Source organism: Burkholderia sp. Bp9143 (genome assembly GCF_003853645.1).
In the GTDB taxonomy this organism is placed as follows: Bacteria; Pseudomonadota; Gammaproteobacteria; order Burkholderiales; family Burkholderiaceae; genus Burkholderia.
Window position 1 is genome coordinate 1 of the sequence record NZ_QTPO01000016.1, and the last position, 57671, is coordinate 57671.

Annotated in this window: 44 protein-coding genes (1 of these 44 running past the window's edge); 18 read left to right on the forward strand and 26 right to left on the reverse strand. The window is 67.8% G+C overall.

The features are described from left to right. Positions 1 to 3360: Ig-like domain-containing protein (locus tag DIE23_RS14205; protein WP_260436062.1), on the forward strand; the 3360-nt coding region annotated here is incomplete at its 5' end. A gap of 7 nt (positions 3361 to 3367) precedes the next feature. After that, complete coding sequence (locus tag DIE23_RS14210) at positions 3368 to 4741, forward strand: TolC family outer membrane protein (RefSeq protein WP_124612698.1); 1374 nt, start codon at positions 3368 to 3370, stop codon at positions 4739 to 4741. Positions 4742 to 4859: 118 nt separating this feature from the next. Here the strand turns inward: DIE23_RS14210 and DIE23_RS14215 are convergent, their stop codons facing one another. Beyond that, a complete protein-coding gene (locus DIE23_RS14215; RefSeq protein WP_124612699.1) occupies positions 4860 to 7592 on the reverse strand; it encodes a YadA-like family protein in 2733 nt (910 codons plus the stop codon). A 774-nt stretch (positions 7593 to 8366) separates the two neighbouring features. Continuing rightward, the gene (locus DIE23_RS39525; protein WP_185646452.1) at positions 8367 to 8588 is read right to left on the reverse strand and encodes a hypothetical protein; all 222 of its coding nucleotides are present in this window, start codon (positions 8586 to 8588) and stop codon (positions 8367 to 8369) included. On the opposite strand from DIE23_RS39525, the gene DIE23_RS14220 reads away from it, so the two are divergent. After that, on the forward strand, positions 8560 to 9375 hold the full coding sequence (locus tag DIE23_RS14220) for a response regulator (protein ID WP_124612700.1): 816 nt from the start codon (positions 8560 to 8562) through the stop codon (positions 9373 to 9375). The genes DIE23_RS39525 and DIE23_RS14220 overlap by 29 nt on opposite strands. Positions 9376 to 9399: 24 nt before the next feature. On the opposite strand, the gene DIE23_RS14225 is transcribed toward DIE23_RS14220, so the two are convergent. After that, a complete protein-coding gene (locus DIE23_RS14225; protein ID WP_124612701.1) occupies positions 9400 to 11595 on the reverse strand; it encodes a TonB-dependent siderophore receptor in 2196 nt (731 codons plus the stop codon). A 549-nt stretch (positions 11596 to 12144) separates the two neighbouring features. Here DIE23_RS14225 and DIE23_RS14230 point away from each other — a divergent pair. Then, positions 12145 to 14364 (forward strand): LamG-like jellyroll fold domain-containing protein, encoded by a 2220-nt coding sequence (locus DIE23_RS14230; protein ID WP_124612702.1) that lies wholly within the window; start codon positions 12145 to 12147, stop codon positions 14362 to 14364. A 21-nt stretch (positions 14365 to 14385) separates the two neighbouring features. Here DIE23_RS14230 and DIE23_RS14235 read toward each other — a convergent pair whose 3' ends face one another. The 13 genes from DIE23_RS14235 to DIE23_RS14295 all read right to left on the reverse strand — a co-directional run bounded on the left by DIE23_RS14235 (position 14386) and on the right by DIE23_RS14295 (position 30109). Next, a complete protein-coding gene (locus DIE23_RS14235; protein ID WP_124612816.1) occupies positions 14386 to 15573 on the reverse strand; it encodes a M20 aminoacylase family protein in 1188 nt (395 codons plus the stop codon). A 69-nt stretch (positions 15574 to 15642) separates the two neighbouring features. Next, positions 15643 to 17112, reverse strand: a complete 1470-nt coding sequence (locus DIE23_RS14240; protein ID WP_124612703.1) for an aldehyde dehydrogenase family protein — start codon at positions 17110 to 17112, stop codon at positions 15643 to 15645. Positions 17113 to 17287: 175 nt separating this feature from the next. Next, on the reverse strand, positions 17288 to 18613 hold the full coding sequence (locus tag DIE23_RS14245) for an FAD-binding oxidoreductase (protein WP_124612704.1): 1326 nt from the start codon (positions 18611 to 18613) through the stop codon (positions 17288 to 17290). A gap of 2 nt (positions 18614 to 18615) precedes the next feature. Continuing rightward, a complete protein-coding gene (locus DIE23_RS14250) occupies positions 18616 to 19350 on the reverse strand; it encodes a cupin domain-containing protein (protein ID WP_124612705.1) in 735 nt (244 codons plus the stop codon). Between the two features lie 90 nt (positions 19351 to 19440). Then, on the reverse strand, positions 19441 to 19896 hold the full coding sequence (locus DIE23_RS14255) for a helix-turn-helix domain-containing protein (RefSeq protein WP_260436063.1): 456 nt from the start codon (positions 19894 to 19896) through the stop codon (positions 19441 to 19443). Positions 19897 to 19907: 11 nt separating this feature from the next. Next, positions 19908 to 20051: a hypothetical protein gene (locus DIE23_RS39530; RefSeq protein ID WP_185646450.1), complete on the reverse strand. Its 144-nt coding sequence runs from the start codon at positions 20049 to 20051 to the stop codon at positions 19908 to 19910. A 26-nt stretch (positions 20052 to 20077) separates the two neighbouring features. Further along, complete coding sequence (locus DIE23_RS14260) at positions 20078 to 21355, reverse strand: FAD-binding oxidoreductase (RefSeq protein WP_124612706.1); 1278 nt, start codon at positions 21353 to 21355, stop codon at positions 20078 to 20080. Positions 21356 to 21521: 166 nt separating this feature from the next. Next, positions 21522 to 23393, reverse strand: coding sequence for an ABC transporter ATP-binding protein (locus DIE23_RS14265; RefSeq protein ID WP_124612707.1), 1872 nt, complete (start codon positions 23391 to 23393; stop codon positions 21522 to 21524). Next, positions 23393 to 24352 (reverse strand): ABC transporter permease, encoded by a 960-nt coding sequence (locus DIE23_RS14270; RefSeq protein ID WP_124612708.1) that lies wholly within the window; start codon positions 24350 to 24352, stop codon positions 23393 to 23395. The genes DIE23_RS14265 and DIE23_RS14270 overlap by 1 nt, the downstream gene beginning before the upstream one ends. Positions 24353 to 24382: 30 nt before the next feature. Next, positions 24383 to 25336 carry an ABC transporter permease gene (locus tag DIE23_RS14275; RefSeq protein ID WP_124612709.1) on the reverse strand — a complete coding sequence of 318 codons (954 nt, stop codon included), beginning with the start codon at positions 25334 to 25336 and terminating at the stop codon, positions 24383 to 24385. A gap of 79 nt (positions 25337 to 25415) precedes the next feature. Beyond that, the gene (locus tag DIE23_RS14280) at positions 25416 to 26999 is read right to left on the reverse strand and encodes an ABC transporter substrate-binding protein (RefSeq protein WP_124612710.1); all 1584 of its coding nucleotides are present in this window, start codon (positions 26997 to 26999) and stop codon (positions 25416 to 25418) included. A gap of 696 nt (positions 27000 to 27695) precedes the next feature. Then, positions 27696 to 29234 carry a methyl-accepting chemotaxis protein gene (locus DIE23_RS14290; RefSeq protein ID WP_124612712.1) on the reverse strand — a complete coding sequence of 513 codons (1539 nt, stop codon included), beginning with the start codon at positions 29232 to 29234 and terminating at the stop codon, positions 27696 to 27698. Between the two features lie 206 nt (positions 29235 to 29440). Further along, positions 29441 to 30109: a haloacid dehalogenase type II gene (locus DIE23_RS14295; RefSeq protein WP_124612713.1), complete on the reverse strand. Its 669-nt coding sequence runs from the start codon at positions 30107 to 30109 to the stop codon at positions 29441 to 29443. A 479-nt stretch (positions 30110 to 30588) separates the two neighbouring features. Between DIE23_RS14295 and DIE23_RS14300 the strand changes: the two genes are divergently transcribed. From DIE23_RS14300 to DIE23_RS14330, 7 genes are all read left to right on the forward strand, one after another. Then, positions 30589 to 31449, forward strand: coding sequence for a GNAT family N-acetyltransferase (locus tag DIE23_RS14300; RefSeq protein WP_124612714.1), 861 nt, complete (start codon positions 30589 to 30591; stop codon positions 31447 to 31449). A 12-nt stretch (positions 31450 to 31461) separates the two neighbouring features. Further along, positions 31462 to 32388 carry a glyoxylate/hydroxypyruvate reductase A gene (locus DIE23_RS14305; protein ID WP_124612715.1) on the forward strand — a complete coding sequence of 309 codons (927 nt, stop codon included), beginning with the start codon at positions 31462 to 31464 and terminating at the stop codon, positions 32386 to 32388. Positions 32389 to 32552: 164 nt separating this feature from the next. Then, positions 32553 to 33953, forward strand: coding sequence for an aspartate aminotransferase family protein (locus tag DIE23_RS14310; RefSeq protein WP_124612716.1), 1401 nt, complete (start codon positions 32553 to 32555; stop codon positions 33951 to 33953). Between the two features lie 85 nt (positions 33954 to 34038). Further along, positions 34039 to 34530, forward strand: coding sequence for an Lrp/AsnC family transcriptional regulator (locus DIE23_RS14315; RefSeq protein ID WP_006749694.1), 492 nt, complete (start codon positions 34039 to 34041; stop codon positions 34528 to 34530). A gap of 103 nt (positions 34531 to 34633) precedes the next feature. Next, positions 34634 to 36106, forward strand: a complete 1473-nt coding sequence (locus DIE23_RS14320; RefSeq protein WP_124612717.1) for an NAD-dependent succinate-semialdehyde dehydrogenase — start codon at positions 34634 to 34636, stop codon at positions 36104 to 36106. 204 nt (positions 36107 to 36310) lie between these two features. Continuing rightward, entirely contained in the window at positions 36311 to 37831 is a 1521-nt protein-coding gene (locus DIE23_RS14325; protein WP_124612718.1) for a GGDEF domain-containing protein, read from the forward strand. Between the two features lie 248 nt (positions 37832 to 38079). Further along, on the forward strand, positions 38080 to 40038 hold the full coding sequence (locus tag DIE23_RS14330) for a phosphatase PAP2 family protein (RefSeq protein WP_124612719.1): 1959 nt from the start codon (positions 38080 to 38082) through the stop codon (positions 40036 to 40038). Between the two features lie 79 nt (positions 40039 to 40117). On the opposite strand, the gene DIE23_RS40150 is transcribed toward DIE23_RS14330, so the two are convergent. Continuing rightward, positions 40118 to 40324, reverse strand: a complete 207-nt coding sequence (locus tag DIE23_RS40150; protein WP_260436064.1) for a hypothetical protein — start codon at positions 40322 to 40324, stop codon at positions 40118 to 40120. An 18-nt stretch (positions 40325 to 40342) separates the two neighbouring features. Between DIE23_RS40150 and DIE23_RS14340 the strand changes: the two genes are divergently transcribed. The 3 genes from DIE23_RS14340 to DIE23_RS14345 all read left to right on the forward strand — a co-directional run bounded on the left by DIE23_RS14340 (position 40343) and on the right by DIE23_RS14345 (position 42029). Next, positions 40343 to 41317 carry a DUF72 domain-containing protein gene (locus tag DIE23_RS14340; protein WP_124612720.1) on the forward strand — a complete coding sequence of 325 codons (975 nt, stop codon included), beginning with the start codon at positions 40343 to 40345 and terminating at the stop codon, positions 41315 to 41317. Beyond that, a complete protein-coding gene (locus DIE23_RS39535; RefSeq protein WP_185640597.1) occupies positions 41314 to 41484 on the forward strand; it encodes a hypothetical protein in 171 nt (56 codons plus the stop codon). The genes DIE23_RS14340 and DIE23_RS39535 overlap by 4 nt, the downstream gene beginning before the upstream one ends. 146 nt (positions 41485 to 41630) lie before the next feature. Further along, positions 41631 to 42029 carry a cupin domain-containing protein gene (locus DIE23_RS14345; RefSeq protein WP_124612721.1) on the forward strand — a complete coding sequence of 133 codons (399 nt, stop codon included), beginning with the start codon at positions 41631 to 41633 and terminating at the stop codon, positions 42027 to 42029. A 53-nt stretch (positions 42030 to 42082) separates the two neighbouring features. Here DIE23_RS14345 and DIE23_RS14350 read toward each other — a convergent pair whose 3' ends face one another. Continuing rightward, the gene (locus DIE23_RS14350) at positions 42083 to 42958 is read right to left on the reverse strand and encodes an aldo/keto reductase family oxidoreductase (protein WP_124612722.1); all 876 of its coding nucleotides are present in this window, start codon (positions 42956 to 42958) and stop codon (positions 42083 to 42085) included. 99 nt (positions 42959 to 43057) lie between these two features. Between DIE23_RS14350 and DIE23_RS14355 the strand changes: the two genes are divergently transcribed. Further along, positions 43058 to 43960: a LysR family transcriptional regulator gene (locus DIE23_RS14355; RefSeq protein ID WP_124612723.1), complete on the forward strand. Its 903-nt coding sequence runs from the start codon at positions 43058 to 43060 to the stop codon at positions 43958 to 43960. A gap of 59 nt (positions 43961 to 44019) precedes the next feature. On the opposite strand, the gene DIE23_RS14360 is transcribed toward DIE23_RS14355, so the two are convergent. From DIE23_RS14360 to xylA, 5 genes are all read right to left on the reverse strand, one after another. Next, positions 44020 to 45219, reverse strand: a complete 1200-nt coding sequence (locus DIE23_RS14360; protein ID WP_124612724.1) for a sugar ABC transporter permease — start codon at positions 45217 to 45219, stop codon at positions 44020 to 44022. After that, complete coding sequence (gene xylG, locus DIE23_RS14365; protein ID WP_124612725.1) at positions 45216 to 46775, reverse strand: D-xylose ABC transporter ATP-binding protein; 1560 nt, start codon at positions 46773 to 46775, stop codon at positions 45216 to 45218. Before xylG ends, DIE23_RS14360 begins: the two co-directional genes overlap by 4 nt. Before the next feature lie 70 nt (positions 46776 to 46845). After that, positions 46846 to 47874: a D-xylose ABC transporter substrate-binding protein gene (gene xylF / locus DIE23_RS14370; protein WP_124612726.1), complete on the reverse strand. Its 1029-nt coding sequence runs from the start codon at positions 47872 to 47874 to the stop codon at positions 46846 to 46848. A gap of 110 nt (positions 47875 to 47984) precedes the next feature. Continuing rightward, positions 47985 to 49463 (reverse strand): xylulokinase, encoded by a 1479-nt coding sequence (gene xylB / locus DIE23_RS14375; protein WP_124612727.1) that lies wholly within the window; start codon positions 49461 to 49463, stop codon positions 47985 to 47987. Positions 49464 to 49467: 4 nt separating this feature from the next. Beyond that, positions 49468 to 50790 (reverse strand): xylose isomerase, encoded by a 1323-nt coding sequence (gene xylA, locus DIE23_RS14380; protein WP_124612728.1) that lies wholly within the window; start codon positions 50788 to 50790, stop codon positions 49468 to 49470. A 264-nt stretch (positions 50791 to 51054) separates the two neighbouring features. Here xylA and DIE23_RS14390 point away from each other — a divergent pair, with 264 nt between their 5' ends. Beyond that, positions 51055 to 52248: a DNA-binding transcriptional regulator gene (locus DIE23_RS14390; RefSeq protein WP_124612729.1), complete on the forward strand. Its 1194-nt coding sequence runs from the start codon at positions 51055 to 51057 to the stop codon at positions 52246 to 52248. Between the two features lie 27 nt (positions 52249 to 52275). Next, complete coding sequence (locus DIE23_RS14395; RefSeq protein WP_124612730.1) at positions 52276 to 53364, forward strand: aldose epimerase family protein; 1089 nt, start codon at positions 52276 to 52278, stop codon at positions 53362 to 53364. Positions 53365 to 53528: 164 nt separating this feature from the next. Here the strand turns inward: DIE23_RS14395 and DIE23_RS14400 are convergent, their stop codons facing one another. From DIE23_RS14400 to DIE23_RS14410, 3 genes are read right to left on the reverse strand one after another with little or no spacing between them, the layout of a single operon-like run. Continuing rightward, a complete protein-coding gene (locus DIE23_RS14400) occupies positions 53529 to 54713 on the reverse strand; it encodes a porin (protein ID WP_124612731.1) in 1185 nt (394 codons plus the stop codon). Between the two features lie 55 nt (positions 54714 to 54768). Beyond that, positions 54769 to 55563, reverse strand: coding sequence for an ABC transporter substrate-binding protein (locus tag DIE23_RS14405; RefSeq protein ID WP_124612732.1), 795 nt, complete (start codon positions 55561 to 55563; stop codon positions 54769 to 54771). A gap of 53 nt (positions 55564 to 55616) precedes the next feature. Next, entirely contained in the window at positions 55617 to 56786 is a 1170-nt protein-coding gene (locus tag DIE23_RS14410) for a M20 aminoacylase family protein (protein WP_124612733.1), read from the reverse strand. A gap of 146 nt (positions 56787 to 56932) precedes the next feature. On the opposite strand from DIE23_RS14410, the gene DIE23_RS14415 reads away from it, so the two are divergent. Continuing rightward, positions 56933 to 57671: the 5' portion of a LysR substrate-binding domain-containing protein gene (locus DIE23_RS14415; RefSeq protein WP_124612734.1), read on the forward strand. Its footprint extends 224 nt past the window's final position; only the first 739 of its 963 coding nucleotides appear in the window; the start codon lies at positions 56933 to 56935; its stop codon lies beyond the right edge, outside the window.

Sequence of the window (57671 nt, forward strand, 5' to 3'; positions counted from 1 at the left end):
GGTGTCGAAACCGGCGCCACCGTCGAATACTCGATCGATGGCGGTCATACCTGGAACACCAGTTTCAACGCCGTCGAAGGGATGAACGACGTCCAGGTCCGGCAAACCGACATCGCAGGCAACATCTCAGATCCGACTTCGTTCAGCTTCACGCTCGATACGGCGGCCGCTGCGCCCAGTGTCGCGCTCACCACCGACTCCGGCAGCAGCGCCACCGACCACATCACCAACGTCGGCACGCTCAATTTGACCGGTGTCGAAACCGGTGCCAGCGTGCAGTACAGCGTCGATGGCGGCTCGCATTGGAGTACAAGCTTCAGCGCCGTCGAAGGGCTGAACAACGTGCAGGTTCGCCAGATCGACGTCGCGGGTAACACCTCGTCGGCCACGTCGTTCAGCTTCACGCTCGATACGTCGGCCGCTGCACCCAGCGTCGCGTTGACGACCGACTCCGGCAGCAGCGCCACCGACCACGTCACCAATGTTGGCACGCTCAACGTCACCGGCATCGAAACCGGCGCCACCGTGCAGTACAGCGTCGATGGCGGCTCGCATTGGAACACGAACTTCAGCGCCGTCGATGGGTTGAACAACGTGCAAGTCCGGCAGATCGACGTCGCGGGCAACACCTCGTCGGCCACGTCGTTCAGCTTCACGCTCGACACCTCGGCCGCCGCGCCCAGCGTTGCGTTGACGACCGACTCCGGCAGCAGCGCCACCGACCACGTCACCAACGTCGGCACGCTCAATGTGACCAGTGTCGAAACCGGCGCCACCGTGCAGTACAGCATCGATGGCGGATCGCATTGGAACACGAGCTTCAGCGCCGTCGAAGGGTTGAACAACGTGCAAGTCCGTCAGATCGACGTCGCGGGCAACACCTCGTCGGCCACGTCGTTCAGCTTCACGCTCGATACGTCGGCCGCTGCACCCAGCGTCGCGTTGACGACCGACTCCGGCAGCAGCGCCACCGACCACATCACCAACGTCGGCACCTTGAACCTCACCGGTGTCGAAACCGGCGCCACCGTGCAATACAGCATCGACAACGATTCACACTGGAACACGAGCTTCAGTGCGGTCGAAGGGTTGAACAACGTGCAGGTCCGGCAGATCGACGTCGCGGGCAACACCTCGTCGGCCTCGTCGTTCAGCTTCACGCTCGATACGTCGGCCGCTGCACCCAGCGTTGCGCTGACGACCGACTCCGGCAGCAGCGCCACCGACCACATCACCAACGTCGGCACCTTGAACCTCACCGGCATCGAAACCGGCGCCACCGTGCAGTACAGCATCGACAACGGTTCACACTGGAGCACAAGCTTCAGTGCCGTCGAAGGGCTGAACAACGTGCAAGTTCGCCAGATCGACGTCGCGGGCAACACCTCGTCGGCCACGTCGTTCAGTTTCACGCTCGACACCTCGGCCGCCGCGCCCAGCGTCGCGCTGACGACCGACTCCGGCAGCAGCGCAACCGACCACATCACCAACGTCGGCACACTCAACGTCTCAGGCATCGAAACCGGCGCCACCGTGCAATACAGCATCGACAACGGCGCACACTGGAACACCACATTCAGCGCCGTCGAAGGCGTGAACAACGTGCAAGTCCGTCAGATCGACATCGCGGGCAATATCTCGAACGCCACGAGCTTGAGTTTCGCGCTCGACACAACCGCGCCGTCGACGCTGTCATGGCAGTTCACCGGCCACACACTGACCGCCACCACCGACACGTCGAATGTATGGAAAGTCCTGGTCCACGACAACACGACCAACGCCGATTACACCGCAACGCAACAAACCGCCGGAACCTGGACCGTCTCGCAACAGAGCCTCAATCTCAACAAGGACTCCGTCACCGTGACCGAGTGGGACACCGCGGGCAACTCGCGCTCGTCCACACATGTGGCGCCCGCCGGGGTCGCCGGATCCGAGATCAACCTGGCGCTCGCCGATCCGTCCGGCCACGCGTCCGATCTCGCGGTGACGATCGCCGGCATCCCGTCCGGCTGGACGCTGAATGCCGGCACCGACCTCGGCAACGGCGCATGGCTCGTGCCGACGAATGACCTCGGCGCGCTCACCGTCACGCCGCCCACCTCCTTCACCGGCGCCACCGTGCTCACGGTGACCGAAACGTGGACCGCCGCGGACGGCAGTCACGCAGCCGCCACGATCACGGACAACGTCGAAGCATACGCGGCCAACGCACCGATCTTCGCGTGGTCGGGCGACGACCAGCTGACGGGATCCGCCGGCCACGACCTGTTCGTCTTCTCGCAGCCGATCGGCAACGACACGCTGCACACGTTCGACCTCGCCGCCGACAAGATCGATCTCGTGGGCTTCACGGGCATCGCGAGCTTCAGCGACGTCCAGACGCACCTGGCAGACGACGCCAACGGCAATGCGGTGCTCACGCTGGGCGACGGCGCCACCATCACGGTGACGGGCGTTCATTCGGCCGACCTCACCAGCGACAACTTCGTGTTCGACCAGGAACCGGTCGTGCAGAACGCCGGCATCATGACAGTGAACGACGGCGCGATGCTGCCGATCGGCGGAACCGTGGAGAACACGGGAACGATCGCACTCGGCTCGACCGGCGACATCACCCGGTTCGAAATCCTCGCGAAAAGCGCGACCCTGGAAGGCGGCGGGCACGTGACACTGTCCGACGACAGCCACAACGTCGTGTTCGGCAGCACGCCGGATGCAACGCTCGTGAACGTCGACAACACGATCTCGGGTTCCGGACAGCTCGGCGCCGGCCAACTGACGCTCGTCAACGAAGGAACGATCGTCGCCGACGGCGCCAACGCGCTCGTCATCGACACGGGCGCGCACGCCGTCGCCAACGCCGGCACGCTCGAGGCGACGGGCGGCGGCGGCCTCGTGATCGAAAGCGCGGTGACCAATACGGGCAACCTGTGGGCCAACAACGGCAACCTGACGATCCACGGCGACGTGACGGGCGCCGGAAGCGCGACGATCAGCGGCGCCGCAACGCTGGAGTTCGGCGGTGCGTCCGCGGAAAACACGACGTTCGCCGATGGTGCCGCGGGGACACTCAAGCTGGATCAGTCCGCCGGCTTCACCGGTACGGTTAGCGGCTTCGGCGCCGGCGACTCGCTCGACCTGACCGACGTTCTGTTCGGCGATCACACGACGCTGAGCTTCACGGCCAACGACGCGGGAACGGGCGGCACGCTGACGGTCAGCGACGGCGTCCACACCGCCCAGGTCGCGCTTCAGGGCAATCTGTCGGGCGGCAGCTTCCAGCTCGCGCACGATCAGGGCAGCGGCACCGTGGTCACTTACGTCCCGCCGCCGCTGCCGCACGTACAGGATGTTTGAGCCGATCATGAACAAGAAGCGTCCTCTGCTTGCACTGCTCGCATTCGCGTCGGCGCTCGCGGGCACCGCCGCGCCCGCCACCGCGCAAAGTCTGCAGGAAGCGGTCGAGAAGGCGATCCGGACCAACCCCGAGGTCCTTGCCACGACATACAACCGCGAAGCGGCGGATCAGGGACTGAAGCAGGCGCGGGCCGGCTACCTGCCCCGCGTGGACGTCGACGCATCGATCGGCAAGGAGCAGCGCGACGATGTCGAAACGCGTCTGCTCGGGCTGAACCGGACGACGTTCACGCACCGGACGGCCAACGTGACGTTGTCGCAAATGCTGTTCGACGGTTTCGCGGTCAGGAGCGAAGTGGCGCGGCAACGGGCACGCATCGACTCATCCGCGAATCGCGTCGCGTCCACGTCGGAGGATGTGGCGCTACGCGTGGTGGGCGCGTACCTGGAAGTCCTGCGGCGCCAGGAAACGGTCGCCGCCGCCACCGACAATCTGGAATCCCATCGCCGGATCCACGATCAGATCAAGCTGCGCAGCGACCGCGGCGTCGGCCGGCGCGCCGACCTGTACCAAGCGGAAAGCCGGCTGGCGCTCGCCCAGGACAACTTGCGGTCCGAGCAAAGCAACCTGAAAGACGCCGAAGTGGCCTACGCGCGGCTGGTGGGCGTGCCGCCTGATGTGCTCGTCAAGCCGGTCGCGCCGGAGGCCGCGCTTCCGCCGACAGAACGACTCGCACTGGATACGGCGCTGGCAAACCACCCGTCCCTCGCGGGCGCCGATGCGGACGTCGCCCAGGCCAATGCGCAATATGACGCGGCGAAGGCCGCACTATGGCCGCGCCTCGACCTGGAGCTCAGCGCGAGCCACGACCGCGACGGCGTGCTCGGCCCGACGAACGACCGCCGCGTGATGCTGCGGCTGCGCTACAACCTGTTCCAGGGCGGCGCCGACAAGGCTCGAATCGGCGAGGCGCATGCGCAGATCCGGGAAGCCGAGGAAGACCGCAACCGCACGCGCCTCGAGATCGCGGAAAGCGAGTCGCACGCCTACAACGCGTACGTCACCGCCCGCGACCGGTTGGTCGTGCTCAAGCAATACATGGATTCAAGCGCGTCGACGCGTGAGGCCTATCAGTTGCAGTTCGGCATCGGTCAACGTTCGCTGCTCGACCTGCTCAACGCCGAGAACGAGTATTACAGTGCCCGCATCGATTACATCAGCGGTCAATATGCGGAAGTGGCGAGCGCGTACCGCGTGTTCGCCGGGATGGGGCAACTGCTCGACACGCTTCACGTCGCGCGGCCGGCGCAGGCATGGGGCGCCGGCGCCGTGCAGCCGGCAATGGCCTTCGACCGGCGCGCATCCGATCCCGGCAAATGACAGGACCCCGGGATTCGGCATTCCGCCCCCGGGGCCCTGTCGTCGCCGAAGTTGCCTGAGGCGTCGGGCATCATCCGCATGCCCGACGCCCCCGACGGTCAACGCACGTCGCGTCGCATCAGAACTGATACCCCGCACCGACCACCGCACCGAAGTCCGACCGCGCATTCCCCGTCACCGACGCCTTGACGACCCAGCGATTGCTCTCCGTCACGTACGAATATCCGGCCGCGAACCCTTGCTGCCCGTGATAGTTCGAGGTCGCCGCCGACACCATCGAGCGCCCGGCCCCCGTCGGCTGCGGCAACCCGGCCACCGCCATCGCCGACGCCACGCCGCCGTATATGTCCTTCTTCAGGTCGCTGAACGCGTTGTACACCTGCCCGATCCGCTGGTCGGTATAGCCCTTCGCCTGCGTCGACGCGGTATTGAGGTTGTCGTTCAGCTGCTGCACGTTCACCGCGTCGGTCGGCGCCGTGCCGGCCGCCACGTTCGTGACCTGACGCTCGCTGCCCTTCGCGCCGACCGAGAACGAGTTGTCGCGATCCGCAACCGAACCCTGGCCGACCGCCACCGCATTCTTGCCGGTTGCCGTCGCCGTCGAGCCGATCGAGCCCGCATCGGCACGCGCGATCCACGTCGCGTTCGCATCGGTTGCCGCCGCGCGGACCTGGTCGTTCGCCGCCGCCGTCTTCAGCGCGTCGTTGAACTGGGCCATGTTGACCGCGTCGTTGGCGTTCACGCCGGCCGCGACACCCGTCAGCACGCGGTCGCCCGCCGTGCCGGAGAAATTCACGCTGGTGCCGCCCGAGTCCTTGCCGACCGTGATCGCGCCGTTCGGGTCCTGTTGCTGCACGAGGCCGGCCTTGCCGTTCGCGATGTTGGTCACGTTGCTCTGCAGGTTCGCGATATCGGTCGTGTTCTTCGACACCTGCTGGTTCGTCGCGTAGAGCTGTGAGCCGTTCACCGCGTCCGTGCTGGTCGCGCCGAGCGTGCCGGCCTTCACGTTGGTGATGCGCGTGCCGCCCGCACCGCCGAGCGTGATCGACCTTTTCGACGCGTCGTCGTACTGAACCGCGAGCGCGCCGAGCTGATCGAGGTTCGACTGCACCGACTTCAGCTGCTTCACGTTCACCGCGTCCGTATCGTCGGTGCCGGCCGCGACGTTCTTCAGCACGACCGCCGCGTTCGGGTTGCCGCCGACCAGCGACACCGAGTTCAGCCGGTTGCCGTTGCCGTCGACGTCGTACTTGACGACGTTCTTCACGGCCTCGCCAGCCTGGTTCGACACCTGCGTGATCTGCTGCTCGAGATCGGACTTCACGCCGTACAACTGGCCGCCGTTCACCGCGTCCGTGCTGCCGGCCGACACGCCGCCTTCCGCGACGTTGGTCACGCGCACCGGCACGCCGCCGTTGCCCGCGCCGAGCGACACCTGCCGCTTGCTTGCATCGTCGTACTTCACGGCGAGCGCGTCGAGCTGGCTCGTGCCGTCGTGGATCGCCGCGTTCAGCTGGTCGACGTTGACCGCATCGGTGCCGTTCTGGCCGGCCGCGAGGTTGCCGATACGCTGCGGCGCGTTGCCGCCGTGGCTGGCGTCGTAGGTGCCGAGGCTCGCATTCCATTGCAGCGCATCCTGCCGCAGCGCCGCGATGTTGCCGGTGTTCGTCGTCACCTGGTCGCCGAGCTTCGTCACGCTGTTGCCGACGTTGGTAATCGACTGGTTGAGCGTATCGGTCGCCTTGCCGAGCTGGCCGACGTTCACCGCATCCGTATCGGCGACACCGGCCGCGACACCGCTGATCGTCGTGCCATTGCTGCCGTCGAGCGCGATCGCGGCATGCGTATCGTCGGTGTATTTGACGACGTTCTGCGTCGCCGCCACGATGCTCGTGCTGAGGCTGTTGCCGACACTGGTCACGCGCTGGTCGACGTTCGCGATCGACGTCGACAGCGTATTGCCGACCGAGGTCACGCGTGCGTCGACGTTGGCGATGCCGGTGCTGAGCGTGCTGTTGACGTTCTTCAGTTGCTGGACGTTGACGGCGTCCGTATCGGCCGCGCCGGCCGCGACGTTCCTGATCTGGCGCTCGTGGCCGAGCGAACCGAACGAGACCGCTCCGCCGACCGGTGCCGCCGTGCCGCCGAACACGGGCGTGCCGCCGTTGTTCGCGCCGACGCTGCCCGAGCCGATCGCGATCTGGTTGTTGTCGTTCGTCTGCGCGCCGGCACCGATCGCGACAGACTGCGTGCCGCCCGCACGGGTCTGGGTCGCGGCATCGTAGGATGCGCCGTTCGACACGCCGTCGCTCGTGGTCGGATTCGCGCCGCCGATCGCGATCGAGCGATCGCCGCTGGCCAGCGCCGAGTGGCCGAGCGCGATCGAACTCGTGCCGTGCGCATCCGCGACATTGCCGAACGCCATCGAGTAATCGCCGATCGCGGCGGACTGGCGGCCCATCGCGAGCGCCGTATTGCCTTGCGCGACGGCCACCGTGCCGATCGCCGTGGCCGAGTTTGCCAGTGCCTGCGCGCCGACGCCGATCGCAATGCCGCCGCCGCTGCCGGAGCCGCCCTGGCTGCCCGCATTCGACTGGTCGCCGATCGCGATGCCGCTGGAGCCGGCCTTCGCATTCGCTCCGGACGTGAAGTTCGTGCTGCTCGTCGCGACGAACGCGCCGCTCTTCGTCGCGACACACAGCGGGTTCGTGCCGTCGATGCATTGCCCGTTCAGCGCGTTGTCCGGGTTGCCGCGATCGACGAAGTTGTCCGCGTGTGCGGCCCCCGCGACCAGCACGCCTGCGCTTGCGAACATGGCGGCGACGAGCGCCGAAATCTGGTTCCTCTGCATTTTTTGCTCCGTTTTGTGACTTTTGGTTTGAATACGGACTACTTACGTTTATTCACAACTTCGACTTCAACTTCAAATTCAGTGCGCGATGCGCTGCCCGTTCCTGGCTGACCTCGCCCGCATCAGCCGCCAGGCGGGTCGACCCTTCGTATCGATAAGGCGTGCGCACGCGCGGGCGCACCGCTCCGTCGACGGTGCGTTCCGTTCATTCGATACAAACCTCAGGAATGCAAAATGACCTTCATGGACGAGTTCGCCCCGGCTGATTCTCGCGAGTCAACCTGCCGTCATCGACATTCCGAATTGGATGTCGCGAGAGCCGCGACCAACCCCGTCTCTTTTATTTCATCTGCCGCACGCAAACGAATTGCTTGCACCACGGCATGCCGGATGTCCCACCTGTCGAATCCATCCGTCATCCAAAGTTCGGACGAATTATGGGACACGCCTCGGCATTAGAGAAGGCGGCATTCTTTATAGATTGCAAAATCCAATATTTTCAATGAGTTGCATTAAAAACACCCGTCGCGCAAACGATTTCTTATTGCCGCACTTAATAAAAATGTTTTCCCGAACGGACGAATACTTTGCCGGAGCGCACCAGGATTAAAATCAATCAAAGAAAAAATCGTAAAAAAGAAAAAGCCAATTCAATGGCGTCACCGATCCGCGTCGGATTAATACAAGCCACCACGCTAGCGAGAATCAAAATATCCCCCTACAATTCCGCTCGCATCGATTCCGGCAGCGGCAATCATCCGCCCCTTTATCGGCTCAGTGATCAAAAGAAACAACGCCGAGTAATGCGCCGTCATACTGCCTGCCGTGCAGCCCGGCGAGTCCGCTTGTCGATGCGAGCGTGCCATGCGTTTTCGCGAAGTCATGTCGCGGCTTCCGACGATTGTCCTGAACCGGAATCGATCGCGCGCAGGAACGCTGCCCGCAGCCCTTCCTGAACAGGTACACGATGTCGCCATCGATCGCCGCATTGAACAATGCCCATATCCTGATCGTCGACGATCAGCCCGAGCAGCTCCGTTTGCTGATCGATATCCTGCGCGGCACCGGATGCCGGATCAGCGTCGCGTTCGACGGCGTGCAGGCCTGCCAGCGCGCACAGGCGCTCGCGCCCGACCTGATTCTGATGGACGTGCGTATGCCACGCATGGACGGGTTCACCGCGTGCCGACGGCTTGCCGCCGATCCACTGACGAGCGCGATCCCGGTCATCTTCCTGACCGTGGCCGGCGAGTTGCACGAGCGGATCGAGGGGCTGGAAATAGGCGGCGTCGACTATGTGGTGAAACCGTTCGAGCCGGCGGAAGTCATCGCACGGATTCGCGTGCAGCTGATGCGGACGAACCGTCCGGCACCAGTGGATGCGCTGGACGCGCCCGCCCCGTTCGCAGCCGGCAAGGACGACGACATCATCGTGCGCGCGGCGATTCGCCATCTGTCGCGTTCGCTGAACAATCCGCCGACGGTCGAGCAACTGGCGCGCGCGGTCGGCACGCATGAGAAGCGGCTGTCGCGCGCGTTTCGCGACAACCTCGGGCAAACGGTATTCGAGTATCTGCGGCACGAGCGCCTGCGGATCGCACAGGATCTGCTGGATTCGACGTCGCTCAGCATGGCGAGCATCGCGAAGGAGATCGGCTTTTCCACGGCGGCGAATTTCGCCACCGCGTTTCGCGAACGGTTCGGCATCACGCCGACCGAATGGCGGCGACAGCGCCATGCAGCCGCGCGTGAGGCCGCCCGGGGACCGCAGCGCGACGCGTAGCCGCGCCGCGCATGGCGGCCGCGGCTACCAGCTGTATTTCGCGCTCGCCAGCACGGTCCGCTCGTTGCCGAACACGCACACGGTGTACGACTGGCAGCCGCTGACGTAGCGCCGGTCGAACAGGTTCGCGACATTCAGCGCGAATCGCCAGTGACGCAGGTCGTAGTGCATCGCGAGGTCGACCAGCGTGGTGCTCGGCACCGTCAGTGAGTTGTCCGGCGCACCGGCCAACGCGCTCTGGTAGCGCACGCCGGCACCGATCCCGAGGCCCGACAGCGCGCCGGTGTGCCAGGTCCAGTCCGTCCACAGCGACGCCATCTGCCGCGGCAGCGGTACCGACACCGGCCAGTGGTTCAGCGATGCATCGTTCGCCTGCACGTTCTTGACGTCCTGATAGACATACGACGCGACGATCGACAGCTCGCGCGTCACCTTCCCGACCGCGCTCAGTTCGATACCGCGCGAACGCACCTTGCCGGTCTGCATCGACGACGTGCCGGTGGGGTCGAGCGTCGGCGGCGTCGGCGTCACGACGTTGGTCTGGTCGATCTGGTAGACGGCCGCGGTGAGCATCAGGTTCCGGCCGGGCGGCTGCCAGCGCAGCCCGGCTTCGGTCTGCTTGCCGCGCGTCGGTTTCGGCAGGCCACCGCCGAACATCCGCACGCCGATCACCGGGTCGAACGACGTCGAATAGCTCACGTACGGCGACAGTCCCGCATCGCCCTGATACGTGAGCCCGACGCGCCCGGAAAACGCACTGACGTCCTGCTGCGTGCCGATGCCGGCCGCCCGGTCGTCGAAGCGCGCGTTCACGCGATCCTCGCGACCACCGAGCGTCAGCGTCCAGCGGTTCCAGCGGATCTGATCCTGTGCGTATGCGCCGAGCGCATTCATCGCCGTGTACTGATCGACATGCCCGAGCGACGTGCGGCCGGAAAAGATCGCGGCCGTCACGGGGCGATAGACCGGGTGGTACAGGTTGAGCGGCGGCGCGAGTGCGAGCCACACGCTGTTGGTCGTCGTCTGCCGGTCGAACTGCAGGCCGAGCAGCAGCGTGTGCTCGAGCGGGCCGGTTGCGAAGCGCGCCTGAGCGCGGTTGTCGATGTCGAGCCGGCTGTAGTTCAACTGGAACAGTCCGGCGAAACGCATCATGTTCGTCGTGCTGCCGGGCATGAAGCCATTGCCGAACACCGTCGCGTCGTCGAGCGACAGGCGCGACCAGCGCACGTCCTGTTGCAGCGTCCACATCGCATTCACGCGGTGCTCGAGCGCGTAGCCGAGCGACCATTGTTTCTTCCGATAGTCGTTGAACGACGGGTCGCCCATGTAGATGTCCTGCGACAGGCGCCCGTTCGGGTTCGGCAGCACCGTGCCCGACGCCGGCAGGAAGTTCGACGAAATGTCGCCATGATCCTGCAGGAACGACGCGGACACGGTCAGCGACGTGTCGGCCGTCGGCCGCCAGCGGAACGACGGCGCCACCGCGACGCGCCGATCGGCGTTCGGCCCGGTCACCGCGTTGCCGTCGCGCGCGACGCCGACGAAGCGGTACGCAACCTTGCCGTCCGGATCGAGCGTGTCGCCGATATCGAGCATGGTCTGCTTGCGTGCATCGTTGCCGATCTGCACGCCGGCTTCGCGGATGCGCTCGCCGTCGGCGAGCTTCGTGCGCGCATCGACGATCGCGCCGGGCTCGCCCGCGCCGTACAGCACCGACGTCGGCCCGCGCAGCACGGCGATCGAGTCGATCGTGTAAGGATCGACGCGCCAGTTCGCGATGACCGCCGTGTTCGGCGCCGGCACGCCGTCGACATACAGCGTCGGCGTGAAGCCGCGCAGCGCCGCATACCAGTCGGTCCGCGTATCGGCGCCGAACGTCGCGAAACCCGGCACGTAGCGCAGTGCCTGGTTCAGGTCGGTCGCGCCGGTCATCTCGACCTGCTGCGCGGTCACGAGGTTGGTCGTCTGCGGGATCCCGGCGACCGGCGTGTCGGTCTTCGTGCCGGTGGTGGTGCGCAATCCGACCAGCCCGAGCGACGCGCGGCCTGCCTGCGCCTGCACGTCGATCGTCGGCAGCATGGTTGCCGCGTCGGCGGGCGGCGACGGCGACGCCGCGTCGTTCGACGCCTGTGCATGCACGCCCCCCGCGGCCGCCATGCATAACGCGCCCCCGGCCGCGAACGCGATTGCGTGTCGCACCGTGCCTGTCTCCGTTCCCATCGTTTCGATACTCTCCGTCGTGCTGTCGCGGCCCTGCCAGCCAGGACATGCGTCATCGCCGGGCCTGTCGCGCACGGGTCGGTGCGCGTCGATCGATTGCGTCGTTTTCGGGCGCGTGAATGATATCGGTCGAAGGCTCGGCGTTCTTTAGAAAAATGCGCACGGGTGCGGTCCGGGCATCGCTGGCGCAAAACGGTTCACCGCGAACCGTGCAACGCGATGTGAAACCCTTTTCATGTCATCTGTCGTATGACAACACGATTAAATAGTGTGAATCAATCGCTTCGTACGCCAGAAGAACCTCCAACCCGCCCACGGGCGACGATCATATCTCGCAAACGTATCAATCGCCATTTTTTCCTCATTCTTAGCATGTTAATAAACAAAATCATTACAATCCGTATCCCCCAAATATGTCGCGCCGATACGAACATGTCATCGAGAAACACCGATCCTTCCGGTACAATCCGCGTCGTCATGCGATGACTGATTTCGCGTGTGCACTGCTTCTTCTCAGCTGGGTCCCGTCACGGAAGGAACGAACGCAATATGAACGACTCGCGGCTTCGGCTTGAATCCGGCGCGCGCATTTCCCGGCGCACGTTCCTTTACAGCATCGGCGCGCTCGCGCTTTCGGCATGCGGCGGCACGGACGCAAGCGAACGCAGCACCGGCACCGCGGTCGCCGCGGCCGGCAACCGAGCGCTCGCGCGCGTGGCGACAGGCACCCCGGCCATTGCCACGAACGACGCGTTCGCGCATCCGGGCCTGCTGCATACCCAAGCGGATTTCGAGCGGATCGCGCAGAAGGTCGCGGCAGCCGCGTCGCCCTGGCTGGACGGCTGGAACACGCTGATCGCGAACAGTCATGCGCAGTTGTCGTGGTCGCCGCGCCCGCAGGCCGTCGTCACGCGCGGCGGCACCGGCGCGCAAAACTATCCGGTGCTGTACAAGGACATCGCGGCCGCCTATGCATGCGCGCTGCGCTGGAAGATCTCGGGCAATACCGCGGTTGCGTACGCGAACAAGGCCGTGCAGATCATGAACGCGTGGTCGTCGACGCTGCAGAACCTCGCCGGCGACACGAACGTCGATCTCGCGGCCGGCATCTATGGCTACGAGTTCGCGAACGCGGGCGAAATCATGCGCACCTATCCCGGCTGGGCCGCGGCCGACTTCGCCGCGTTCCAGGCGATGATGGCCGACAAGTTCTACCCGATCAACGCAGCCTTCCTGAGTCAGCACAACGGCACGGACATCACGCACTACTGGGCCAATTGGGATCTGTGCAACATCGCATCGATGATGGCGATCGGCGTGCTGTGCGACGACCACACGAAGTTCGACGCAGCCGTCAACTACTTCATCGACGGGCCGGGCAACGGCGCGATCGCGCAGGCCGTCTACTACCTGCATCCCGGCCATCTCGGCCAATGGCAGGAGTCGGGCCGCGACCAGGGGCACAACACGCTCGGCATCGCGCTCGGCGGCGCGATCTGCGAAATGGCGTGGAACCAAGGCATCGACCTGTACGGGCACGACAACAACCGCTTCCTCGCGGGCGCCGAATACGTCGCGAAGTCGAACCTCGTGCAGCCGGACGGCACGTTCCTGACGGTGCCGTATGCGCCGTACGCGAACGTCGACGTCACGCAGGCGCAGTTCTCGACCGCCAGCCAGGGGACGATCCGTCCGTGCTGGGCGCTCGTCTACAACCACTACGTGAACCGCAAGGGGCTGGCCGCACCGTGGTCCGCGAAGTTCGCCCGCGCGATTCAGCCCGAAGGCGGCGGCGGCAACTACGGCGAAACGAGCGGCGGCTACGATCAGCTCGGCTACGGCACGCTGACCTGCACGCGCGATCCCGTTGCGCCTGCAACCGCACCGAGCGGGCTGACCGCGTGGCCGGCTGCCGGACAGGTCGTGCTGTCGTGGTGGGGCGTCGCGAACACGGCGAGCTACAACGTGAAGCGTGCCGCCAGCGCCGGCGGGCCGTACACGACCGTCGCGACCGGCATCGTCGATCCGCTGACGTACACGGACAATCCCGCGGCAGGCGTCTGGCACTACGTGATCAGTGCGCAGGGCGCATCGGGCGAATCCGAGCATTCGGCGGAAGTCGTCGCATCGACGGCACTGCAGCTGCATACGCGGCTGTCGTTCGACGAGACGAGCGGCACGAGCGCCGCGGACGCGAGCGGCAACGGTCACGCGGGCACGCTCGTCGGCGGCGCATCGCGCGTAACGGGCAAGCTTGGCAACGCTGTCTCGCTCGACGGCGCCAGCGGCTACGTCGCGCTGCCGAACGACATCGTCGCCGACGTATCGGATTTCACGATCGCCGCGTGGGTCAACTGGCGCGGCGGGCAAACGTGGGCACGCATCTTCGATTTCGGCTCGGGCACCGGACGCTATCTGTTCGTCACGCCGAAGGGCCCACGCGGGACGATGCGCTTCGCGATCACGACCAACGGCGGACATGGCGAGCGCGCAGTCGACGGCAACGCCGCCCTACCGGCCGGACAATGGGCGCACGTCGCGGTCACGCTGTCGGCCGCGACCGCGACGCTTTATCTGAACGGCGACGCGATCGGCTCGGCAAGCGACGTCATCTTCGCGCCCTGGCGGATCGGGAAAACCGCACAGAACTGGATCGGACGTTCGCAGTATCCGGGCGACCCGTTCTTCAACGGCGCGATCGACGACTTCCGCATCCATCGCGGCGCGATGTCGGCCGAACAGGTGAAGGCGCTCGCGCAGGGCGCGTGATGCGTGCCGGGGTGCATGTGCTCAGCGGCTGGTACGGAAGTAACGCTGCGCCAGCGCGACCCAATACCGGACCCCGGCCGGAATGATGTCGTCGTTGAAATCGTATTTCGGGTGATGCAGCGCCGGCGCGGCCGCGCCGGCCGGCGTATTGCCGATCAGCACGTAAGCGCCGGGGCGCTCCTCCAGCATGAAGCCGAAGTCCTCGGACGTCATGTTCGGCGGCACGTCGCATTCAACGCGTGCGTCGCCGAACGTCTCGCGCATCACCGCTTCGCACAGTGCCGTCTCGGCCGGCGTGTTGACCGTCGCGGGGTAGTACTGAAAGAACTCGACGTCGACCTGCGCGCCATAGGCGTGCGCCAGCCCCTCGCACGTGAGCCGGACGTCGTGCTGCAGCTTCTGCTGCAAGGCGGACGACAGCGTGCGGATCGTCCCGCGCAGCTCGGCGCTGTCCGGAATGACGTTGTCCGTCGTTCCCGCATGGAACATGCAGACGGAAATGACGGCGGGATCGACGGGATCCTTGTGTCGCGCGGCGATGGTCTGGCACTGCAGCACCATCGAACAGGCGAGCGGGACGGGATCGATGCCCAGGTGCGGCTGCGCCGCATGCGCGCCCTTGCCGGTCACCGTGATCCTGAACCGGGAGCCCGCGGCCATGATCGGCCCGGTGCGCAACCCGAAATGCCCGGCCGGCAACCCGGGCCAGTTGTGCATGCCGAACACCGCTTCCGTCGGAAATTGCTCGAACAACCCGTCGTCGATCATCTTGCGCGCACCCGCGCCGCCCTCTTCGCCAGGCTGAAACACGAAATGCACGGTGCCCGGCAACTGCGGCAATTCCTTCAGGATGCGCGCGGCCCCGAGCAACATGACGGTATGGCCGTCGTGTCCGCACGCATGCATGATGCCGTGCGCGCACGATGCGTGCGCGAAGTCATTCGCTTCGCGGATCGGCAACGCGTCCAGATCCGCACGGAGCACGATTCCACGGCCCGGATCCGCACCGGGCAGGCTCGCGACGACGCCCGTGCCGCCCAGCCCGCGCGACACCGCATAGCCGAGATCTTCGAGCTCGCGGGCGACGACGTCGGCGGTCCTGTGTTCCTCGAACCGCAATTCAGGATGCGCATGCAGGTCGCGCCGCAATGTCGCCCAGTGCGCGCGATGCGCGTTCAGCGATGCTTCGGGGATGACGGGGTTTTCCAATTCGGGCACCTTCGGGAAATAGACGGCTTCCATTCCGTACAACCGCCGCGTTCGCGCGCGGCGACTGCTTCAGTCGTGGAAGCCCACGATCGACTTGACCTCCATATATTCCTCCATCCCTTCGATCCCGTACTCGCGGCCGTTGCCCGACTGCTTGTACCCGCCGAACGGCGCCTGCGGGTCCCATGCGGGGTAGTTCAGATGCACCTGCCCCGACCGGATGCGCGCCGCCACCGCGCGCGCACGTTCCTTGTCGGCGCCCTGCACATGTGCGCCGAGCCCGTAAACCGTGTCGTTCGCGATGGCAACGGCCTCGTCGACCGTGTCGTACGGCAGGATCGCAAGGACCGGACCGAAGATCTCCTGCTGCGCGATCGCCATGTCGGTGCGGACGTCGGAAAAGACGGTCGGCCGCGCATAGAAGCCCCGGTCGAATCCCGCCGGCCGCCCGGGGCCGCCGGCGATCAGCTTCGCCCGTTCGTCGATGCCCGTGTCGATCATCTGCGCGACCCGGCCGAACTGCGCGCGATTGGCCAGCGGGCCATGCGTCGTCGCGTCGGCGAACGGATCGCCGACGACCAGCTGCTGCGTCGCCGCGACGGCCAGTTCCTCGACCGCGCCGAGCAGGTTGCGCGGCACGATCATGCGGGTCGGTGCGCTGCACGACTGGCCCATGTTCCGGAACGCGGCGGCCACGCCCGGCGCGATCGCACGCGACAGGTCCGCATCGGGCAATACGATGTTCGGCGACTTGCCTCCCAGCTCCTGCGCGACGCGCTTGACGGTCGGCGCCGCCGCTTGCGCGACCAGCACGCCGGCACGCGTCGACCCGGTGATCGACACCATGTCGACCTCCGGGTGCGATGCGAGCGACGCGCCCACTTCCTCTCCACTGCCGCTCACCAGGTTGAACACACCCGCGGGCACGCCCGCATCGGCGATCACTTCCGCAAACAGCAATGCGCTGAGCGGCGACAGCTCGCTGGGTTTCAGCACCACCGTGCAGCCCGCCGCGAGCGCCGGGCCGACCTTCGCCGTGATTTGATAGATCGGCCAGTTCCACGGCGTGATCAGCGCGCAGACGCCGATCGGCTCACGCACGATCGCGGTCGTCCCGCGCCGCGTCCGGAACGGATAACTGGCCAGATTGTCGCGTGCGACCCGGATATGTTCGGCCGCAAGCGGCACATGGGCGCCGCGTGCGTAACTGATCGGCGCGCCCATTTCCATCGCGAGCGCGATGGCGAACCGTTCGGCGCGCTCCAGTATCAACGCGTGAATGCGATCGAGCAGTGCGGCACGTTCATGCGGCGAAGTCGCGGACCAGCGCTCGAACGCGCGGCGCGCGGCCTGCACCGCGCGGTCGGCGTCGCGCGCGTTGCCGAGCGGGATGTCGCACAGCGTGTCTTCGGTGGACGGGCTCACGACCGCGAACCGGTCGCCGCCGTCAGGCAAAACCCAATCGCCGTCGATGAAGAAACGATCGAGCCTGCCGGCTTCCATCAGGTGACGAACCGGTGAATCGATGGGTGAATGCATTTCAGAGTGTCCTTGAATACCATGCGCCGACGAACGGCAGAAACCACGGAGTGCCGAAGCGGCAGGGAAACATGGCGGCCATCTGCCGTCTCGGGATCAGCCCGCTTCGTCGTCCGACGGTCCGGACCGACGCCCATCGTCCGGAGGCCGCCGTCGTCCGCAAGACGGCCTCGAACTAGAAATCGGCAACCTTGCCCCAGGCTGAATCGGCGAACCGGCTCGGCCGATACGGTATCGGGTCCACGATCGGTGGCGCACCGGTGGCGAGATCCGCGATCAAGTGACCGGCGCCGGGGCCGATGCCGAAACCGTGTCCGGAGAAGCCTGCCGCCAGGATCAACCCCGGCATGCCCGGCACTTCGCCGATACCCGGGACGCCGTCCGGCGTGCTGTCGACGAACCCGGCCCATGCGTGGGTGATCGATGCTTCGCGCAGTTCGGGCAGCAGCTCGACCGCACGGCGGTACGTTTCGTTGACCGTCGGCATGTCGGGCTTCGGATCCAGGATGCGCACCGCCTCCATCGGGGTCGGCGCATCGAGCCGCCACCGCTTCAGCGTTTCGTGGCCGCCGCGCATGCCTTCGAGGCCGCCCGGCAGAAGATTGCGCCAGCGCTTCGCGAACATCGGCACGAACTGCGGGGCAAAGCGCAGGAACTGCGGCGTCACGTCCACGCGCGCGCGGCCGCTGATGGCCAGGGCGTAGCGTCCGTCGCCGCGGCGCGTAACGGACACGCCGGAGGTGTACAGCGCATCCGGCAAGCGCTGTTCGACGGGCGACACGCTCAGGATCGACTGACGGATCGACGCTTGCGGAAAACGGATGCCGAGCTGGCGGCAGAACGACGACGCCCACGCGCCACCGGCGAGCACGACCGTCCTGGTCTTGATCACGCCGGCTTCGGTGACGACACCGCTGACGCGGCCAGCCTCCAGCTCGATCCCGCGCGCCGCGCAGTGCTGGTGGACGCTGCCGCCCAGCTTCATCAGCGCGGCCGCCACGGCCGGCGCGGCCTTCCCCGGGTCGGCCGTGCCGTCGGTCGGCGAGAACACGCCGCCCTTCCACGGCCGCCCGGTTGCGTGTCCGCGCTCGCCGGCCTGCTTGCTGTCGAGCATGTACGTCGTCACGCCCGCGGTCTTCGCGAAGTCGCCCCAGCTGGCCCAGCGGGACAGCTCGGCCTCGTCATTGCTCAGATACAGCAACCCGCAGCGATGAAAGCCCGTGTCTTCGCCGGATTCGGCGGCGAATCGTTCCCACAGATCGATGCTCTTGCTTGCCATCGGCAATTCGCGCTCGTCGCGGTTCTGCTGCCGGCACCAGCCCCAGTTGCGGCTCGACTGCTCGGCCCCGATTCGCCCCTTCTCGACGAGCGCGACCGACACCCCGCGCCGGGCCAGGTAGTACGCGGTAAAGACGCCGATGATTCCGCCGCCGATCACGACGACGTCGGCCGAAGCCGGCAGCGTGGGCGAGGTTTCTATATGGCGCAGCGGAGGGGACATGTTCAATCTCGTTCGGTTGATACGTGGACGTTTTGCACGACGTAGAATTTCGCCACGCGTTCGCTGCTTTCCCACCCGATCGATGCGCCGCGCGGCACGAAGAGCGCATCGCCGGCGCCGAGCGACAGCACGCTGCCGTCGGGCGCGGCGAACCGTACGCCGCCGGCCAGCAGGAGCATGAACTCGTTCACGCGATGCGGGCGAACGATCCGGTGATAAGGCGTCGAATCCCACGTGCCCGCGCAGTACTCGGCGCCGTCGTCGAGAAAGACGTTGTCGCTGCGGCATTGCGGTGCGGGGCCGAGCAGCACCTCGGCCGGCAGCGATGCGGACGGCTTGAAGTCGGCGTCGGCGCGCAGCGGGAACAGGCCGCGCTTCGTCGGTGTCGTGCATGCGGCGGCGCAGAACATGACGAGCACGTGCGATTGCGCGGCGACGCGAAGCGCCGTGCCGCCGCCGATGACTGCTCCCTCCCCCGCGCCCAGCACCAACGGGGCGGCGCCGGCCGCCTCGAGCGTCAGCTCTCCTTCGACGACGACGATGGTTTCAATGTGCGGATAACGCGTGACGTCGAGCTCGCCAACGAAACGGATACGCCCGGCGGCCATCGAGTCGGGGCCTTCCCACGCGATCTCGCGATGTCGGGCGAAGGGATCGTGCTCGCCGAACGCCTGCTTGCGGAAGGCGGTTGTATTCACCGTGCCGTCGGCACGATGCAACACGAAAGCTGCGGTCATTTCTGCTCCTGCGCAGTGCACGACGAAGTTGTCGGGAACCCGTCGCGCGGTATCGGAAATCGTGGTTCGCGGACGCCGTCCGCGCTGCGCCTACGCAGCGTGACACGACGCTTCGCGGCATTCGGCGCGCGTGCGCATCGACGACGTTCGCGCCGGCGCGCCACCCGGCCGCGCGACCACGCAATCGCGCGGCGTGATCCCGAGCACCCGCCGAAAATGCCGGCACAGGTGGCTCTGATCGAAGAAGCCGACCTCGGTCGCGACGACCGACGGCGCCTGGCCGGCGCGCAGCAAGTCCTGCGCACGCCGCACACGCACGAGGCACAGATAGCGGTGCGGCGACAACCCGACTTCGCCGCGAAAGCGTGCGGTGAAACGCGACACGCTCAATCCGGCCACCGCCGCGAGCGTGTCGAGGTTCAGCGGCTGCGCGAACGACGCATCGATGGTGCGCAGCACGTCGCCGATCGCCGGCGATACGGACCGCGGAACATGCGATGCGCGAGGCGTCGCGCCTTCGTCCGGATCGTGGCACAGGGTGACCATGCTCGCCGTCCTCATGCAGCCGCCTTCACGGCCAAGCGTTGCGCGGCGAAGTGCGCGATCGAGCACGGCCCGAGCGGCTCGGCCATCGTGTCGCCGCCGCTCCCGTCACGGCAGCCTTCGCCGAGAACAAGCGGGCAAACGAATCGTGCGGTCATCTCCAATCCTCCCGGGGGCAGTCGCTTCAGTGCAGGAAATCCTGCATCCGGTAATACGCGCCGACGAACGGCAGGAACCACGCGTGCCCGAAATGGCCGGGCATCGCCGGCCAGTCGAGCTCGCGCCACGGATTCGACGCGGCCGCGCCGTACAGCACGTCGGCCATCACGCGGCCCATGTGCACGGACATCTGCACGCCGTGGCCGCTGTAGCCCATCGAGTAATAGAGCCCGTCGTGCTGGCCCGCGCGCGGGAGCCGGTCGGCGGTGATGTCGACCAGCCCGCCCCAGCAGTAATCGAGCCGCACGTTGGCCAGTTCCGGGAAATAGCCGGCCATGCCGGCGCGCAGGATCTCGCCGCTTTTCGCGTCGGAGCGCGGGCTCGACATCGCGAAGCGCGCGCGGCCGCCGAACAGCAGCCGGTTGTCGGGCGTCACGCGGAAGTAGTTGCCGATCTGGCGCGACGTCACGTACGCGCGGCGATGCGGGAACAGCCGGTTCAGCTGCGCGTCGGGCAGCGGCTCGGTGACGACGATGAAGCTGCCGACCGGCGCGATGCGCCGCCGGAACCACGCGAACGGGCCATGCTGCGACGCGCCGGTCGCGACCAGCACGCGATCGGCGACGAGCGTGCCGCGCGTGCTGGTGATCACGTGGCGCTCGCCCTCGATCCGCTCGAGCCGCGTGACGGCCGCCTGCTCGTAGATGCGCGCACCGGCACGCACGGCTGCCTGCGCGAGACCGACGCCGAACTTGCCCATGTGCATCTGCGCGCCATTGCGCTGCAACAGCCCGCCGTGGAAGCCGTCGGAGCCGATTTCATCGCGGATCCGCGACGGCTCGATCAGTTCGATGTCCGGATCGACGTCGTGCCGCAACGCGTCGAACGTCTTGGCGAGCCCCGCGAAATGCTGGGGCTTCGCGGCAAGCTTCAGCTTGCCCGCACGCCGAAAATCGCAGTCGATCGCATGTTCGGCGACGATCGCCTCGACGCTCTTCACCGCGCTTTCGTAGGCGCGATAGAACTGCCTGGCGGGTTCGGCGCCGATCCGCGCGGCAAGCGACGCGTAGTCCTGCGCGACACCGGTATTGCACTGGCCGCCGTTGCGGCCGGACGCTTCGCCCGCGATCTGCGCGGCTTCCAGCACGACCACCGATACGCCGCGCTGTGCGAGCGCAAGCGCCGCCGACAGGCCGGTGAAGCCGCCGCCGATCACGGCCACGTCGGCGCGCCCTTCGACGGGCCCTTCGCAGCCGGCACGAAACGCGGGGCGGGTATCCAGCCAGTACGATTCGAATTTCATCGGATCCTTGTCGAGCATTCCGGCGACAGCGATCGGCAATCGCCCGTTGAGAACTATTTAATCATCGTCAAAAAGCGCAGTTGCCGCGTATTCGCGCACGGCGCGCGCACGATCCACCGTTTTGCACGACCGCCGCAGCACACTATGCGGAAGGCCGCGCGACATGCTACAGACGCACCGGCTGCACCGGCGCGACGCCCGCCGCCGGCTCGGCCTGGAAGCGCGCGAGGTCTTCCTCGCTGCGATGGCACAGCACCTGCGCGCCGTTCTCGAGCGTGCGCAGCGCGGGCGCGGTGCGGTTGCACACGCCGTCCACCCGCATCGCGCAGCGCGACAGGAACGGACACAGCTCGGCGTCGTCCGTACTCGCGCCGATCGGCACCAGCGGCCGGTGGCAGCGCTCGGCCGCATCGTCGAGCCAGCCCGCGCGCAACTCCGGCGCGGACGACACGAGCAGGTGCGAATACGGGTGGTAAGGCGGCGCGCACAGCGCATCGCGGCTGCCGGTTTCGACGCGACGGCCCGCATACAGCACGACGATGTCGTCGCTGATCGCGCGCACCTTCGCGATATCGTGCGTGATGAAGACGTACGACACGCCGAGCTTCGCCTGCAGGTCGCGCAGCAGGTCCATGATCGCGGCGCCGACTACGGTGTCGAGTGCCGACGTCACCTCGTCGCACAGGATCAGGTCGGGCTCGGCTGCGAGCGCGCGCGCGAGGTTCACGCGCTGCTTCTGCCCGCCCGACAGTTCGCCGGTGCGCCTCGCGGCGACCGCCTGCGGCAGCCGCACGAGTTCGAGCAGTTCCGCGACGCGCTGCCGTGCACGCGCGCCCTTGATCCCGTGATAGAACGCGAGCGGCCGCGCCAGCGTGCGCTCGACGGTATGCACCGGGTTGAGCGCGGTATCGGCGTTCTGGAACACGATCTGCACGCGGCGGTGCTGCTCCTTCGAGCGCTTGCCGATGTCGAGCGCGAGCGGCTCGCCGTCGAGCAGGATCTGCCCGGCCGTCGCCGGCACGAGGCCCGCGATCACCTTCGCGAGCGTCGTCTTGCCGGAGCCCGACTCGCCGATCACGCCGACCGTCTGCCCGCGCCCGATGCGCAGGTCCACTTCGTGCAGGATCACCTTCGCGGGCCAGCCTTTCGCGGTACGGCCGCCATAGCCGGCGATCGCGCCGCGCACGTCGAGCAGCGGCGTCGGCGCGGCGCTCGCCGGTTTCGCATCGCGTTCGGCATCGCTCGGCGTGACCGCCGCGATCAGGCTCTGCGTGTATGGATGCGTCGGCGCATGCAGGATCTGCTCGGTATCGCCCGCTTCGCGGATCACGCCGTCGCTCAGCACGACGATCCGGTCGGCCATCTGCGCGACCACCGCCAGATCGTGCGACACGTACACCGCGCTCATCCCGCAGCGCCGGATCACGCTCTTGAACGCCTGCAGCACGTCGATCTGCGTGGTGACGTCGAGCGCGGTGGTCGGCTCGTCGAGGATCACCAGCTCCGGGTCGGTGATCAGCGCCATCGCGGCCATCAGCCGCTGCAGCTGGCCGCCCGACACCTGGTGCGGATAGCGCTTGCCGATCGTCTCCGGCTCGGGCAGCGCGAGCGCGCGGAACAGCTCGACCGCCTTCGCCTGCGCATCGCGCTTCGTCATCGTCTTGTGGATCAGCGCGCTCTCGATCACCTGGTCGAGAATCGTGCGCGACGGGTTGAACGCGGCGGCCGCGCTCTGCGCGATATACGCGACCTTGCGGCCGCGCAATGCAGTCAGCGCCTGCGCGGACAGCGTGCAGACGTCCGTGCCGCCGAGCTTCACCGAGCCGCCGGCGATCCGGCAGCCGGCACGCGCATGGCCCATCAGCGACAGCGCGATCGTGGTCTTGCCGGAGCCGGACTCGCCGATCAGCGCGAGCACCTCGCCGCGCCCTATCTCGAAGTCGACGCCGTGGACGATCGTCGTTTCCTCGCCGCCCGGCCGGCCGCCGACGACGCGCAGCCCGCGCACCTCGACGAGCGGAGTCGATTCATCTCGCATCAGTGTTCTCCCGCGGCAGCGGCCGCGCCCTTGCGGCGGCCGCGATGCGGCAGGCCGTCGATCAACAGGTTGACGCCCACCGTCAGGATCGCGATCGCGATCGCGGGCATGATCGCGACGGCCGAGCCGTCGCCGAGGCTCGCGATGTTCTCGCGCACCAGCGAGCCGAGGTCCGCGTACGGCGGCTGCACGCCGAGCCCGAGAAAGCTCAGGCCGCTCAGCAGCAGCACGACGAACGTGAAGCGCAGCCCGGTATCGGCCAGCATCGGGTGGATCATGTTCGGCAGCATCTCGACGCACGCGATGTACAGCGCGCTCTCGCCTCGGGCGCGGGCGACCTGCACGAACTCGAGCGTGCTGATGTTGACCGCCAGCGCGCGCGCGATCCGGTACGAGCCCGGCATGTAGCTGACCGCGGCGGTCAGGACCAGCAGCGGCAGCGACGAGCCGAACGCGGCGACGAACATCAGCGCGAACATCTTCGACGGAATCGACGTGAGCGCATCGAGCAGCCGGCTCATCGTCTCGTCGACCGCGCGACCCGACACGGTCGCGAGCAGCCCGAGCGTCGTGCCGGTCAGCGCGGCGAGCAACACCGCCGCGAGCGCGAGCAGCACGGTCAGCCGCGTGCCGTACAGGATCCGGCTCAGCATGTCGCGGCCGAGAAAGTCCGAGCCGAACGGCAGCTTCGCGCCGAACGGCGCGAACACGTCCTGCGTGACGATCGCGCCGACGTCATGCGGCGCGAGCAGCGGCGCGAACACCGCGATGAACAGCATCAGGCCGACCATCGACAGGCCGACGCGGCCGCCGGTCGTCAGTTTCATGCGCGCGGCGCGGCGCTTGCGCGGCTGGTCGGGAGCCGGGGCGGCGGGCGGCGTCGCGCCGCCCCACGGTGGGCGCTGATCGCCGGACGGCGGCAGCGCGCTGCTGCGTTGAACGGGTTCGGTCGGGTGCATGGGCGGCATCTCGGAAGGAGAACGGAACACTCAGGTCCGCAGTCTCGGGTTCGACACGATCGAGCACAGGTCGGCGAACAGCACGAGCGTCAGGTAGGCGACGCAGAAGATCAGCGTGCACGCCTGGACCAACGGGAAGTCGCGGTTGCCGACGGCATCGACCATCAGGCTCGCAAGGCCCGGATAGTTGAAGATCGTCTCGACGACAATCACGCCGCCGAGCAGATACGACAGGCTCAATGCGATCGCATTGGCGATCGGGCCGATCGCGTTCGGCAGCGCATGGCGCAGCACGACGCGCGCGGGGCTCGCGCCCTTGAGCACGGCCATCTCGACATACGACGCGCTCAGCTGCTCGATCACCGCGGCCCGCGTCATCCGGGCCATCTGCGCGATCACGACCGCGCACAGCGTCAGCACCGGCATCGCATACGCACGCAGGAAGTCGTGCAGGCTTTCGATCGGGCCGCTGTACGACAGCGCGGACAGCCAGTGCAGCTTCACGGCCAGCACGAGCACGGCGACCGTCGCGATCAGGAATTCCGGCGTCGCGACGAGCGACAGCGTGCCGAGGCTGATCACTCGATCGACCACCGACTCGCGCTTGACCGCCGCGAGGATCCCGAGCAGCAGCGCGATCGGCACCGACACGGCGGTCGTGATCGCCGCGAGCGCGAGCGACTTCGGCAGGCGTCCGCCGATCATCTCCGACACCGGCATGTCGCCCGACAGCGAGCGGCCGAAATCGCCGTGCAGCAGCCCCGCGAGCCAGTGCAGGTAGCGCACGTGGGCCGGCATGTCGAGGCCGAACTGCTGGCGCAGCGCGGCGACCGTCTCCGGCGTCGCGGACTGGCCGAGCGCGGCCTGCGCGGCGTCGCCCGGCAGCAGGTTCGTGATCGTGAAGATGATCGCGGACACGATCAGCAGCGTCAGCGCGGTGACCGCGATGCGCCGGCCGACCAGCCCGAGCAGGATTCGGTTCATGAAACTGCACTCCCGTAAAGGCCGCGTGCGGCCGGCGCGGTAATCCGCACCGGCCGCACGGCGGCGGCACGCATCGGCGTCAGGCGTTCCACCACACGTGCTCGGCGAACATGAAGCCCATCATCCCGCCGGTCGGGATCGAGCCGAGGCCCGCGAGCCGCTTGTCGTAGCCGTCGAGGAAGCTGATGAAGGCCGGGATGCCGATCCGGCACTGCTGCGCGACGAGCACCTGCATGTCGCCGTACATCTGCTTGCGCTTCGCATCGTCGGTTTCCGAGCGCGCGGCGAGCAGCAACTGGTCGAACTTCGGGTTCTTCCAGCCCGACTCGTTCCACGGCGCATCCGACTTGAAGAACTGCGTGAACACCACGTCGGCGCTCGAGCGCGGGTTGATGTTGCCGAAGCCGAGCGGATGCTTCATCCAGTGGTTCGACCAGTAGCCGTCGGGCGACACGCGGTTCACCTGCAGGTTCAGCCCGATCTTCTGGCCGGCCTGCTGCAGCAGCACGGCCATCTCGATCGACCCGTTCGCATCCGACGTCGCATAGATCGGCGGCAGCGCGGCGCCCAGTGCGCCGGCCTTCTGGAACAGGAACTTCGCCTTGTCCGGATCGTGCGGCCGCTGCGGCAGCGACGCGTTGAAGTAGCGATGCCCGGGCGGAATCGGCTGGTCGTTGCCGATCACCGCGTAGCCGCGGAACACGGCCGAGCGGATCTGCTCGCGATCGAACAGGTACTTCATGCCTTCGACGAAATCGGGGTTCGCGGTCAGCGGGTTGTCGCTGCGCATGATCAGGTCGGTATAGAGCCCCGACTTGGTTTCCTTCAGCGCATAGCCCGGCGTCGACGCGACCCGCTGCGTCGAGCGCGGATCGATCGCGTTGATCAGGTGCACGTCGCCGGACAGCAGCGCGTTCAGGCGCGCGGCGCTGTCGCTGATGCCGATCAGCTCGATCTCGTCGAGATACGGCATCCCCGGCTTGAAGTAGCTGTCGTTGCGCACGCCGATGGTCGATACGCCCGGCTTGAACGACTTCAGCTTGTACGGGCCGCAGCCGATGCCGGTGCTGAAGTCGGTCGTGCCATCCTTGACGATCACGAGCTGCGGCGTCGCGAGGATCACCGGCAGATCGGCGTTCGCGCTGGCGAGCGTGAGCGTGACTTCGTCCGGGCCGCTCGCCTTCGCATCGGCGAACTGGTCGGCGAGCGGCTTGACTTTCGACGCGGTGGCCGCGTTCTTGTGGCGCATCAGCGAATACACCACGTCGGCCGGTGCGACCGGTTTCCCGTCGTGGAACGTGACGCCCTTGCGCAGCTTGATGATCCACGTCTTCGCGTCGGTCGTCTGCAGCGACTCCGCGAGATTCATCTGCGGCGTCAGGCTCGCATCGAGCTGCGTGAGGCCGCTGTAGAACATGAAGAAGCGAATGTAGTCGGCGCCCGTCGAGCCCTTGGCCGGGTCGAGCGTATCGGCCGTCGAACTCGATTCGTTCGCGACCCGGATCTTGCCGCCGCGCTTCGGCGCGGGCGCGGCGAACGCGGATTGCATGCCGGTCAGCAGGCCGCCGCCACCGACGGCCATCATGCCGCTCGCCGCCATGACCCGCATCATGTCGCGGCGCGTGATGCCGCCCTTGCCGCCGTTGTCGATATCGTCGCTCATCCGAACTGCTCCTGACTGTGGAAAGTGGGGGTCTGGGGTCCAGCGTGGTTCGAGAATCCCGCCGCGTCCGCCTGCTGGTGGCGGGTGCGACGTCGTGCGCATTGAGTTCATTTAAGCATCGCCAAAATGCGGTTTGTCGCGATTCGGGGCGGCCGCACGATACGATTCGACCGTTTTGGGCCGCCTGCGCAGCATGATTTGCTGCGCGCCCACGCGTACCGCCGTTTGCTCGATGCCACGTCGCGACGACTGCGCAACACGTACGCGACGAAGGCAATCGTAAAGTGATGCACGCGGCAGATTGCACCGACAAAATTGGCGGTTCGGCATCCAAAGCGCGTTCGGCTCGCGCAAACCGCATGTTTGCGTGGAATGCGCGCGCGCGGCCCGCGGCGGCCGAAACGACCGGAACGCCGCGCGCGCCTGCGACGACGGGTGCCGGCCGCGAGGATGCCCGGCGCATGAAAGGTCAGGAGATTGCCGCTGGATCGAAGCGGCTTTGCCGGACAACAGGAATATGGCCGGATGACCCGACGCCGGGCGCGAACCCGTGGCGGGCCATCCGGCCGCGATTCCCTGCCGCGACGCGGTCGACGCCGGCCTGTTCGCACGCACGCCGGACACATGCCGGCGTGGCTTCACGGAGGCGACGCGATATCGTTGGCGGGTGCCGGCACGCTGCCGTCAACGCGGCCGTCAGGCAGCCAGCCGGAACACCGATACGGCGGCCCGCAAGCGTGCGGCCTGTTCATCCAGCGAGGACGCCGCAGCGGCGGCCTGCTCCACCAGCGCGGCGTTCTGCTGGGTGACTTCGTCCATTTGCGTGACCGCCTTGCCGATCTGTTCGATGCCGGTGCTTTGCTCGGCGGATGCCGCGGAGATCTCGCCCATGATGTCGGCCACCCGGTCGATCGAGCGGACGATCTCCGTCATGCGTGCGCCCGCTGTCTCGACGAGCCGGCTGCCGCTGCCGACCCGCTCGACCGACGCCTCGATCAATCCCTTGATGTCCTTCGCCGCCGCCGCGCTGCGTTGCGCGAGCGAGCGGACCTCCGAGGCCACGACGGCGAACCCGCGGCCTTCCTCGCCGGCCCGCGCGGCCTCGACCGCGGCATTGAGCGCGAGAATGTTCGTCTGGAACGCGATGCTTTCGATCACGACGGTAATGTCGGCGATCCGTACCGACCCGTCCGAAATCTGCCGCATCGTTTCGACGACCTCCTGCACGGCGGCACCGCCGAGTTCGGTCGCCTCCTTGGCGTGGGTCACGAGCGCATTCGCCTGACGTGCATTGTCGGCATTCTGCTTAACGGTCGAGGTGATCTGTTCCATGCTGGCGGCCGTTTCCTGCAGCGACGCGGCCTGTTCCTCCGTGCGCTGCGACAGGTCCAGATTGCCTTGCGCGATCTCGCCGGTGCCGATGGCGATCGAGTGCGTCGTGGCCTGGATGTCGGCGATGGTCTCGGTCAGGCGCGCCTTCATGTCGCCGAGCGCGACGAGCAGGCTGCCCGGCGCGGCTTGCGCCGTATCGAATTCGATGTCGAGTTCGCCGGCGGCGATGCGGGCCGCAATGTGCGTCGCATGCGCTGGCTCGCCGCCCAGCGTGCGCCGAACGCTGCGCAGCACACCCCACGCGATCGCCGCGAGCGCGGTGGCGATGACGAGCGTGATGGCGCCCAGCACCAGCGCGAGCCGGTTGAACGCCGCGTCGATGTCGTCGTAGAAGAAGCCCGTCCCGATCCACCAGTTCCAGTCCGGAATGGCGACCACGCCCTGGAGTTTCGGCTCCGCGTCCGCGTCGGGACTGCGCTTGACCAGCACGTCGACGAGCGCGAAATGCGCCGCCGCCATCCCGGCGCGGTACGCCTCGCTGTCGGTCAGGCCGCTGGTCGTGCGGTTGCCCTTGGCGCGGGTGCCGATGAACTTCGCGTTCGGGTGCACGAGATTGACACCGTCGGACGTCGTGACCCAGTAGTAGCTCTTCGAATTCGCGTTGAGCGCCGACAGCGCGGCCTTGGCCTGCTGCTGGGCCTGGTCCTGGGTCAGCGTACCGCTCGCCTGCTGCGCACGGTACGAATCGACCAGATGCTCGGCTTTGGTCAGAAGAATGACGATCTCTTCACGACGGCTGTCGATCAGCGCATCGCGCAGCGTGTGCAACGACAGCGCGGCGAGCAATACGACGCCGAGCAGCGCCGCGGCGACGAGCATCAGCAGTTTCGTGGACAACTTCATGCGTGGGGCCTCTCGATATTAACCGTTCGGTACATATATCGACGCGAGGCGGCCCCGCCTTGAACGGCTCAGTATCGGTAATTACCCTCGATTCGTGCGCTGATCGCACGCTTGACGGGAAAGCGGCCGGCGCGGTCGCTCTCCGTGGATGGGCATGCCGCGTGACCGTGTGCGTGCGGCACGCGGCACATGCCCGCGAGCCGCGCTTACAGCCCGAGTTGCGTCGCGAGATGGCCGATGTCCGACACCTCGTAGTAGTTGTAGAACGGCGTGCCCGGCTCGTGGCCGCGGTTCACGAACGCCTTGTGCTTGATCCCGAGATCCTCGGCCGTCATCAGGTCGTAGCGCAGGCTCGACGACACGTGCAGCACGTCCTCCGGCTTGCAGCCGAGCTTGCCGAACATGTATTCGAAGCCCTGCATCCGCGGCTTGTACGACTGCGCCTGCTGCGCGGTGAACACCGCATGGAACGGCGCGCCGAGCTTGTCGACGTTGCTCATGATCTGGTCGTCCGACGCGTTGGACAGGATCACCAGCTTGTACTTCTTCGCCAGCCGCGACAGGCCGGCCGGCACGTCCGGATGCGGGCCCCACGTCGGCACCGCGTGATAGAAGCGTTCGGCCTCGGCTTCGTCGAACGTCACGCCGACCCGCGCGCAGGTGCGGCGGACCGCGTTGACGACGACGTCGCGATACGGCTTCCATGCGCCGAGCACCTCGTCCAGGCGATACGCGGCGAATGCGCGCACGAACGCCTCCATCGCGACCGGCGACAGCCGGTCCGCATAGATTTCGCGCGCCGTCTCGGCCATCCGGAAATGGGTCAGCGTGCCGTAGCAATCGAACGTGATGAACTTCGGTTCAAACTGGATCATGGTGACGTCCTGTCGGTGTGAAGCCCCGGCAGGGCCGGGGACGGGCTGGGTTGTACGAAATTGAATCAGGGCAAAAAGTCGTTCGCGCATCGTTCGGCGCCGGTCAAAACGCAGAATCACCGCGTGTTGGGCGCGCTGCACGGCACGATCTGCGGTGCGATTCCGTGCGGTGCGCTCCGGCCGGCCGACCGGTCTCGCGAAACCGCGACGCGCGTGGCCGGCACGGCCGCGACGCGGTGCGGCGCGGCAGCGAGCGGCGCGCCACCCTGCTTCCATCGTACTGTCGTTCATGCGGCAGAAGCTGCCGGGATGACGGGCCGACGCGGCACGATCCGCGCGTTCGCGCACGCCGATCGAGCGGGTTTGCGTCGATCTCTCTCGCGCGCCCGCCGCCGCCGGAAAACAGGCGAATCGTCCTATCCGCGCCGCACTGGCGCTGGCAGAGTCGATACGTCATTCCTACCCATCCGGAGTCCGGCGTGTCCGACCTCAATTCTTCCAGCACGCTTACCTATCGCACGTTCGCCGAAACCGACCTGCCCGCCGCACATCGTCTGTCGGAGGCGGTCAAGTGGCCGCACCGGCTCGACGACTGGCGCTTCGCGTACCAGCTCGGCAGCGGCTTCGTCGCCGAAGACGAAACCGGCATCGTCGGCACCGCGCTCGGCTGGTGCTTCGGCGAGTCGCATGCATCGCTCGGCATGGTGATCGTGTCGCCCGAGCGCCAGGGCCGCGGCATCGGCCGCGAACTGCTCACGCGCGTCGTCGACAGTCTCGGCGCACGCACGATCTTCCTGCATGCGACGCCGTCCGGCGAACCGCTCTATGTGAAGTTCGGCTTCGAAGCGATCGGCACGATCGACCAGCATCAGGGCGCCGCGTTCCAGCCACCGCTGATCTCGCTGCCGCCCGGCGAGCGCCTGCGGCCGCTCGGCACCAACGACGGCCCGCGTCTCGCCGCGCTCGCCTCGCGCGCGGCCGGCTACCCGCGCGATGCGGTGATCGACGCGCTGCTCGACGTCGCCAACGGGATCGCACTCGATCGCGACGGCGAACTGCTCGGTTTCGCGCTGTTCCGCCGTTTCGGCCGCGGCCACGTGATCGGCCCGGTGATCGCACCGGACGCGCTGCGCGCGCAGGCGCTGATCAGCCACTGGCTCGCGCTGCACGAAGGCATGTTCGTGCGTCTCGACGTGCCGGGCGACAGCGGGCTGTCGGACTGGCTGCAGGGGCTCGGCCTGCCGCGCGTCGATACCGTCGTCGCGATGGCGCGCGGCGCGGTGCCTGCCCGCGATCCGGCACTGCGCGCGTTCGCGATCGTCAACCAGGCGCTCGGCTGAACGACACGCACGATGAGCTTTCTCTACAAGGCCGACCCGGTGCGCGGCGCGCAATGGGCGCAGCGCTTCGCGCAACAGGCGCCCGACCTCGCGTTCCGGATCTGGCCGGACCTCGGCGATCCTGAGACCGTCCGCTATCTCGCCACATGGCAACCGCCCGACGACCCGGTCGCGCTGCTGCCGAATCTCGAGATCGTGTTTTCGGTCGGCGCCGGCATCGATCAGTTCGACCTGTCGCGCGTGCCCGCGCACATTCCGGTCGTGCGGATGATCGAGCCCGGCATCGTCGAAGGGATGGTCGAATACGTGACGCAGGCCGTGCTGGCGATCCATCGCGACCTGTTCGACTATGCGGCCCAGCAGCGTGAGCAGGTGTGGCGCGAGAAGCCCGTGCGCGCGGCCGCGTCGCGACGCATCGGCGTGCTCGGGCTCGGCACGCTCGGCCAGGCCGTGCTCGACACGCTGCGGCGCTTCGGTTTCCCGTGCGCCGGCTGGAGCCGCACGCCGCGCACGCTCGACGGCATCGACTGCTACGCGGGCGACGCGGCGCTCGACGCGTTCCTGGCGCGCACCGACATCCTGATCTGCCTGCTGCCGCTCACCGACGGCACGCGCGGCCTGCTCGGCGCGCGCGTGTTCGACGCGCTGCCGGCCGGCGCGTCGCTCGTGCAGGTCGGGCGCGGCCCGCAGCTCGATGCGGCCGCGCTGCTCGCCGCGCTCGACGGCGGCCGCCTCGACAGCGCGATCCTCGACGTGACGGACCCGGAGCCGTTGCCGGCCGGCCACCCGTTCTGGACGCATCCGCGCATTCGCATCACGCCGCACATTGCGAGCGCGACGCGGCCCGACACCGCGGTCGACGCCGTGCTCGCGAACCTCGCGCGCCATCGCGCGGGCCAGCCGATGATCGGCGTCGTCGATCGCACACGCGGGTACTGATGCGCTGACGCGCTCCCGGCCCGCGGGACGCGCAGCAGAAAATGCCGAAGCGCCCCGTGCAAACGCCGCTTTCGTACGTTTCAGGCCGCAAATTGAAGACGCGCTCGGATTTCTCGCCCGGTAGCATGAACTCACGCTGACACCCGACGAGAGTCCTCCCCGACATGAACCAAGCCGCGCTGATCGAAGCCGATCGTCAACACCTGATCCACCCTGTCGTCAACTATCGTGCGCACGAGGCGCGCGGCGTCACCGTGCTCGAATCCGCGGACGGCGTGTTCCTGCGCGACGCCGACGGCCACACGCTGCTCGATGCGTTCTCGGGCCTGTGGTGCGTGAACGTCGGCTACGGCCGCGACAGCATCGTGAAGGCCGCCGCCGAGCAGATGACGAAGCTGCCCTACGCGACCGGCTATTTCCATTTCGGCTCGCAACCCGCGATCGAGCTGGCCGAACGGCTCGCGGCACTGGCGCCGCCGTCGCTGAACCGCGTGTACTTCACGCTCGGCGGCTCGGATGCGATCGACTCCGCGGTGCGCTTCATCACGCATTATTTCAACGCGACCGGCCGTCCGTCGAAGAAGCAGATGATCGCGCTCGAGCGCGGCTATCACGGCTCGTCGTCGATCGGCGCCGGCCTCACCGCGCTGCCCGCGTTCCACCGTCACTTCGACCTGCCGCGCGCGGACCAGCATCACATCCCGTCGCCCTACCCGTATCGCCACCCGCTCGGCGACGATCCGCAGGCGCTGATCGCCGCGTCGGTCGCCGCGCTCGAGGCGAAAGTCGCCGAACTCGGCGCGGACAATGTCGCGGCCTTCTTCTGCGAGCCCGTGCAGGGTTCGGGCGGCGTGATCGTGCCGCCGGCCGGCTGGCTGAAGGCGATGCGCGACGCGTGCCGGCGCCTCGGCATCCTGTTCGTCGCCGACGAGGTGATCACCGGCTTCGGCCGCACCGGCCCGCTGTTCGCGTGCGAGGCCGAGCAGGTCGATCCGGACCTGATGACCGTCGCGAAGGGGCTGACCGCCGGCTATGCGCCGATGGGCGCGGTGCTGATGTCCGATGAGATCTACGAAGGGATCGCGGGCAACCGCGCCGATTCGCCCGCGGTCGGCCACGGCTATACGTATTCCGCGCATCCGGTCAGCGCGGCGATCGGCCTCGAGGTGCTGAAGCTCTATCACGAAGGCGGGCTGCTCGCGAACGGCCAGGCGATGGCGCCGCGTTTCGCCGCGGGGCTCGATGCGCTGCGCGCGCATCCGCTCGTCGGCGACGCCCGTTCGGTCGGCCTGCTCGGCGCGCTCGAACTGGTCGCCGACAAGGCACGCAAGACGCGCTTCGACCCTGCGCTGAACGTGCCCGACAGGATTGCCGCCGCCGCGTACGCGAACGGCGTGGTGTTTCGCGCATTCGGCGACGGCGTGCTCGGTTTCGCGCCGGCGCTGAGCTTCACCGCGGGCGAGTTCGACCTGATGTTCGAACGCGTGCGCAAGACGCTCGACGACGTGCTGGCCGACGCGGGCGTGCAGCGCGCGCTCGACGCCGCGCACGCGCAGCCGGCCTGACCGGCCAAGGGAAAGCCGGGCTTGTGGCGGCCATCGTTCGACTCTAAAGTAACCGGACATTCCATTTTTTCCCTCTCACGTGAACATGACGGACAGCAAGCTGGATCGCATCGACCTGCGCATCCTCTCCCAGTTGCAAAAGCGCGGCCGCATGACCAACGTCGAACTGGCCGATGCGGTCGGGCTGTCGCCCAGTCCTTGCCTGATCCGCGTGAAGCGGCTCGAGAAGGCCGGCTACATCGGCGGCTACGGCGCGCACATCCAGCTCGAGAAACTCGGCGACGTGCAGGTCGTGTTTACCGAAGTCACGCTGGCCGACCACCGGCGCGAGGACTTCGACCGTTTCGTCGCGGCGATCCGCAACGTCGACGAGATCGTCGAATGCCACCTCGCGAGCGGCGGCTACGACTATCTGCTGAAGTTCATCACGCGCAGCGTGAGCCATTACCAGACGATCGTCGAAGGGCTGCTCGAGCAGAACATCGGCATCGAGAAGTACTTCAGTTACGTGATCATCAAGTCGCCGTTCGTCAAACGGCACTACCCGCTCGAATCGCTGTTCGGCGAACGTCACTGACGGACAGCGCGCGGCATCCACGAACGCGGCGGCCCACCCCGCGCGGGGTAGTCGCGCGCCCGCGCCGCCGCCGTCACCGAATCGCCCCATCCAAGGATCTGTCATGCCGCTTACGCTGTCCCGACCCGAACTCGTTCGCACCACCAACCTGATCGACGGCACCTGGCGCGACGCGCTCGACGGCCGCCGCTTCGACGTCGCCGATCCGGCGACGCTCGAGATCGTTGCCCACGCACCCGACAGCGGCGCCGCCGACGCGCGCGCCGCGACCGACGCGGCGGCACGCGCGCTGCCCGCATGGCGCGCGACGCCCGCTCGCGAACGCGCCGCGATCCTGCGCGCCTGGCACGCGGCGATCGTCGCGCACACCGACGATCTCGCGACGCTGATGTCGCGCGAACAGGGCAAGCCGCTCGCCGAAGCGCGCGGCGAAGTCGCCTATGGCGCGTCGTATGTGCTGTGGTTCGCCGAGGAAGCGACGCGCACCTACGGCGACCTGATTCCGCAGCAGCAGCGCGGCAAGCGGCTGAGTGCGGTCAAGGAACCGATCGGCATCGTCGCCGCGATCACACCGTGGAATTTTCCGCTCGCGATGATCGCGCGCAAGATCGCACCCGCGCTCGCGGCCGGCTGCACGGTCGTCGCGAAACCCGCGGAGGACACGCCGCTCGCCGCGCTCGCACTCGCCTTCCTCGCGCAGGAAGCCGGCGTGCCGCCCGGCGTGCTGAACCTGATCGCGGCATCGCGCGAACGCGGCATCGATGCGGTGGCCGACTGGCTCGCCGACGGCCGCGTGCGCAAGATCACGTTCACCGGATCGACGCCCGTCGGCAAGCTGCTCGCGCGCGAATCGGCGACGACGCTGAAGAAGCTGTCGCTGGAGCTCGGCGGCAATGCGCCGTTCATCGTGTTCGACGATGCCGAGCTCGACGCCGCGGTCGACGGGCTGATGGCCTCCAAATTCCGCAACGGCGGCCAGACCTGCGTATCGCCGAATCGCGTGTACGTGCAGGCCGGCGTGTACGACGCATTCGCCGCGAAGCTCGCCGCGCGCGTCGCCGCGCTGAAGGTCGCGCCGGCGACGGACCCGGCCGCGCAGATCGGCCCGATGATCAACGCGCGCGCGGTCGACAAGATCGCGCGCCACGTCGGCGACGCGATCGAGCGCGGCGCACGCGTGCTCACGGGCGGCAAGCGCCTGACCGAACTCGGGCCGAACTATTACGCGCCGACCGTGCTCGCCGACGCCACCACCGACATGCGGCTGACCTGCGAGGAAACCTTCGGCCCGGTCGCCGCGCTGTTTCGGTTCGCTACCGAGGACGAAGCTGTCGACGCCGCGAACGACACGCCGTTCGGGCTGGCCGCGTATTTCTACACGCAGGACGTGCGCCGCATCGCGCGCGTGTCGGCACGGCTCGAAACAGGGATCGTCGGCATCAACGAGGGCGCGCTCGCGAGCGAGGCCGCGCCGTTCGGCGGCGTGAAGGAATCGGGCTACGGTCGTGAAGGCTCGCGCTACGGCCTCGACGATTACCTGTCGATCAAGTATCTGTGCCAGGGCGGGCTCGACTGATCCCGCGCGGCCACCCGCATCCGCCGCCGTTGCGTTCTCGTTGCGCGGCGCGCCGCGACGGGCGTGCCTCGGCCGCACACGTTTGCGGCCCCCGTGCGGTCATCGCTTCGCATGCCGGCCTCGATTTCCGGGCAACGGTGCCGTTAACCCGGATTTGACCAGCGCCGCTGCAGTCGCAGCCGGCTCCCCGCACGAGCGCGAGCAATGCCTGCATCCCCTTCGATCGAGAAAATTGCCGACTGGGCCGGCCGCCACCACCTGATCGTCGGCGTGCTGGGTACGCTGATGTCGCTCGCGGCGCTCGGCATCAGCGCGGCGACGCTGTGGGCCGCGCGAAGCGAAGTCGTCGAGCATGCGCACGAGACGTCGCGCAATGTCGCGGCCGTCCTGGTCAGCGAGATCGCGCGCACCGTCGAAACGTCCAACAATGCGCTCGTCGCGCTCGCCGCCGATCTCGGCAACCCCGCCGTCACGCGCATGGACGCCGGACTGCGTCACGACGTGCTGTTCGAGCGCACGGCCGCGCAATACGTGACCGGGATGGGCGTGACGGACCGCAACGGGCGGATGATCGACGGGTGCTGCAGCTCGACCCACAACTGGGACTTCAGCGATCGCGACTACTTCAAGGTCCATCGCGATTCGGACAACGTCGGCCTCTACGTATCCGAGGCGTACCGCGCGCGTTCGCGCGGCGGCACGGAATCCATCGCCCTGTCGCGACGCATCGAACGGCCGGATCACACGTTCGACGGCATCGCGGTGGTCGCCATCGACCTCGCCTACTTCGATCGGCTGCTGTCCCGCCTGAACGTCGGGCCGCACGGCGTCAGCGCGATCCTGCGCGCGGACGGCACGATCCTCGCGCGCAACCCGCCGTTGAGCGATCACCAGATGGTCCGCCTGCGTCGCTCGAAGTCGTTCGAGCGGATGGTGAGCCGCGAATCGGGTTTCTATGCGGCGCGCTCGAGCATCGACGGCACGCTGCGGCTGTACACGTACCAGCGGGTGCCGGGCACGCCGCTGATCGCCGTCGTCGCGCCGGCCGAGCACGACGTGCTGGCCGGCATCACGCGCCTGTCGTGGACGGTCGGCGTGTCGGCGTGCGTCATCGGCGCGTTGTTCTGCGCGGTGGTGTGGCTGCTCGCGTTCGCGCTGCGGGACAACCTGCGCAAGCAGACGCTGCTCACGGACCTGACGCGCACCGATCCGCTGACGGGCCTGCACAACCGTCGCGCGCTCGATGCCGCGCTCGCCGACGAATGGGAACGGCTGCAGCGCGGCAGCGACGGCAGCCTGTCGGTGCTGTTCATCGACGCCGATCACTTCAAGCAGTACAACGACCGGTACGGCCATGCGCAAGGCGACATCGCGCTGCGCTTTCTCGCCGAATGCATCCGCGCGCATACGCGGCGGCGCGGCGATCTTGCCGCGCGCTACGGCGGCGAGGAATTCGTCGCCGTGTTACCCGATACGGACGAAGGCGGCGCCGCGCAGGTCGCCGAAGCGATTCGCCGCGCCGTGGCGCGCAACCGGCTCGACGGGTTCGACGCGACGATTCCGGCTTTCACGGTCAGCATCGGCTGTGCGACCGGACACCGCGCGCACCCGAGATCCGTGCACGCGTTGTCGCATCAGGCGGACCTCGCCCTCTATGCGGCGAAGCGCCAGGGCAGAAACCGCGTGTGCCACGCCGACGCGGAGTCGTTGGCCCAACCGGCGTGACCGTGCCGGTTCCGGTCTCTTTCAAACACCCGCGCAAGGCTTGACGCACGCGCCGCCGGCCCGTATCCGCCCGCTGCGGGACATCGGCCGACGGCAGGATCGATTCGGCCGCAAACGTTCAGCATCACGAATTCACCAGATAGTGAGCATTCGGGCGCATCGTCCCCGACCCGAAACAAATCCTTAACGGCTGCGTCACGATCGCCCACGACAATCCGCCATCTTCGACACTCAGGATGGAGTCTTGCATGTTTGCGTCACGGAGCCGTTTCCCGCTGCACGTCGCAGCGCTGTCGAGTGCGATCGTTCTCGCTGCCTGCGGCGGCGGCGACGACGTCGCGTCGACCACCCCGACCAGCGCGGCCATGCCGGCACCGCCGGCCGACCCCGGTTTCGTCGACAGCGCGCCCGTGCCGAGCGTGCCGGCCTTCGTCGACAGCATCGCGACCAACCAGCGCGGCGACGCGCGCTATGCAACGCTGTCGACCAACGCCGCCGTGCGCGTGGTAAGCCGCTTCCTCGACCTGTGGCAGCCCGCGACGATGCTGGTCGATGCCGGCGTGAGCGCGCCCGCCAACGGTGCGTTTCCGGCGATCTCGCCGTCGACCTGCTCGGGCCTGCCCGGCAGCGGCACGCCTTGCGGCACGATCCTGAACAACACGGTGCTGGCCGCCAATGTCCTGTACGTGATCAACGCAACGACCGCCCGCACGCAGCAACAGGCCGACGCCGCCTACTTCGATGACCGACGCGGCAAGGGCTACAGCGTGACCGACGGCATGGGCCCGCTCACCAGCGCGTGGCGCACCGCGGCGCAGCAGACGACCAGCATCACCAGCGTGCCCGCCGACGCGACGACGGTGCTGTACAACGATTCCGGCAACAACATCGGCGTCGGCAGCAGCACGAACGCGAGCTTCGGCAAGGTCGTCGACCTGCTCGGCGAAATGGGCAACAACGCGTCGACCGAGCCGTCGAAGCGTTTCTACAAGTACGCGCGGCCGTACCGCTGGAGCACGAGCGTCGTCGTCGCGCCGACGCTCGTGCCGGCGGAAAGCACGACGCCCGCGACCGACGGCGGCTTCATCAGCGGCCACGAGGCCGAGGCGATGCGCGATGCGATGACGATGGCGTGGCTCGTGCCGGAGCGCTTCCAGGAGATGGTCAGCCGCGGCCTCGAACTGGGCGAGAACCGGATCCTCGCCGGCATGCACTCGCCGCTCGACGTGATCGGCGGCCGCATGCTCGCGCTGGCCGTCAGCGCGGCGAACCTGACCGCGTATGCGAGCGACGCGCAGGCCGCGTACGGTCAGGCCCATCAGGCGCTGCAGCAGCTCACGGGGACGACCGACACGACGTTCGCCGCCTTCGCGCACTCGGGCACGCCGACCACCGACCGGTTCGCCGATTACGCGACGAACAAGACGGCCTTCGTGCGCCGCCTGACGTTCGGCTTCGGCGCGATCGAGTCGACCGACGCACCGCCGGTCGTGCCGAAGGGCGCGGAGATCCTGCTGCAGACGCGTTTCCCGTACCTGAGCGCCGATCAGCGGCGCGTCGTGCTGAAAACGACCGAAATTTCGTCCGGCTACCCGGTCATGGACGACGCGGAAGGCTGGGGCCGCCTGAACCTGTTCGCCGCGGCCGACGGTTACGGCGCATTCAACGGCAACGTGATCGTGTCGATGAACGCATCGCAGGGCGGGCTCAATGCGGCCGACCTGTGGCGTAACGACATCGCCGGCGCCGGCAAGCTGACGCTGCAAGGCACCGGCACGCTGACGCTGGCGGGCAACAACAGCTATGCGGGCGGCACGCAGGTCAGCGGCGGCACGCTCGCCGCGGCATCCGCGACGGCGTTCGGCAACGGCGACGTGTACGTCGGTTCGGGGGGTGGCGTCCGGATTGCCGCCAGCGCGCCGGTAACCGTCGCAACCCGCTATACGCAGCTCGACAACACGACGCTCGAACTCGACATCGACGGCAACGGCGGCGGACGCCTGCGCGTCGGCGGCCCGCTCACCGTCGCGGGCGGCACGCTGCACGTCAAGTTCGTGAACGGCTATGTGCCGAAGGCCGGCGACACCATCGCGCTGATCGACGGCGCGGCGGCTGCCGCGAAGTTCTCGACGGTGACGGTCGACGGGTTCAAGGCAACGCCGGTTTATACGGCGACGGGCGTGTCGGTCACGTTGTCGGCGTCGTGATCGCGACGCGCCGTGCCGTGCCGCGGTGCGGCGTCCGTCGTTACCGATGTCTCGTCGCGGGCGCCACGCGGCGCTCGCATCAACGCGGATCAAGACCGCTGCGCTGCAGGATCGCGGCGGCCGGCGCGGTCTTCAGGAACGCCACGAATGCACGCGAAGCGTCGGCGATGTCGAGAGCGGCAACGCATCGATTTCGCTCGCCACCGGCGCGAACGGCCGATCGGCCGCCGGAGCATTGCGCGTGCCGCGCGCGGGCACGCGCATTGCTCGTCGCGACGGTATCCACTGGACTGCGAGCATCGACGTGGCGGGCAAATCAGGCGAAATCCACATCGGCATCTCGGGCTGGCGCTATGAAGGCTGGCGCGGCACCTTCTATCCGAAGGGGCTGAAGCAGGCGGCCGAGCTGCGGTACGCGGCGAACCGGATGCAGACGATCGAAATCAACGGCACCCACTACAGCCTTCAATCGCTCGACAGCTGGCGGCACTGGTACGACGAAACGCCGCCCGGTTTTACGTTCAGCGTGAAAGGCTCACGCTACCTGACCCACATGCTGCGCTTTCGCGACGAAACGGCGACGGTGGCCTGCGCGAACTTCTACGCGCAGGGGCTCCTCGCGCTGAACGACAAGCTCGGGCCGATCCTGTGGCAGTTTCCGCCGTCGCTGCGTTTCGACCCCGAGCACATGGCGCGTTTCCTGAGCCTACTGCCGCCGGACACGGAAGCCGCGCTCGCCCTCGCGCAACGACACGATCGCAGGGTCCCGGCGCCGTATCTGCGGATCGACCGCAAGCGCACATTGCGTCACGCTGTCGAAGTGCGGCACGCGAGCTTCGTCGACCCGGCATTCCTGAAGCTGCTGCGCCGCCACCGGGTCGCGCTGGTCGTATCGGATTCGACCGAGCCGTGGCCGCGGTTCGAAGACCTGAGCGCAGGCTTCGTCTACATGCGGCTGCACGGGACCGAAACGAAGTACTCGGGCGAATACTCGGATGCGGCGCTCGAGCATTGCGCACGCCGAATCGAGACGTGGCGTCGCGGCGCGCAGCCCGCCGATGCGCATCTCGCGGTGCCCGACCTGGCTCCGCCGCGCGCGCGAACGCGCGACGTGTACTGCTACTTCGACAACGACGCAAAAACGAACGCACCGTTCGATGCTCGGCGCTTGATGGAACGCCTCGGTCTGCACGCCCACGACGCGGCCGCCGGACAAGACGGCCCGCCCCGCGACAGCAGTCCGCGCAATGAACCCGAACCGCAAGGAGAAGAACGATGACCCTGCTTATCTACCTGGTCGGATGGATCATTTTCATCGGCGGCGTGGCATGGGGATTGACGACGCTGCATGTGTCGCAGCACATCATCGAGATCGTGGCCGTCATTCTGTTCGGCATCGCGGTGATCACGGGGGCGACCCGCGCGCGCAACCGCGACCGGTCGTAGCGCGCTCGCGCCGCCGCGGCATCGCGGACGCTGCATCCCGGTGTCATGCAGCGTCGCGGCGGCGCCAATATAATCGGCTTTCCCGACGCATCGATGATCGGAAAAGTACCGCTTCCCGCCTACACACAACCGCATCTGGAGACGCGATGTCCCTCCCCGCCGTTCCGTTTGCCGAATCGTTCGACCTCGAGGCTGCTTTCGCGGATGTATCCGAATACTGGTCGCCCAAGGTCGTCGCGCAGGTCAACGATCAGTACGTGAAAGTCGCAAAGGTCCGTGGTCAGCTCGTGTGGCACGACCATGCGCACGAAGACGAACTGTTCTTCGTCGTGCGCGGGCACCTCAGGATCGAGTATGAAGGCGGGCGCGCCGTCGACTTGCCCGCCGGCTCGATGCATGTCGTACCGCGCGGCACACTGCACAATCCGGTCGCCGACGACGAATGCTGGATCGTGCTGATCGAGCCCGTGCAGACGAAGCACACCGGCGATGTCCAGTCACCGCTGACCCGGACGATCGACGAACAGTTGGGTCAGGCGCGCTGAGTCACGCGCCGGCGCGCTTCCCCCTGCCGTCGCCGGGCGGCCACGCGCCGGCCTCAACCGCGAGCGGACGCGACACCGTCGAGTTCGCGCACGGCGTCCTCCGGCAACCCCAACCCGCCAGCGGCGAGATTCTCGCGCAGATGCGCGACGGACGACGTCCCCGGAATCAGCAGGATGTTCGGCGCGCGCTGCAGCAGCCACGCGAGCGCGGTCTGCATCGGCGTCGCACCGAGCCGGCCCGCGACCGCGTCGAGCGTCGACGACTGCAACGGGGTGAACCCGCCGAGCGGAAAGTACGGTACGTATGCGATGCCGTCGCGCGCGAGCGCATCGACGAGATCGTCGTCGTCCCGGTGTGCTAGGTTGTAATGGTTCTGCACGCAGACGATGTCGCAGATCCGGCGCCCTTCGGCGATCTGCGCGGCCGTGACGTTGCTCAGCCCGATGTGCCGCACAAGGCCCTGCCGCTGCAGTTCGGCCAGCGCGGACAGCGGCGCCTCGATCGAGCCTTCGGCCGGGCCGTGCGTGTCGAACATGATCCGCAGGTTGACCACGTCGAGCACGTCGAGACCGAGGTTGCGCAGGTTGTCGTGCACGGCGGCGGCGAGCGCTTCGCCGGAAAACGCCGGCAGCCAGGAACCGTCGCCGCCGCGCTTCGCGCCGACCTTGGTCACGATCAGCAGGTCGTCGCGATACGGATGCAACGCTTCGCGAATCAGCTGGTTCGTCACATGCGGGCCGTAAAAGTCGCTCGTGTCGATGTGGTCGACGCCCGCTTCGACGGCTTCACGCAAGACGGCGAGCGCCGCGGCGCGATCCTTCGGCGGACCGAACACGCCGGGCCCGGCCAGTTGCATCGCGCCATAGCCGATGCGGTGAACGCGTCGGCCCGCGATGGAATACGTGCCGGACTGAACAATGGGGGACATGATCGTGCTCCTGTATCGAATGCGTGATCGCAGGTTACGCCGTGTCGCGTCGCGCGATAACCGGTCATAATCCGCACGACCTGTACGAAAAGGCGAACAATGCAAGTCGATCTCGGCGATCTGAACGCGTTCGTGGCGGTGGCACGGGCGAAGGGCTTCCGCGAAGGTGCGCGAATGGTCGGCGCGAGCGCGTCCGGTCTCAGCGAAGCGGTGCGCCGGCTGGAGGCGCAACTCGGCGTGCGGCTGCTGCACCGCACGACGCGCAGCGTGTCGCCGACCGAAGCCGGGGAGCGCCTGCTCGCGCGGCTCGCGCCGGCACTGGGCGAGGTGGAGGCGGCGCTCGACGTGGTCAACACGTTCCGCGAGCGACCGGTCGGCACGCTGAAGCTCAATGTGCCGATGAGCGCGGCGCGGCTCGTGCTGCCGTCCATCGTGCCGCGCTTTCTCGACGCGTATCCGGAGATCCGGCTCGAGGTCGTGGCCGACGAAAGCTTCGTCGATATCCTCGCGGCCGGCTGCGACGCGGGCATCCGTTACGACGAGCGCCTCGAACAGGACATGATCGCCGTGCCCATCGGCCCGCGTACGCAACGCTTCGCCACCGCCGCGGCGCCCGCCTATCTCGCGCGGCGCGGCCGCCCGGCGCACCCGCGCGACCTGCTCGATCACGCGTGCCTGCGCGGCCGGTTCGCGAGCGGCGCGATGCCGGCGTGGGAATACGAGCGCAACGGCGAAGTGGTCCGCGTGCAGCCGTCGGGCCCGCTCGTCGTGCAGGTCGGCGGCGCCGTCGATCTCGTCGTGGACGCCGCCCGCGCCGGGCTCGGCATCGTGCACCTTTTCGAAGACTGGCTTCGTCCGCACCTCGCGAGCGGCGCGCTCGAGCCCGTGCTCGGCGAATGGTGGCGACCGTTCTCGGGCCCGTATCTGTATTACCCGGGGCGGCGTTTCGTGCCGGCCCCGCTGCGCGCGTTCGTCGATTTCGTCAAGGCGGAAGCCGGGTAGAACGGCGTGCGCCGCTGCCCGGCGTGTCCGCCAAGCGGCGATCGCGCCCGCACCGCCCCTCACCGCCGGTTCGACCGCGACACCACGTCGATCCACACGGCCAGCACCAGCACCACGCCCTTGACGATCATCTGCCAGTACGCATCGACGTCGAGCATCGACATCCCGTTATCGAGGCTCGCCATCACGAGCGCGCCGATCAGCGCGCCATAGACCGTGCCCGACCCGCCGCGCATCGACGTGCCGCCGATGAAGCACGCGGCGATCGCGTCGAGCTCGCCCATCGTGCCGGCCGACGGCGAACCGGCCGCGAGCCGCGCGGTGTTGACGATGCCCGCGAACGCGCACATCAGCCCCATCAGCGCGAAGATCGCGAGCTTCACGCGATCGGTGTCGATGCCCGACAATCGCGTCGCCTCCAGGTTCGAACCCACTGCATAGATGCGCCGGCCGAACACGGTCTGCGTCGCGATCCACGAGAACACACCGAGCAGCGCGAGCAGCAGCAGCACGGGCACGGGAATGCCGCCGTAACGGTCGAGCGTCGCGACGAACGCGAACAGCACGGCCCCGGCGCCGACGACCTTCGCGACGTCCTGCCACAGCGGCGCGACGGCGAGCCGGTAACGGTTCCGCGTACCGCGCTGCCGGATGACCAGCAGCGCGACGAGCGCGAACAGCAGCACCGCGAGGCCGTCGCCGACGGCGCGCGGCAGATAGCCCTGGCCGATGAACACGAAGCCGTCGGACACCGGCGCGATCGTCGAGCCACCCGTCACGCCGAGCAGGATCCCGCGGAACGCGAGCATCCCGCCCAGCCCGACGATGAACGACGGCACGCGCCGGTAGGTCGACCACCAGCCGTTGAACAGCCCGACCAGCACGCCGAGCGCGAGCACGGCCGGCACCGTCACGGCGACCGGCCAGTGACGATTGACGTCGAGGATCGCCGCGACGCCGCCGAGCAGCCCGAGCAGCGAGCCGACGGACAGGTCGATCTCGCCCGCGATGATCACGAACACCATCCCGCACGCGAGCATCCCGGTGATCGACATCTGCCGCAGCAGGTTCGACACGTTGCGCGGCGTGACGAACGCGCCGTCGGTCAGCACCGAGAAGAACAGCCAGATCGCCGCGACAGCGAACAGCAGCGCGAGCACCTTGTAGCGCACGAAGACCTGGCGCAGCGGATGGCCGTGCGTGCGGCGCGCGTCGGCGTCCGGCGGCACGGCGGTAGAGGAAGACAGTTCGGTATTCATGGGGTACTCGCTGCAATGGGTTCGGCCGGCTGCCGCGCGGGTTTCAGCGCGGCGCCGAGGATCTGTTCCTGCGTGAGACCGTCGTTGACGAAATCGCCGCGCAGCTCGCCTTCGCCGATCACGAGCACACGATCGGCGAGCCCGAGCACTTCCGGCAGCTCCGACGACACGACGATCAGCGCGACGCCGCGTTTCGCGAGCGCGAAGATCAGCCGGTAGATTTCCGCCTTCGCGCCGACGTCGACGCCGCGCGTCGGCTCGTCGAGGATCAGCACCTGCGGGTCGGCCAGCAGCATCCTGGCGAGCACGGCCTTCTGCTGGTTGCCGCCGGACAGGCTCGCGATCGGCAGGAACGGGTGCGCGGCGCGCACCGACAGCCGCTGCATCTCGGTGCGGATCGCGTCGAGTTCGGCGGCCGCGTCGATCCGCCCGCGCGCGGCGAAGCGGCGCAGCACCGACAGCGTGATGTTGTGGCCGACGCCGAGCTGCGGCACGATCCCGTGGCGCTTGCGATCCTCGGGCACCATCGCGATGCCCGCGCGGATCGCATCGGCCGGCGAGCGGATCGCGAGCGGCCGGTCGTTGATCCGCACGCTCGCCGTGCTCGCGCCCGGATACGCGCCGAAGATCGCCTGCATCAGCTCGGTACGGCCCGCGCCGACGAGCCCGGCGACGCCGAGGATCTCGCCGCGCCGCACGCTGAACGACACGTCGTCGACGCGCTTGCGCCGCGGGTTCGCCACGTCGTGACAGGTCACGTTGCGCGCCTCCAGCACGACGTCGCCGATCTCGTGCGGCTCGCGCGGATACAGGTTGCGGATCTCGCGGCCAACCATCATCGCAATGATCCGGTCGGTGGTCAGCGCGCGCATCGGCTCGGTCGCGACATGGCGGCCGTCGCGGATCACGGTCACGGTATCGCATACGGCGTCGACTTCGTCGAGCTTGTGCGAGATGTACACGCACGCGACGCCGCGGCGCTTCAGGTCGCGCACGATGTCGAGCAGGATGCGCGTCTCGGCGGCGCTCAGCGACGACGACGGCTCGTCGAGGATCAGCAGCTTCGCGCGCTTGTTCAGCGCCTTCGCGATCTCGATCAGCTGCTGGTGGCCGCCGCCGTAGTTCATCACCGGCTGCGCGACGTTGATCGCGTCGATCCTCAGTTCGCGCAGCAGCGCCTCGGAACGCCGCACCATCTCCGCGTAGTGCATGCGCCCGCCGGGCAGCGTGATCTCGTTGCCGAGAAAGATGTTCTCGGCGACCGACAGCTCGGGCACCAGCATCAGTTCCTGGTGGATGATCACGATGCCCGCGCGTTCGGTGTCGCGCACGCCGGACGCGACAAGCGGCGCGCCTTCCCAGCGGATCTCGCCATCCCACGTGCCGTGCGGGTAGACGCCCGACAGCACCTTCATCAGCGTCGACTTGCCGGCACCGTTCTCGCCGCACAGGCCGACGCACTCGCCGGGGCGCACGGTCAGGTCGATGCCGTCGAGCGCCTTCACGCCGTCGAATGCCTTGACGATGCCGCGCATCGTCAGCAAGGGTTCGGTCATACGTTCATTGCCTCGCAATGCGCACGCGGCCGCCCGCCTGGCCGCCGCGTGCATCTCGCCTGTCGCGCCATTACTGGCTTGCGAGCTGGGCCTGGGTGTAGAAACCGTCCTTCACGACGACGTCGACGTTGCGCTTGGTCAGCAGCGTCGGCTGCAACAGCACCGTGTCGACCTTCTTCTTCCCGTTGTCGTATTGCGCATTGAACGCGGGCTTCGCGCCCTTCGCGAGATCGACCGCGAGCTTCGCGGCTTCGCTCGCGATCAGCTTCAGCGGCTTGTAGACCGTCATCGTCTGCGTGCCGGCGATCACGCGCTTGACGGCCGCGAGGTCCGCATCCTGCCCGGACACCGGCACCTTGCCGGCCAGGTGCTGCGCGGCGAGCGCCTGGATCGCGCCGCCCGCGGTGCCGTCGTTCGATGCGACGATCGCGTCGATCTTGTTGTTGTTCGCGGTCAGCGCATCCTCGACGATCCGCAGCGCGGTCGACGCGCTCCACTCGGGCACCCATTGCTGGCCGACGACCTTGATGTCGCCGCGGTCGATCGCCGGCTTCAGCACCTTCAGCTGGCCCTCGCGCAGCATCTTCGCGTTGTTGTCGGTCGGCGCGCCGCCGAGCAGGAAGTAGTTGCCCTTCGGCTTCGCGTCGAACACGCCCTGCGCCTGCAGCTCGCCGACCTTCTGGTTGTCGAACGAGATGTACGCGTCGACGTCGGCGTCGAGGATCAGACGATCGTACGACACGACCTTGATGCCGGCCTTCCTCGCTTCCGCGACGACGTTGCCGAGCGTCTTCGAATTGAACGGCACGATCACGATCACGTCGACGCCGCGCGAGATCAGGTTCTCGATCTGGGAAATCTGCCGCTCCTCGCTCGCGTCGGCCGACTGCACCGACACTTTCGCGCCGAGCTTGGTCGCGGCCGCGACGAAATAGTCGCGATCGCGCGACCAGCGCTCGACGCGCAGGTCGTCGATGCAGAAGCCGATCTCGGGCTTGTCCTTGCTCGCATGCGCGAGCGGTGCGCCCAACGTGAACAGCGCCAGCGCGGCGGCGCCGGCAAGCGAACTCAATACGGTACGACGCGTCACGGACTTCATTGTCTCCACTCCTTGTTATGGAACCACCTCACGAACGCCGGGCGGCCGCCGGAATGGGCCGCCCGCATCGGGTCACTGCAAAGCACGGGATCGCGCCGGCGAACCGCCGGTCATGCGCCCGTCGCAAACACCGGTTCGAGCGCGCGGTAAAGCGCGCGAAACGTCGGCCGCCGCGCATCGCGATACCACGCGTGCCGCGCGAAGTCGGGCTCGCGCACCGCGACGATCGGCGGTTGCGGGCACACGTCGTCGAGCGACGCATCCGGTTCGACCGCGAGATGGGCGAGCCGCGCGGCACCGAGCGCGGGACCGACCTCGCCGCCCGCGCGCAGCGTCAGCGCGCGTCCGCTCAGGTCGGCGAGCATCTGCGTCCAGTACGCGCTGCGCGAGCCGCCACCGATCACCGTGATGCCGGCGGGCTCGAGCCCGGCCGCATGCAGCGCGTCGATCCCGTCGAGCAGCGCGAAGCCGACGCCTTCGAGCGTCGCGTTCGCGAGATCCGCGCGCTGCGTGTCGGGCGTGAGACCGTAGAACACGCCCTTCGCGTTCACGTCGTTGTGCGGCGTACGCTCGCCGCTCAGGTAAGGCAGGAACCACGGGCGGGTCGTGCGCGCGTTCGCCTCGGCATCGGCGAGCAGCGCCGCGACGCCGTCGTAACCGGTCAGTTGCGCGGTGAAGTCGATGCAGCCGGCCGCGTTCAGCATCACCGACATGAGGTGCCACGTATCGGGCAGCGCGTGACAGAAGCTGTGCACCGCCGATTCGGGGTTGGCGCGAAACCCGTCCGACACCGCGAAATACACGCCCGACGTGCCGAGCGACAGCAGTGCATCGCCGGGCCGCACGATCCCCACGCCCACCGCGCCGGCCGCGTTGTCGCCGCCGCCGGCCACCACCGGGATCTCGCGCAGTCCGAGTGCGTGCGCGACGGCCGGCAGCAGCGTGCCCGTCACGCGGTTGCCTTCGAACACCGCCGGCATCTGTGCGCGCGACAGCCCGCACACGCCGAGCAGCGTGTCGTCGTAGTCGCGCTTCGCGACGTCGAGCCACAGCGTGCCGGCGGCATCCGACGGATCGGTTGCGAACGCACCCGTCAGCCGGTAGCGCAGATAGTCCTTCGGCAGCAGCACGTGCGCGATGCGCGCAAATACGTCGGGCTCGTGACGGCGCACCCACAGCAGCTTCGGCGCCGTGAAGCCCGGCATCGCGACGTTGCCGGCCACCGCGCGCAGCGTGGGCGCGAGCCGCTCGAGTTCCACGCACTCCGCGTCCGCGCGGCCGTCGTTCCACAGGATCGCCGGGCGCAGCACGTCGCCATGTGCGTCGAGCAGCGTCGCGCCGTGCATCTGCCCGGTCAGCCCGAGCGCGTCGATGCCGCGCGGATCGATACCGGCCGCGCGGGCCTCACCGACGACCGCGGCGAGCGCGCCGCATGCGGCGTCCCACCAGTCGCGCGGCGCCTGTTCGGACCAGCGCGGCCGCGGCCGGCCTACCGTCAACGGGCGGCTCGCGCTCGCCCGCACCGTGCCGTCGCGGTCGAGCAGCACCGCCTTCACGCCCGACGTGCCGAGATCGAGTCCGAGATACATGGTGTCAGCGCAGCCCGTAGATCGCCTGGTTCACGATGTTCTCGAGCCGCTCCTGCGCGCCGCTCGCATGCCGCGGGTCCACGCCGCGTGCGAGCGCATCGTCCGCGAGCGACTGCAGCGTGTAGCCGCCCGACAGGATCTTGCGGCCGAACGCATCGTCCCATTGCGCGTAGCGTTGCCGGCGCAGCGCATCGAGCCGGTCGTTCTCGACCAGCACCGCCGCGCGTTCGAGCGCGAGCGCGAGCACGTCGATCGCGCCGACGTGGCCGTGGAACAGGTCTTCCGGATCGACGCTCTGGCGCCGCACCTTCGCGTCGAAGTTCATCCCGCCGGTCGTGAAGCCGCCGTGGCGCAGGATCTCGTAGAACGCGAGCGTCAGCTCCTCGACGCTGTTCGGGAACTGGTCGGTATCCCAGCCGTTCTGCGGGTCGCCGCGGTTCGCGTCGACGCTGCCGAACACGCCGAGCGCGAATGCGTTCGCGATCTCGTGATGGAAGGAATGACCGGCGAGCGTCGCGTGGTTCGCCTCGATGTTCACGCGAATCTCGTTCTGCAGTCCGTACTGCACGAGAAAGCCGTGCACGGTCGCCACGTCGTAGTCGTACTGATGCTTGGTCGGCTCCTGCGGCTTCGGCTCGATCAGCAGCGCGCCGTTGAAGCCGATCCGGTGCTTGTGCTCGACGACCATCGACAGGAAGCGCGCGAACTGCTCGCGCTCGCGCTTCAGGTCGGTATTGAGCAGCGTCTCGTACCCTTCCCGGCCGCCCCACAGCACGTAGTTCTCGCCACCAAGCCGATGCGTCGCGTCGAGCGCATGGCACACCTGGGTCGCGGCCCACGCGAACACGTCGGGATTCGGGTTCGTCGCGGCACCCGCCGCGAAGCGCGGGTGCGAGAACAGGTTCGCGGTGCCCCACAGCAGCCGCACGCCGCTCGCCTGCTGGCGCTCGCCGAGATAATCGACCATCCGCGCGAAATTGGCCGCGTACTCGCGCAGGCTGTCGCCCTCCGGCGCGACGTCGGTGTCGTGGAACGTATAGAACGGCGTGCCGAGCTTCGTGAAGAATTCGAATGCCGCATCCGCCTTCATCCGCGCCCGCTCGAGCGCGTCGCCCGGCTGCTGCCACGGCCGCCGGAACGCGCCCTGCCCGAAGATGTCGTGGCCCGGCCAGACGAACGTGTGCCAGTAACAGACCGCGATCCGCAGATGCTCGGCGAGCGTCTTGCCGAGCACGCGCTTCTCGGCGTCGTAGTGGTGGTAAGCCAGCGGGTTGTCCGACTGCGGACCTTCGTAGCGAATCGCGGGAATGTGTTCGAAATACGACATGGCGTCTCCGTGCATGGTCTTGTTGCGGCGCAACGCGCATCGCGTCGATGCACGCGGCCGAATCCGGTTGGCTGGATCGTGCCCGCGCACCTGCCGGCGGGCAATTGCGAAATTGCGCAGCACGCTTAACGTTTCTTGCCAGCCGCGCTCGCGCGGCCCGCGTTCCGTCCTACAATCGCCGGACACCAGAGAACCGCGCGGCGCCGCCCGCGCGCCACGGAGACAACGGCACGGCGCCCGAGCGGCGCCCGCCCCGAGACCGACATGACCCGCGCCCCTTCCGCCCAGACACCGCACCGCATCGCGCTGCTGTTCAACGCGAACAAGGTCTACGACCGCGAGATCATCAGCGGCATCGGCCAGTACCTGCACACGACGCGTGTCGTGTGGGACCTGTTCCTCGAAGACGACTTCCGCTGTCGGCTCGCCGGCATCGAGCGCTTCGACGGCGACGGCATCATCGCGGACTTCGACGATCCGGCCGTCGCCGACGCGCTCGCCGGCTCGCCGCTGCCGATCGTCGCGGTCGGCTCGTCGTACGAGGATCCGGCGCAGTACCCGGACGGCGTCCCATATATTGCGACCGACAACCCCAAGCTCGTGTCGCTCGCCTATACGCACCTGATCGGCGCGGGGCTCGCGCATTTCGCGATGTACAGCCTGCCGGTCGCGCAGGAGAACCGCTGGGCGCAGCAGCGCGAGCTTGCGTTCGACCGGCTCGCGCGCGCGGACGGGCTCGACGCGCCCATCTACCGCGGCCTGTCGACCAGTGCGTCGGGCTGGAATCACGCGATCGAGCAGTTGATCGACTGGCTGCATGCGCTGCCGAAGCCCGTCGGCGTGATCGCCGTCACCGATGCGCGCGCGCGGCATCTGCTGCAGGCGTGCCTGATCGCCGGCATCGCGGTGCCGGAACAGGTCGCGATCATCGGCATCGACAACGATCCGCTCACGCGCACACTGACGCGCATTCCGTTGTCCTCGGTGATCCAGGGCACCGAGGAAATGGGCCGCACCGCCGCGCACCTGCTGCACCGGATGCTGCGCGGCGCGCGTTTTCCCGGACAGCGCATCCTCGTGCCGCCGGTCGGCATCAACGTGCTCGAATCGACGCGCCACCAGCCGCTCGCGAGCCCGCACGTGATGCGCGCGCGGCATTTCATCCGGCAGTACGCATGCCAGGGGATCAAGACCGAGCAGGTCGCCGACTATGTCGGCGTGTCGCGCTCGCTGCTCGAAGAGCACTTCCGGCGCGAACTGCAGCGCACCGTGCACCAGGAAATCCTGCGTCACAAGCTCGAGGCCGCGCAGGCGCTGCTCGCGGGCCGCAATGCGTCGAGCGCGGAAGTCGCGATTCGTTGCGGCTTCACGTCGCTGCAATACATGTACGCGGTGTTCCGCCGCGAACTCGGCTGCACGCCGCGCGAATACCAGGAACGCGCGGCGTCGGCTCACTGAATTCACCGCCCACGAGCGAACCCACTCATGCATATCGATACCGACTCTTCCCGCCCGTCAGCCGATGTCGGCCGCATTCCGTCCGAGCCGTGGGGCACGCTGCCCGGCGGCGATCCGGTGCGGCGCTACACGCTGCGCAACGCGCACGGCATGCGCGTCGTCGTCAGCGATCTCGGCGCGACCGTCGTGTCGTGGCTCGCCCCCGACCGCACCGGGCGCTTCGCCGATATCGTGCTGGCCCACGACACGCCGGCCGACTACCTCGAATCGGGTGCGTACCTCGGCGCGACGGTCGGCCGCTGGGCGAACCGGATCGCAAATGCGCGCTTCACGCTCGACGGCATCGACTACATGCTCGACCGCAACGAGAACGGCAACCTGCTGCACGGCGGTGCGAGCGGCTTTCACCGCGCGCGCTGGGACGTGGTCGACGACCACGGCGGGCTGACGCTGCGGCTCGATTCGCCGGAAGGCGATGCGGGCTTCCCCGGCAACGTGAGCGTGCAGGTGCGCTACATGCTCGACGACGACGGCACGCTGACGATCGACTATGCGGGCGTGACCGATGCGCCGACGCCGCTGAACCTGACGAATCACAGCTACTTCAACCTGAGCGGACGCGCGGGCAGCGACGTGCGCGGCCACCTGCTGCAGATCGACGCCGACGCGTTCGTCGAAGTGGACGATGCGCTGATCCCGACCGGCACCGCCGACGTGACGGGCAGCGCGTTCGATTTCCGGCAGAGCGCGCCGATCGGCGCCCGCCTCGACTGGCCGCACGCGCAGCTCACGCGCGGGCGCGGGTTCGACCACTGCTACGTGCTGCGCGACCATGGGCGCGACGTGCGGCCCGTCGCATCGATCTACGATCCGGAAAGCGGCCGGGAGCTTGCCGTGTCGACGGATCAGCGCGGGTTGCAGCTTTATACGGGCAACTATCTGGACGGTGTGCGCGTGAACGGCGGTGTGGCTTGCCGACGGCACGCGGCGCTGTGCGTCGAAGCCGGGTTCTTTCCGAACCAGGTCCACATGGACGCGTTGCGCGACGAAACCATCCTCAGCCCGGGCGGCACCTATCGGCAGACGACGCGTTATCGGGTCGGGGTGCGCGCATAGCGCCAGATAGTAGGCAACGCACGCGTTCTTTGCGTAGGCATCGGCGGCTGCGCTGCGCTCGATCTGGTTCACGTACTGCGATGTGGAATTCGAAGCCGGTCGACGCAGTCGACCCGGCATGAACCAGGAGGGCGGCAACCCGCCACCCTTCCCGCCCGCCTCCGTCAGAACTTGTGCCGAATCCCCGCATGCACCATCAACTGCTTCGACGTCGACGACAGATCGGCCGCCCCCGGGATAACCGCCTGATCGAGCGACGAACCGGTCGCGTCGCCAGCCACCCGCTGGTACGCGCCCATCAGGTAGACGTCGGTGCGCTTCGACAGGGTGTAGTCGGCCATCAGCCCGATCGAATGGATCTTCGGTTTCACGCTGCCGGTGGTCGCGTCGTAGCGCACGGTCGTATACACATACTGCGCGCCCAAGAAGAACGCCGGCATGAACTGGTACTTGCCGTTCACTTCGAAGTTCTGATACTTGATCGCCGTGACCGTGCCGCCCGCGAGCGGCCCCGAGACGGGCTCGATCGTCTCGTCGCCGAACAGGTAGCCGACGTTCGCGGTCGGCCGCGTGACGTTGCTGTTCGTGTAGGCGAACTCGACCGTCACGGGCCCGGCCGTGTAGTTGACGCCCGCCCCGAAGATCCGCAGCCGCGCCGACGCGAAGTTCGCATCCGCGCCGACCGACCCCGAGCCCGCGATCGCGCCGCCGGCCGTCGCACCCGGGTTGTCCGCATTCAGGAACGCCGCGCCGACGAGCAGGCCGCCCTGCTCGTACTGCGCGCCGACGCTCCACTGCCGGTTGTTCGCGAACCCGGTGTCGTTGCTGAAGCTGTACGTGCCGCCGAACGAGAAGCCGGCAAAATCCGGGCTCGCATACTTGACCGTGTTGTTCACGCGGAACGTGTTGCCGGTGTTGTCGTTGTCAAGCGGATGCGAGAACGGATAGACGCCCCAGCTGCCGTTCGCGGTCGTCGGCGCGAGATAGTCGACGACCGCGTCATATTGCCGGCCGAGCGTCAGCGTGCCGAAGCGCGCGCTGCCGAGCCCGACGTAAGCCTGCCGCCCGAACATGCGGCCGCCCTGCGCGAGCGTGCCGCTGTTCACGTTGAAGCCGTTCTCGATCTGGAACAGCGCGCTGTAGCCGCCGCCGAGATCCTCGGTACCCTTCAGCCCCCAGCGGCTGCCCTGCGCGAAGCCGCTCGCCATCTGCCACGCACCGTGGCCGCCGACGTTGTTCGTATAGTCGATGCCCGCATCCACCAGCCCGTACAGCGTGACGCTGCCTTGCGCGAAGGCCGGCGCCGCACAGAGTGCCGGCATCGCGACGAAAAACAATCTCCAGTTCATTCGTTTTCCTTATTGATATATCGAGCGCTACCCACCTGCCACGGTGCGGCGTGGCTTACTTCGTGCCGTAGATGTCGAAGTCGAAGTACTTGCGGTTGATCCGCTGATACGTGCCGTTCGCGAGGATCGTCGCCAGCGCGCGGTTGAATGCATCGCGCAGGTCGGTGTCCTGCTTGCGCAGCCCGAGGCCGTCGCCCTGCCCGAAATACTTCGCGTCGTCGAACGCCGCGCCGACGAACATGAAATCCTTGCCCTGCGGCTTCTTCAGGAAGCCGTCGCTGGCCGCGATCGATGCCTGGAACGCCGCGTCGAGCCGCCCGGTCACCAGATCGGCATAGACCTGGTCCTGGTTCTGGTACGACTCGATCTGCACGCCGGTCGGCTGCCAGTTCGCGATCGCATAGTCGGCCTGCGCGGAACCTTGCTCGACGCCGACCCGCTTGCCCTTCAGCGACGCGGCCGTCGGCAGCAGCGGCGAACCCTTGCGCGCGATCAGCCGCGCCGGCGCATTCGAGATCCGGTTCGTGAACGCGATCTGCTGCATCCGCTTCGGCGTGATCGTCATCGACGACGCGATCACGTCGAACTTGCGCGCGAGCAGCCCCGGAATCATCCCGTCGAAACTCGACTCGACCCATACGCAGCGCGCATGCAGCTCAGCGCACAACGCATTCGTGATGTCGATCCCGAAACCGGTCAGCGTGCCGTCGGGCTGCTTGTATTCGAGCGGCGGGTACGTGGGATCGACCGCGAGGCGGATCTCCTTGCCCGTCCAGTCGCCGGCCTGCGCGCCCGCTGCCACCGTCGTTGCCGTCAGCGCCACCGCGAGCGCCGCCATCCATTGTTTCATTGCCAGTCTCCTTGTTGCCATCGTTGAAGGTGAATCGAACCGGTCCGTCCGCCTCACGCGAGGTAGCGCTCGGCGAGCGCGATCCAGTAACTCGCGCCCGTCGCGAGGCACGCATCGTTGAAGTCGTAGCCGGGGTGGTGCAGCCCGCAGCCGGCCGCGCCGTCGCCGTTGCCGATCGACAGGTAGCTGCCCGGGCAGGCCTCGAGCATGAACGCGAAGTCCTCGCTCGCCGCGATCGGCCGCAGATGCGGAATCAGCGCGTCGTCGCCGCCCCATTCGCGCGCCACATCGCGGGCGAACGCGGTTTGCGCTGCATGATTGACGAGCACCGGATAGCCGTGGCGATAGTCGATCTCGGCCGTCGCGCCATAGCTGCCGGCCTGGCCGTGCACGATCGCGCGAATGCGCCGTTCGAGCAGCGCGCGCACGTCCGGCGACAGCGCACGCACGCTCAGTTCGAGATCCGCATGCGGCGGAATCACGTTCGATGCGGTGCCCGCGTGGATCGAGCCGGTCGTGACGATCGCCAGTTCCTGCGGATTCACGTTGCGCGACACGACGGTCTGCAGCGCCATCACGATCGACGCGCACACGACCACCGGATCGATCGTCGTGTGCGGCGCCGCGCCATGGCCGCCGCGCCCGGTCACGCGCACGCGCACCTCATCGGCCGACGCCATCGCCGGGCCGTCGCAGAAGCCGAGCACGCCGGCCGGCAGGCCCGGCACGTTATGCATCGCGAACACGGCATCGCACGGGAACTGCGTAAACAGCCCGTCGTCGAGCATCCGCTTCGCGCCGCCGAGCCCTTCCTCCGCCGGCTGGAAAATCAGGTTCAGCGTGCCGCTGAAGCGCCCGCGCTCGGCCAGGCAGCGGGCCGCCGCGAGCAGCATCGCCGTATGACCGTCGTGGCCGCACGCATGCATCACGCCGTCGTGCCGGCTCGCATGCGGGAGCCCGGTCGTCTCGCGGATCGGCAGCGCATCCATGTCCGCGCGCAGCCCGAGCCGCTTCCCGGTGCCGCGCGTGAGCGTGCCGACCACGCCGGTGCCGCCGAGGCCGCGCGTCACCCGATAACCCCATGTTGTCAGGCAGTCGGCGACGAGCCCGCTCGTCGCGTGTTCCTCGAAACCGAGCTCCGGATGCGCGTGCAGCCGGTGGCGCAGCGCGATCATCTCCGTCTCGATGGCCGCCATTTCAGGCGGAATACGTGCTCGATCCAACCCCGATACTCCTCGTTACGTGCCGATTGCCGACCGCCGGAATGGCAGATCGTTGGCGAGATCGTAGGCAGCGAAAAAGCCGGCGAACAGCTGCAGTTTCGTTATGATGACAACCTTTCATTGTCAGGCATCGCACCATCAGCACCATGAGCACGATCAAGCTGCATCAGTTGCAGGCGCTCGTCGCGAGCGCGGAGGCCGGGAGCATCCGCGGCGCGGCACGCACGCTCGGGTTGTCGCAGGCGGCCGTCACGCGCGCGCTGCGCGAGCTGGAAGCCAGCGAGCGCCTGCCGCTGCTGGTGCGCGCGCCGGAAGGCATCGGCTTCACCGAATACGGGAAGACCCTGCTCACGCACGCGAAACTCGTGCTCAAGCAGCTCGAGCATGCGCAAAGCGATCTCGAACGGATGCGCGGGCGCGTCGAGGGGCGGCTGAGCGTCGGCGTCACGCCGTGGCTGACGATGACGTTCCTCGCGGAAACCGTGCTGCAGTTTCGCGAGCGGATGCCCGACGTGCGCCTCGAGCTCTACGAAGCGCTGATGGCCGTCGCGCAACCGCTGCTGCGCGACGGCAGCATGGATTTCGCGCTCGGCCACGTGCAGGCCGGCAGCGGCGCGCAGGAGTTCGCGTTCGAGCCGCTGCTGCGCTACGAGACGTCGGTGATGGTGCGCGCCGGGCATCCGCGCGAACGCGCGAAGTCCGTGCACGACCTGCTCGATTGCGACTGGGTGCTGAACTCGTCGGCCGACGGCCAGGCCGCGCTGGTCGACCATCTGTTCACGCGGCACGGCGCGCGGATCGACGAACGGCACATCGTGCGCGCGCAGTCGGTCGCGATGCTGCAGACGATGCTCGAACAGGCCGGCATGTGCACGTGGTGCCCGA

Excerpts from the sequence above, each read along its gene's own strand:
- DIE23_RS14210 (WP_124612698.1), top strand. The coding sequence starts at position 3,368 with ATGAACAAGAAGCGTCCTCTGCTTGCACTGCTCGCATTCGCGTCGGCG.
- DIE23_RS14215 (WP_124612699.1), bottom strand. The coding sequence starts at position 7,592 with ATGCAGAGGAACCAGATTTCGGCGCTCGTCGCCGCCATGTTCGCAAGC.
- DIE23_RS14220 (WP_124612700.1), top strand. The coding sequence starts at position 8,560 with ATGTCGCCATCGATCGCCGCATTGAACAATGCCCATATCCTGATCGTC.
- DIE23_RS14225 (WP_124612701.1), bottom strand. The coding sequence starts at position 11,595 with ATGGGAACGGAGACAGGCACGGTGCGACACGCAATCGCGTTCGCGGCC.
- DIE23_RS14230 (WP_124612702.1), top strand. The coding sequence starts at position 12,145 with ATGAACGACTCGCGGCTTCGGCTTGAATCCGGCGCGCGCATTTCCCGG.
- DIE23_RS14240 (WP_124612703.1), bottom strand. The coding sequence starts at position 17,112 with ATGCATTCACCCATCGATTCACCGGTTCGTCACCTGATGGAAGCCGGC.
- DIE23_RS14245 (WP_124612704.1), bottom strand. The coding sequence starts at position 18,613 with ATGTCCCCTCCGCTGCGCCATATAGAAACCTCGCCCACGCTGCCGGCT.
- DIE23_RS14250 (WP_124612705.1), bottom strand. The coding sequence starts at position 19,350 with ATGACCGCAGCTTTCGTGTTGCATCGTGCCGACGGCACGGTGAATACA.
- DIE23_RS14255 (WP_260436063.1), bottom strand. The coding sequence starts at position 19,896 with ATGGTCACCCTGTGCCACGATCCGGACGAAGGCGCGACGCCTCGCGCA.
- DIE23_RS39530 (WP_185646450.1), bottom strand. The coding sequence starts at position 20,051 with ATGACCGCACGATTCGTTTGCCCGCTTGTTCTCGGCGAAGGCTGCCGT.
- DIE23_RS14260 (WP_124612706.1), bottom strand. The coding sequence starts at position 21,355 with ATGAAATTCGAATCGTACTGGCTGGATACCCGCCCCGCGTTTCGTGCC.
- DIE23_RS14265 (WP_124612707.1), bottom strand. The coding sequence starts at position 23,393 with ATGCGAGATGAATCGACTCCGCTCGTCGAGGTGCGCGGGCTGCGCGTC.
- DIE23_RS14270 (WP_124612708.1), bottom strand. The coding sequence starts at position 24,352 with ATGCACCCGACCGAACCCGTTCAACGCAGCAGCGCGCTGCCGCCGTCC.
- DIE23_RS14275 (WP_124612709.1), bottom strand. The coding sequence starts at position 25,336 with ATGAACCGAATCCTGCTCGGGCTGGTCGGCCGGCGCATCGCGGTCACC.
- DIE23_RS14280 (WP_124612710.1), bottom strand. The coding sequence starts at position 26,999 with ATGAGCGACGATATCGACAACGGCGGCAAGGGCGGCATCACGCGCCGC.
- DIE23_RS14290 (WP_124612712.1), bottom strand. The coding sequence starts at position 29,234 with ATGAAGTTGTCCACGAAACTGCTGATGCTCGTCGCCGCGGCGCTGCTC.
- DIE23_RS14295 (WP_124612713.1), bottom strand. The coding sequence starts at position 30,109 with ATGATCCAGTTTGAACCGAAGTTCATCACGTTCGATTGCTACGGCACG.
- DIE23_RS14305 (WP_124612715.1), top strand. The coding sequence starts at position 31,462 with ATGAGCTTTCTCTACAAGGCCGACCCGGTGCGCGGCGCGCAATGGGCG.
- DIE23_RS14310 (WP_124612716.1), top strand. The coding sequence starts at position 32,553 with ATGAACCAAGCCGCGCTGATCGAAGCCGATCGTCAACACCTGATCCAC.
- DIE23_RS14315 (WP_006749694.1), top strand. The coding sequence starts at position 34,039 with ATGACGGACAGCAAGCTGGATCGCATCGACCTGCGCATCCTCTCCCAG.
- DIE23_RS14320 (WP_124612717.1), top strand. The coding sequence starts at position 34,634 with ATGCCGCTTACGCTGTCCCGACCCGAACTCGTTCGCACCACCAACCTG.
- DIE23_RS14325 (WP_124612718.1), top strand. The coding sequence starts at position 36,311 with ATGCCTGCATCCCCTTCGATCGAGAAAATTGCCGACTGGGCCGGCCGC.
- DIE23_RS14330 (WP_124612719.1), top strand. The coding sequence starts at position 38,080 with ATGTTTGCGTCACGGAGCCGTTTCCCGCTGCACGTCGCAGCGCTGTCG.
- DIE23_RS39535 (WP_185640597.1), top strand. The coding sequence starts at position 41,314 with ATGACCCTGCTTATCTACCTGGTCGGATGGATCATTTTCATCGGCGGC.
- DIE23_RS14345 (WP_124612721.1), top strand. The coding sequence starts at position 41,631 with ATGTCCCTCCCCGCCGTTCCGTTTGCCGAATCGTTCGACCTCGAGGCT.
- DIE23_RS14350 (WP_124612722.1), bottom strand. The coding sequence starts at position 42,958 with ATGTCCCCCATTGTTCAGTCCGGCACGTATTCCATCGCGGGCCGACGC.
- DIE23_RS14355 (WP_124612723.1), top strand. The coding sequence starts at position 43,058 with ATGCAAGTCGATCTCGGCGATCTGAACGCGTTCGTGGCGGTGGCACGG.
- DIE23_RS14360 (WP_124612724.1), bottom strand. The coding sequence starts at position 45,219 with ATGAATACCGAACTGTCTTCCTCTACCGCCGTGCCGCCGGACGCCGAC.
- xylG (WP_124612725.1), bottom strand. The coding sequence starts at position 46,775 with ATGACCGAACCCTTGCTGACGATGCGCGGCATCGTCAAGGCATTCGAC.
- xylF (WP_124612726.1), bottom strand. The coding sequence starts at position 47,874 with ATGAAGTCCGTGACGCGTCGTACCGTATTGAGTTCGCTTGCCGGCGCC.
- xylB (WP_124612727.1), bottom strand. The coding sequence starts at position 49,463 with ATGTATCTCGGACTCGATCTCGGCACGTCGGGCGTGAAGGCGGTGCTG.
- xylA (WP_124612728.1), bottom strand. The coding sequence starts at position 50,790 with ATGTCGTATTTCGAACACATTCCCGCGATTCGCTACGAAGGTCCGCAG.
- DIE23_RS14390 (WP_124612729.1), top strand. The coding sequence starts at position 51,055 with ATGACCCGCGCCCCTTCCGCCCAGACACCGCACCGCATCGCGCTGCTG.
- DIE23_RS14395 (WP_124612730.1), top strand. The coding sequence starts at position 52,276 with ATGCATATCGATACCGACTCTTCCCGCCCGTCAGCCGATGTCGGCCGC.
- DIE23_RS14400 (WP_124612731.1), bottom strand. The coding sequence starts at position 54,713 with ATGAACTGGAGATTGTTTTTCGTCGCGATGCCGGCACTCTGTGCGGCG.
- DIE23_RS14405 (WP_124612732.1), bottom strand. The coding sequence starts at position 55,563 with ATGAAACAATGGATGGCGGCGCTCGCGGTGGCGCTGACGGCAACGACG.